Source organism: Diaphorobacter sp. JS3051 (assembly GCF_015832135.1).
Lineage (GTDB): Bacteria > Pseudomonadota > Gammaproteobacteria > Burkholderiales > Burkholderiaceae_C > Diaphorobacter > Diaphorobacter nitroreducens.
On the sequence record NZ_CP065406.1, the window covers coordinates 2,081,548 to 2,136,121 of the forward strand.

General features: G+C 64.7%; 57 protein-coding genes (1 of these 57 cut by a window edge). 12 read left to right on the forward strand and 45 right to left on the reverse strand.

Annotated features, from left to right (window positions below; all coding sequences use genetic code 11):
- A protein-coding gene (locus I3K84_RS09955) for an Lrp/AsnC family transcriptional regulator (RefSeq protein WP_088887658.1) crosses the window boundary here: on the reverse strand, window positions 1-99 show its 5' end (the start). Its footprint begins 333 nt before the window's first position; the window shows 99 of its 432 coding nt (coding positions 1-99); it begins with the start codon at window positions 97-99; the stop codon falls past the left edge of the window.
- A 112-nt stretch (window positions 100-211) separates the two neighbouring features.
- Between I3K84_RS09955 and I3K84_RS09960 the strand changes: the two genes are divergently transcribed.
- On the forward strand, window positions 212-1,264 hold the full coding sequence (locus I3K84_RS09960; RefSeq protein ID WP_172206128.1) for an ornithine cyclodeaminase: 1,053 nt from the start codon (window positions 212-214) through the stop codon (window positions 1,262-1,264).
- Between the two features lie 291 nt (window positions 1,265-1,555).
- On the opposite strand, the gene I3K84_RS09965 is transcribed toward I3K84_RS09960, so the two are convergent.
- From I3K84_RS09965 to I3K84_RS09990, 6 genes are all read right to left on the reverse strand, one after another.
- The gene (locus I3K84_RS09965) at window positions 1,556-2,293 is read right to left on the reverse strand and encodes an amino acid ABC transporter ATP-binding protein (RefSeq protein ID WP_011804066.1); all 738 of its coding nucleotides are present in this window, start codon (window positions 2,291-2,293) and stop codon (window positions 1,556-1,558) included.
- Between the two features lie 22 nt (window positions 2,294-2,315).
- The gene (locus tag I3K84_RS09970) at window positions 2,316-2,987 is read right to left on the reverse strand and encodes an amino acid ABC transporter permease (protein ID WP_011804065.1); all 672 of its coding nucleotides are present in this window, start codon (window positions 2,985-2,987) and stop codon (window positions 2,316-2,318) included.
- 1 nt (window position 2,988) lies between these two features.
- Window positions 2,989-3,741: an amino acid ABC transporter permease gene (locus tag I3K84_RS09975; RefSeq protein WP_011804064.1), complete on the reverse strand. Its 753-nt coding sequence runs from the start codon at window positions 3,739-3,741 to the stop codon at window positions 2,989-2,991.
- A gap of 120 nt (window positions 3,742-3,861) precedes the next feature.
- On the reverse strand, window positions 3,862-4,761 hold the full coding sequence (locus I3K84_RS09980) for a transporter substrate-binding domain-containing protein (protein ID WP_196996013.1): 900 nt from the start codon (window positions 4,759-4,761) through the stop codon (window positions 3,862-3,864).
- A gap of 122 nt (window positions 4,762-4,883) precedes the next feature.
- The gene (locus I3K84_RS09985; RefSeq protein WP_012655607.1) at window positions 4,884-5,774 is read right to left on the reverse strand and encodes an amino acid ABC transporter substrate-binding protein; all 891 of its coding nucleotides are present in this window, start codon (window positions 5,772-5,774) and stop codon (window positions 4,884-4,886) included.
- Between the two features lie 181 nt (window positions 5,775-5,955).
- Window positions 5,956-6,894 (reverse strand): LysR family transcriptional regulator, encoded by a 939-nt coding sequence (locus I3K84_RS09990; RefSeq protein WP_011804061.1) that lies wholly within the window; start codon window positions 6,892-6,894, stop codon window positions 5,956-5,958.
- Between the two features lie 227 nt (window positions 6,895-7,121).
- Between I3K84_RS09990 and I3K84_RS09995 the strand changes: the two genes are divergently transcribed.
- The 3 genes from I3K84_RS09995 to I3K84_RS10005 are packed head-to-tail and all read left to right on the forward strand — an operon-like array spanning window position 7,122 to window position 10,072.
- The gene (locus I3K84_RS09995; protein WP_196996014.1) at window positions 7,122-7,712 is read left to right on the forward strand and encodes a TRAP transporter small permease; all 591 of its coding nucleotides are present in this window, start codon (window positions 7,122-7,124) and stop codon (window positions 7,710-7,712) included.
- Window positions 7,709-9,007, forward strand: coding sequence for a TRAP transporter large permease (locus tag I3K84_RS10000; protein ID WP_196996015.1), 1,299 nt, complete (start codon window positions 7,709-7,711; stop codon window positions 9,005-9,007). The genes I3K84_RS09995 and I3K84_RS10000 overlap by 4 nt, the downstream gene beginning before the upstream one ends.
- Before the next feature lie 33 nt (window positions 9,008-9,040).
- Window positions 9,041-10,072, forward strand: a complete 1,032-nt coding sequence (locus I3K84_RS10005) for a DctP family TRAP transporter solute-binding subunit (protein ID WP_196996016.1) — start codon at window positions 9,041-9,043, stop codon at window positions 10,070-10,072.
- A 113-nt stretch (window positions 10,073-10,185) separates the two neighbouring features.
- Here the strand turns inward: I3K84_RS10005 and I3K84_RS10010 are convergent, their stop codons facing one another.
- Both I3K84_RS10010 and I3K84_RS10015 read right to left on the reverse strand, forming a co-directional pair.
- Window positions 10,186-10,500, reverse strand: coding sequence for a nucleotide pyrophosphohydrolase (locus I3K84_RS10010; protein WP_011804057.1), 315 nt, complete (start codon window positions 10,498-10,500; stop codon window positions 10,186-10,188).
- A 54-nt stretch (window positions 10,501-10,554) separates the two neighbouring features.
- A complete protein-coding gene (locus tag I3K84_RS10015) occupies window positions 10,555-12,366 on the reverse strand; it encodes an ABC transporter ATP-binding protein/permease (RefSeq protein ID WP_196996017.1) in 1,812 nt (603 codons plus the stop codon).
- 42 nt (window positions 12,367-12,408) lie between these two features.
- Between I3K84_RS10015 and I3K84_RS10020 the strand changes: the two genes are divergently transcribed.
- Window positions 12,409-12,840: an acyl-CoA thioesterase gene (locus I3K84_RS10020; protein WP_011804055.1), complete on the forward strand. Its 432-nt coding sequence runs from the start codon at window positions 12,409-12,411 to the stop codon at window positions 12,838-12,840.
- Between the two features lie 52 nt (window positions 12,841-12,892).
- Here I3K84_RS10020 and I3K84_RS10025 read toward each other — a convergent pair whose 3' ends face one another.
- The 19 genes from I3K84_RS10025 to I3K84_RS10115 all read right to left on the reverse strand — a co-directional run bounded on the left by I3K84_RS10025 (window position 12,893) and on the right by I3K84_RS10115 (window position 34,719).
- Window positions 12,893-13,447: a polymer-forming cytoskeletal protein gene (locus tag I3K84_RS10025; protein ID WP_196996018.1), complete on the reverse strand. Its 555-nt coding sequence runs from the start codon at window positions 13,445-13,447 to the stop codon at window positions 12,893-12,895.
- A 188-nt stretch (window positions 13,448-13,635) separates the two neighbouring features.
- Entirely contained in the window at window positions 13,636-14,118 is a 483-nt protein-coding gene (locus tag I3K84_RS10030; protein ID WP_011804053.1) for a thioesterase family protein, read from the reverse strand.
- Between the two features lie 179 nt (window positions 14,119-14,297).
- Window positions 14,298-15,074: an enoyl-CoA hydratase gene (locus tag I3K84_RS10035; RefSeq protein WP_011804052.1), complete on the reverse strand. Its 777-nt coding sequence runs from the start codon at window positions 15,072-15,074 to the stop codon at window positions 14,298-14,300.
- A gap of 16 nt (window positions 15,075-15,090) precedes the next feature.
- A complete protein-coding gene (locus I3K84_RS10040; protein ID WP_011804051.1) occupies window positions 15,091-15,933 on the reverse strand; it encodes an acyl-CoA thioesterase II in 843 nt (280 codons plus the stop codon).
- Window positions 15,934-15,958: 25 nt separating this feature from the next.
- Window positions 15,959-16,855 (reverse strand): alpha/beta fold hydrolase, encoded by an 897-nt coding sequence (locus tag I3K84_RS10045; RefSeq protein WP_196996019.1) that lies wholly within the window; start codon window positions 16,853-16,855, stop codon window positions 15,959-15,961.
- 80 nt (window positions 16,856-16,935) lie between these two features.
- Window positions 16,936-18,132 (reverse strand): acetyl-CoA C-acyltransferase, encoded by a 1,197-nt coding sequence (locus tag I3K84_RS10050; RefSeq protein WP_196996020.1) that lies wholly within the window; start codon window positions 18,130-18,132, stop codon window positions 16,936-16,938.
- Window positions 18,133-18,153: 21 nt separating this feature from the next.
- Complete coding sequence (locus tag I3K84_RS10055) at window positions 18,154-20,556, reverse strand: 3-hydroxyacyl-CoA dehydrogenase/enoyl-CoA hydratase family protein (RefSeq protein WP_196996021.1); 2,403 nt, start codon at window positions 20,554-20,556, stop codon at window positions 18,154-18,156.
- Window positions 20,557-20,656: 100 nt separating this feature from the next.
- On the reverse strand, window positions 20,657-21,091 hold the full coding sequence (locus I3K84_RS10060; RefSeq protein WP_196996022.1) for a DUF2147 domain-containing protein: 435 nt from the start codon (window positions 21,089-21,091) through the stop codon (window positions 20,657-20,659).
- A 52-nt stretch (window positions 21,092-21,143) separates the two neighbouring features.
- Window positions 21,144-22,940 carry an acyl-CoA dehydrogenase C-terminal domain-containing protein gene (locus I3K84_RS10065; protein WP_196996023.1) on the reverse strand — a complete coding sequence of 599 codons (1,797 nt, stop codon included), beginning with the start codon at window positions 22,938-22,940 and terminating at the stop codon, window positions 21,144-21,146.
- 67 nt (window positions 22,941-23,007) lie between these two features.
- Window positions 23,008-23,673 carry a TetR/AcrR family transcriptional regulator gene (locus tag I3K84_RS10070; protein ID WP_196996024.1) on the reverse strand — a complete coding sequence of 222 codons (666 nt, stop codon included), beginning with the start codon at window positions 23,671-23,673 and terminating at the stop codon, window positions 23,008-23,010.
- Between the two features lie 206 nt (window positions 23,674-23,879).
- A complete protein-coding gene (gene slmA, locus I3K84_RS10075; protein WP_196996025.1) occupies window positions 23,880-24,524 on the reverse strand; it encodes a nucleoid occlusion factor SlmA in 645 nt (214 codons plus the stop codon).
- Between the two features lie 194 nt (window positions 24,525-24,718).
- Window positions 24,719-25,609 (reverse strand): acetylglutamate kinase, encoded by an 891-nt coding sequence (gene argB, locus I3K84_RS10080; RefSeq protein ID WP_196996026.1) that lies wholly within the window; start codon window positions 25,607-25,609, stop codon window positions 24,719-24,721.
- A gap of 181 nt (window positions 25,610-25,790) precedes the next feature.
- A complete protein-coding gene (locus tag I3K84_RS10085) occupies window positions 25,791-26,909 on the reverse strand; it encodes a glycosyltransferase (RefSeq protein ID WP_196996027.1) in 1,119 nt (372 codons plus the stop codon).
- 31 nt (window positions 26,910-26,940) lie between these two features.
- Complete coding sequence (locus I3K84_RS10090) at window positions 26,941-27,723, reverse strand: glycosyltransferase family 2 protein (RefSeq protein ID WP_196996028.1); 783 nt, start codon at window positions 27,721-27,723, stop codon at window positions 26,941-26,943.
- An 18-nt stretch (window positions 27,724-27,741) separates the two neighbouring features.
- Window positions 27,742-29,028 (reverse strand): TolC family outer membrane protein, encoded by a 1,287-nt coding sequence (locus tag I3K84_RS10095; protein ID WP_231403455.1) that lies wholly within the window; start codon window positions 29,026-29,028, stop codon window positions 27,742-27,744.
- Window positions 29,029-29,159: 131 nt separating this feature from the next.
- Window positions 29,160-30,527: an HlyD family type I secretion periplasmic adaptor subunit gene (locus I3K84_RS10100; protein WP_196996029.1), complete on the reverse strand. Its 1,368-nt coding sequence runs from the start codon at window positions 30,525-30,527 to the stop codon at window positions 29,160-29,162.
- A 55-nt stretch (window positions 30,528-30,582) separates the two neighbouring features.
- On the reverse strand, window positions 30,583-32,307 hold the full coding sequence (locus I3K84_RS10105; protein ID WP_196996030.1) for a type I secretion system permease/ATPase: 1,725 nt from the start codon (window positions 32,305-32,307) through the stop codon (window positions 30,583-30,585).
- Between the two features lie 37 nt (window positions 32,308-32,344).
- Window positions 32,345-34,108, reverse strand: coding sequence for a type I secretion system permease/ATPase (locus I3K84_RS10110; RefSeq protein WP_196996031.1), 1,764 nt, complete (start codon window positions 34,106-34,108; stop codon window positions 32,345-32,347).
- A complete protein-coding gene (locus I3K84_RS10115) occupies window positions 34,105-34,719 on the reverse strand; it encodes a hypothetical protein (RefSeq protein ID WP_011804035.1) in 615 nt (204 codons plus the stop codon). The genes I3K84_RS10110 and I3K84_RS10115 overlap by 4 nt, the downstream gene beginning before the upstream one ends.
- A gap of 457 nt (window positions 34,720-35,176) precedes the next feature.
- Between I3K84_RS10115 and I3K84_RS10120 the strand changes: the two genes are divergently transcribed.
- Together I3K84_RS10120 and I3K84_RS10125 are read left to right on the forward strand one after the other, a co-directional pair.
- Entirely contained in the window at window positions 35,177-35,995 is an 819-nt protein-coding gene (locus I3K84_RS10120) for a SapC family protein (RefSeq protein ID WP_083766787.1), read from the forward strand.
- A 5-nt stretch (window positions 35,996-36,000) separates the two neighbouring features.
- A complete protein-coding gene (locus I3K84_RS10125; protein WP_011804033.1) occupies window positions 36,001-36,558 on the forward strand; it encodes a hypothetical protein in 558 nt (185 codons plus the stop codon).
- A 63-nt stretch (window positions 36,559-36,621) separates the two neighbouring features.
- On the opposite strand, the gene I3K84_RS10130 is transcribed toward I3K84_RS10125, so the two are convergent.
- Complete coding sequence (locus I3K84_RS10130) at window positions 36,622-38,178, reverse strand: glycosyltransferase (protein ID WP_011804032.1); 1,557 nt, start codon at window positions 38,176-38,178, stop codon at window positions 36,622-36,624.
- 113 nt (window positions 38,179-38,291) lie between these two features.
- On the reverse strand, window positions 38,292-38,642 hold the full coding sequence (locus tag I3K84_RS10135; RefSeq protein WP_172206100.1) for a hypothetical protein: 351 nt from the start codon (window positions 38,640-38,642) through the stop codon (window positions 38,292-38,294).
- 51 nt (window positions 38,643-38,693) lie between these two features.
- On the opposite strand from I3K84_RS10135, the gene I3K84_RS10140 reads away from it, so the two are divergent.
- Window positions 38,694-39,680, forward strand: coding sequence for an IS5 family transposase (locus I3K84_RS10140; protein WP_011806505.1), 987 nt, complete (start codon window positions 38,694-38,696; stop codon window positions 39,678-39,680).
- Between the two features lie 166 nt (window positions 39,681-39,846).
- Here I3K84_RS10140 and I3K84_RS10145 read toward each other — a convergent pair whose 3' ends face one another.
- Window positions 39,847-41,238, reverse strand: a complete 1,392-nt coding sequence (locus tag I3K84_RS10145) for an IS701 family transposase (protein WP_196996032.1) — start codon at window positions 41,236-41,238, stop codon at window positions 39,847-39,849.
- Between the two features lie 148 nt (window positions 41,239-41,386).
- On the opposite strand from I3K84_RS10145, the gene I3K84_RS10150 reads away from it, so the two are divergent.
- Entirely contained in the window at window positions 41,387-42,070 is a 684-nt protein-coding gene (locus I3K84_RS10150; RefSeq protein WP_085947529.1) for a site-specific integrase, read from the forward strand.
- Window positions 42,071-42,094: 24 nt separating this feature from the next.
- Here I3K84_RS10150 and I3K84_RS22445 read toward each other — a convergent pair whose 3' ends face one another.
- The 5 genes from I3K84_RS22445 to I3K84_RS10170 form a co-directional block, all read right to left on the reverse strand.
- On the reverse strand, window positions 42,095-42,226 hold the full coding sequence (locus I3K84_RS22445) for a hypothetical protein (protein ID WP_255519514.1): 132 nt from the start codon (window positions 42,224-42,226) through the stop codon (window positions 42,095-42,097).
- Between the two features lie 9 nt (window positions 42,227-42,235).
- Window positions 42,236-43,750: an IS66 family transposase gene (locus I3K84_RS10155; protein ID WP_011804030.1), complete on the reverse strand. Its 1,515-nt coding sequence runs from the start codon at window positions 43,748-43,750 to the stop codon at window positions 42,236-42,238.
- Window positions 43,751-43,830: 80 nt separating this feature from the next.
- Window positions 43,831-44,142 (reverse strand): IS66 family insertion sequence element accessory protein TnpB, encoded by a 312-nt coding sequence (gene tnpB, locus I3K84_RS10160; RefSeq protein ID WP_011804029.1) that lies wholly within the window; start codon window positions 44,140-44,142, stop codon window positions 43,831-43,833.
- Between the two features lie 20 nt (window positions 44,143-44,162).
- Window positions 44,163-44,570: a transposase gene (locus I3K84_RS10165; protein WP_041835871.1), complete on the reverse strand. Its 408-nt coding sequence runs from the start codon at window positions 44,568-44,570 to the stop codon at window positions 44,163-44,165.
- A gap of 282 nt (window positions 44,571-44,852) precedes the next feature.
- A complete protein-coding gene (locus I3K84_RS10170) occupies window positions 44,853-45,158 on the reverse strand; it encodes a phage tail assembly protein (RefSeq protein WP_011804027.1) in 306 nt (101 codons plus the stop codon).
- Window positions 45,159-45,215: 57 nt separating this feature from the next.
- Here I3K84_RS10170 and I3K84_RS10175 point away from each other — a divergent pair, with 57 nt between their 5' ends.
- Together I3K84_RS10175 and I3K84_RS10180 are read left to right on the forward strand one after the other, a co-directional pair.
- Entirely contained in the window at window positions 45,216-45,668 is a 453-nt protein-coding gene (locus I3K84_RS10175) for an antitoxin Xre/MbcA/ParS toxin-binding domain-containing protein (RefSeq protein WP_011804026.1), read from the forward strand.
- Window positions 45,668-46,144, forward strand: coding sequence for an RES family NAD+ phosphorylase (locus I3K84_RS10180; protein WP_011804025.1), 477 nt, complete (start codon window positions 45,668-45,670; stop codon window positions 46,142-46,144). The genes I3K84_RS10175 and I3K84_RS10180 overlap by 1 nt, the downstream gene beginning before the upstream one ends.
- 61 nt (window positions 46,145-46,205) lie before the next feature.
- Here I3K84_RS10180 and I3K84_RS10185 read toward each other — a convergent pair whose 3' ends face one another.
- Together I3K84_RS10185 and I3K84_RS10190 are read right to left on the reverse strand one after the other, a co-directional pair.
- Window positions 46,206-47,555: a DNA cytosine methyltransferase gene (locus tag I3K84_RS10185; protein ID WP_011804024.1), complete on the reverse strand. Its 1,350-nt coding sequence runs from the start codon at window positions 47,553-47,555 to the stop codon at window positions 46,206-46,208.
- Window positions 47,556-47,770: 215 nt separating this feature from the next.
- A complete protein-coding gene (locus tag I3K84_RS10190; RefSeq protein WP_041835870.1) occupies window positions 47,771-47,983 on the reverse strand; it encodes a hypothetical protein in 213 nt (70 codons plus the stop codon).
- A 249-nt stretch (window positions 47,984-48,232) separates the two neighbouring features.
- On the opposite strand from I3K84_RS10190, the gene I3K84_RS10195 reads away from it, so the two are divergent.
- The gene (locus tag I3K84_RS10195; RefSeq protein ID WP_011804022.1) at window positions 48,233-49,003 is read left to right on the forward strand and encodes a hypothetical protein; all 771 of its coding nucleotides are present in this window, start codon (window positions 48,233-48,235) and stop codon (window positions 49,001-49,003) included.
- Window positions 49,004-49,463: 460 nt separating this feature from the next.
- Here I3K84_RS10195 and I3K84_RS10200 read toward each other — a convergent pair whose 3' ends face one another.
- The 7 genes from I3K84_RS10200 to I3K84_RS10230 all read right to left on the reverse strand — a co-directional run bounded on the left by I3K84_RS10200 (window position 49,464) and on the right by I3K84_RS10230 (window position 54,363).
- Window positions 49,464-50,576: a transposase gene (locus I3K84_RS10200; RefSeq protein WP_011804020.1), complete on the reverse strand. Its 1,113-nt coding sequence runs from the start codon at window positions 50,574-50,576 to the stop codon at window positions 49,464-49,466.
- A gap of 35 nt (window positions 50,577-50,611) precedes the next feature.
- Complete coding sequence (locus I3K84_RS10205; protein WP_196996033.1) at window positions 50,612-51,427, reverse strand: transposase; 816 nt, start codon at window positions 51,425-51,427, stop codon at window positions 50,612-50,614.
- Window positions 51,424-51,657 (reverse strand): DUF2442 domain-containing protein, encoded by a 234-nt coding sequence (locus I3K84_RS10210; protein ID WP_196996034.1) that lies wholly within the window; start codon window positions 51,655-51,657, stop codon window positions 51,424-51,426. The genes I3K84_RS10205 and I3K84_RS10210 overlap by 4 nt, the downstream gene beginning before the upstream one ends.
- 16 nt (window positions 51,658-51,673) lie before the next feature.
- Window positions 51,674-51,838 (reverse strand): DUF4160 domain-containing protein, encoded by a 165-nt coding sequence (locus I3K84_RS10215; RefSeq protein WP_231403456.1) that lies wholly within the window; start codon window positions 51,836-51,838, stop codon window positions 51,674-51,676.
- A 391-nt stretch (window positions 51,839-52,229) separates the two neighbouring features.
- The gene (locus tag I3K84_RS10220; RefSeq protein WP_172205808.1) at window positions 52,230-53,066 is read right to left on the reverse strand and encodes a macro domain-containing protein; all 837 of its coding nucleotides are present in this window, start codon (window positions 53,064-53,066) and stop codon (window positions 52,230-52,232) included.
- Window positions 53,067-53,097: 31 nt separating this feature from the next.
- Entirely contained in the window at window positions 53,098-53,661 is a 564-nt protein-coding gene (locus I3K84_RS10225; RefSeq protein ID WP_196996035.1) for a TIR domain-containing protein, read from the reverse strand.
- Window positions 53,662-53,745: 84 nt separating this feature from the next.
- Window positions 53,746-54,363, reverse strand: coding sequence for a hypothetical protein (locus I3K84_RS10230; protein ID WP_196996036.1), 618 nt, complete (start codon window positions 54,361-54,363; stop codon window positions 53,746-53,748).
- Window positions 54,364-54,574: the final 211 nt, after the last annotated feature.

A 54,574-nucleotide genomic window follows, 5' to 3' on the forward strand; every position in this document is an offset into this window, starting at 1 on the left:
GGCCACGCGCAGACGTGCGGCGAGCGCCGCCACCGGCATGCGGGCATCCGCACGCAGCAGGGCAATGATCTCGCGGTCGACGTCGTCCATGTTGCGCATAGTGCCACGGGTTGCTGGCGAAACGCCAGTTTTTTGCGCTTATTGAGCAGTTTGCAGGCTGGCACCAAGCGCAGGGCCTGTCCACAATGGGGAAACACGTTGGACCGACACCATGACACGCCTCATTGACTTGTCGACCCTTGCTGCCTTTGTGCATGAACGGGGCGCCGCACGCTGCATGACCGAGCTGGCGGCCGAGCTTCGCTCCGACTTCCTGCGCTGGGAGTCTTTTGACAAGTCCGCCCGCACGGCCAGCCATAGCCCGCGCGGCGTGATTGAGCTGATGCCCGTGGCTGACGATGCGCTCTACAGCTTCAAGTATGTGAACGGCCATCCCGGCAACCCTGCCAGCGGACTGCCCACAGTGATGGCCTTCGGCGTGCTGGCGGAGGTCCGTACCGGCTATCCGCTGCTGCTGTCGGAGCTGACGCTGACCACGGCGCTGCGCACCGCTGCCACGTCGGCGCTGGCGGCGCAGGCGCTTGCACGACCCGGCAGCCGCCGCATGGCGCTGATCGGCAACGGGGCGCAGGCGGAGTTCCAGGCCCTGGCCTTCCACGCGTTGCTGGGCATCCGCGAACTGCGGGTGTACGACACCGACCCCGCCGCCACCGACAAGCTGGTGCGCAACCTGGCGCACGTCGATGGCCTCACCGTGGAGCGCGCCGCCAGCACGGCCGAGGCCGTGCGCGGCGCGGACATCGTGACCACGGTCACCGCCGACAAGAGCCGCGCCACCATCCTCACTCCCGCGATGGTGGAACCCGGCATGCACCTGAATGCCGTGGGCGGCGACTGCCCCGGCAAAACGGAACTGCACCCCGATGTGCTGCGCGGGGCGCGCGTGGTCGTGGAATACGAGCCGCAAAGTCGCGTGGAGGGCGAGATCCAGCAATTGCCCGCGGACCATCCCGTTACCGAGCTTTGGCGGGTACTGCGCGGCGACGCGCCGGGGCGCACGCGGGCCGACGAAGTCACGGTGTTTGATTCCGTGGGCTTTGCGCTGGAGGACTACTCCGCACTGCGCTACCTGTACCAGCAGGCCCAGGCGCGCGGCCTGGGCGTGGATGTGGAGCTGGTGCCCACAGACGACCCCAAGGACCTGTTCGGCCGCACGCGCGGTGCGAGCGTCCAAGGCCGCACGCGGCTGCGGCGCGTGGCTTGACCGCCTCAAGCCAAATCAGGCTCTAACGCCCATCCATCAAGCGCTAGCAGCTATCAAAATAAAAGCAAAAGGCGCCAATGGCGCCTTTTGCCCTTTTGCCCTTTTGCCCTTTTGCCCTTTTGCTTTTGTACGCCACCCGGGCAAGCCTGGGCCACGGCCCATCCCACTGGCGCGCCCCGGACCATGGCAGCCGTGGGCCGGGCTCTGCCCTGCCGCCGGCTGCGCCCCCTCCTGCAGCGCAGCGCTGCGAGTGTGGGGGAAGGCGCGAAGCGCCTCAGGGGGTGTGCGGAATCAATGCTGCAGGATCTTGTTGAGGAAGTCCTTGGTGCGCGGCTGGCGCGCCTCGGGGTTGCCGAAGAATTCCTCCTTCGAGCAGTCCTCCAGGATCTTGCCGCCCACGTCCATGAAGATCACGCGGTTGCTCACCTTGCGCGCGAAGCCCATCTCGTGGGTCACGCACATCATGGTCATGCCCTCCTGGGCCAGGCCCACCATGACATCCAACACCTCGCCCACCATTTCGGGGTCCAGCGCCGAGGTCGGCTCGTCGAACAGCATCACGATGGGGTCCATCGACAGTGCGCGTGCGATCGCCACGCGCTGCTGCTGACCGCCCGACAGCTGGCCGGGGAACTTGTCCTTGTGCGCCGTCAAGCCCACGCGCTCCAGCATCTTCAGGCCGCGCGCCTTGGCGTCGGTGGGGTTGCGGCCCAGCACCTTGATCTGCGCGATGGTCAGGTTCTCGGTCACCGACAGGTGGGGGAACAGCTCGAAGTGCTGGAACACCATGCCCACGCGGCTGCGCAGCTTGGGCAGGTCGGTCTTGGGGTCGTGCACGGCCACGCCGTCCACGAAGATCTCGCCCTTCTGGAAGGGCTCCAGCGCGTTGATGGTCTTGATGAGGGTGGACTTGCCGGAGCCGGAGGGCCCGCAGACCACCACCACCTCACCCTTCTGGATGTTCGTGGAGCAGTCCGTGAGCACCTGGAAGCTGCCGTACCACTTGGAAACGTTCTTCAGTTCAATCATTGCAATTCCTTGGAACGCCGCTTCAGCGAATGATGGCGATCTTCTTGTGCAGGCGCTTGACCAGCCAGGACAGCGCGTAGCAGAGGATGAAATAGACCACGGCCGCGGCCAGGTAGGCCTCGATCGGGCGGCCATAGTTCTTGCCCGCGATCTCGAAACCCTTGAGCATGTCGTAGGCACCGATGGCGTACACCAGCGACGTGTCCTGGAACAGGATGATGGTCTGCGTGAGCAGCACCGGCAGCATGTTGCGGAAGGCCTGCGGCAGCACCACCAGGCGCATGTTCTGCCCGTAGGTCATGCCCAGCGCCTGCCCCGCGAACACCTGGCCGCGCGGGATGGACTGGATGCCTGCGCGCATGATCTCGCTGAAGTAGGCGGCTTCGAAGGCGATAAAGGTCACCACGGCCGACACCTCGGCGCCGATGGGGCGACCGATGATCATGGGCACCAGCAGGAAGAACCACAGGATCACCATCACCAGCGGAATCGAGCGCATGCCGTTGACATAGATGGTGGCCGGCACGTCCAGCCACTTCTTGCCCGACAGGCGCATGAGCGCCAGCACCGTGCCCAGCAGGATGCCGCCCACGGTGGCGATCACCGTCAGCACCAGGCTGAAGTACAGCCCCTTGATCACGAAGTTGCTGAACAGCTCCCAGGTGAAGAAGGACCAATCGATATTCAGGTTCATATCAGTGGCCTCCCCCGCCTGCGGCAATCAGGCCCGGCACCCGCGTGCGCTTTTCGATGAACGCCATGATGCGGTTGATGGCAAAGGCCGAGATGATGTACAGCGCCGTGACGGCCAGGTACACCTCGATGCCGCGTGAAGTCTCTTCCTGCGCCTGCATGGCGAACATGGTCAGCTCGGCCACCGAAACGGCAAACGCCACCGACGAGTTCTTGAACACGTTCATGGTCTCGCTGGTGAGCGGCGGGATGATGATGCGAAACGCCATCGGCAGCAGCACGTAGCGGTAGTACTGGAACGTGGTGAAGCCCAGCGCCATGCCCGCATAGCGCTGGCCGCGCGGCAACGCCTGGATGCCCGAGCGCACCTGCTCGGCGATACGCGCCGAGGTGAAGAAGCCCAGCGCAAACACCACCAGCACGAAGCCCGGCAGCGATTTCATGGCCGGGAAGATCGACGGCACCACGTGGTACCACACAAAGATGTGCACCAGCAGCGGAATGTTGCGAAACAGCTCGACCCAGGCGTTGCCCAGGCGCACCGTCCATGGACGGCCTTCCAGCGTGCGCAGCGTGCCGACCAGCGAACCGACCACCAGCGCAACGGCCAGCGACAGCAAGGAAACGGATACCGTCCAGCCCCAGGCTGACAGCATCCAGTCGAGGTAGGTGATGTCGCCGTTCTTGCCGAAGCAGCTTTGACCGACCTCTTGGGTAATGGTGTCCTGGCAGAACACCTGCCAATCCCAATTCATAGGAGCACCCCTTCTATTCTTCGATCCGTGTTGCCGCGGCGGCACATGGCGGCGCTGGCGCAACAACAAAAAACGCCCCTTCGGGCCCAGAGGCCGAAGGGGCGATGCAATGCAAGCCGATTACTTGACTTCGTACGACTCCATGGGCTTGTCGTTCGGATTCGCCCAGGCTTCCTTGGTGGCTTCAGACAGCGGCAGGCCGATCTTCACGTTGGCCGGCGGGATGGGCTGCATGAACCACTTGTCGTACAGCTTGGCCAGAGAGCCATCGGCAATCTGGCGCTTGATGGAGTCGTCCACGGCCTTCTTGAAGGCGGGATCGTCCTTGCGGATCATGCAGGCGATGGGCTCCACCGACAGCACTTCGCCCACGATCTTAAAGTCAGAGGGGTTCTTGGACTTGGAAATGTTGGCCGCCAGGATGGAGCCGTCCATGATGAAAGCGTCGGCACGGCCCGTTTCCAGCATCAGGAAGCTGTCGGCGTGGTCCTTGCCCATGACTTCCTTGAAGTTCAGGCCATCGGCGCGCTTGTGCTTGCGCAGCGTCTGCACCGACGTCGTGCCCGTGGTGGTCACGATGGTCTTGCCGTTCAGGTCCTTGATGCCGGTAATGCCCGACTTGGCGTTCACGGCGATGCGCACTTCTTCCACGTAGGTGGTCACGGCAAAGGCCACGTCCTTCTGGCGCGCGGTGTTGTTGGTGGTGGAGCCACACTCGATGTCCACCGTGCCGTTGGTCACCAGCGGAATGCGGTTCTGCGAAGTCACCGGCTGGTACTTGATCTCCATGTTGGCCAGGCCCAGCTGCTTCTGGATGTCGGCCAGGATGCGCTCACCCATCTCGGTGTGGAAGCCCACGTACTTGCCGTTGCCCAGGGTGTAGCCCAGGCCCGAGGACTCGCGCACGCCCAGCGTCACGGCACCCGTAGATTTGATCTTGGCCAGGGTGTCGTTGGCCTGTGCGAACGCGCTACCAGCGGCCAGGACGGTAATGGCTGCGGCCAGCAAATGCTTCTTCATGAATATCTCCTTGTGGGTGAAGCGAAAAGCGAAGTGTATTGAAATCGAACGACCGTTCTGAGGAACCGATGGCGGTCAAGCCACACCCTGCGGCACGTTCAAGACAGGGGCGTATTGTGGGTTCAGAAGGGGACCTGATCGGTAGGGTATTTCCAGAAGTCCCGCAGCAGGTAGCTCACGGGCAGGTTCAGCGCACGGTGGGTAGGCGCAATGGGCTGCATGAACCACTTGTCGTAGATGGCGTTGATCTCATTGCTCACGATCAGGCGGCGCATCTCCTCGTCCACCAACTTCTTAAACTCGGGATCGTTCTTGGGAAGCATGATCGCCAGCGGCTCAGTGGTGACGAAGCGGCCCACCACCTTCAGCGCCTTGGGGTCGGGGCGGTTGGCCGCCAAGCCATACAACAGCACATCGTCCATCACGAAGGCGTCGGCCTGGCCCTTCTCCACCATGACCACCGCGGCCTCATGGTCGGGCGCCTCCACCAGCTGGATGCGCATCAGCCGTTCGCGGTTGGCCTGCTCGGCCGCTTTGTAGGGCGTCGTGCCTTTGGTGGACACGAGCTTCTTGCCTTCCAGATCCTCCATGCGCGTCACCGTGCTGGCCGCGGGCACCAGCAGGCGCGCACCCGTGATGAAGTGCGGAATGGTGAAGGCCACATCCTTGCGGCGCTCGGCGTTGTTGGTGGTGGAGCCGCATTCCATATCGGCCTTGCCGGTCTTCACCATCTCAATGCGATTGGCGGGTGTCACCTGCACCAACTGCACCGGCATGTTCTTCATGCCGGTCTTCTTGCGCACCACTTCGGCGATATGCAGGCACAGGTCCAGGGCGTAGCCCATGGGCTTGCCCTCGTGCACGTACGAAAACGGCACCGATGATTCACGGTGTGCCAGCACCAGCGGTCCGCCGCCGCGCACACGCTCCAGCACCCCTTGGGCTTGCGCGCCCACGGCGCAGCACAGCGCCACCGCGGCGCCCAGCGCCTTCCATCCTTGCTTGCAATTCATTCAGAGGATCTCCCTTGTGCATGGCTTAGCAATCTCCGCACCAGGTGCGCGCCATGTTTCGGTGCGACCGTGCGTTGCCACATTTAGTTTCAAAGACTGTAATGTCGCGCGACCGCGCAATCCAATGCCAGGGATGTGGGTTTGCATGCAAGACTTGCATGCCAAGTGTGGTGCACCCGCGTCAGATGGGGTTCTGTCCGGCGCGCGTCTGCAGGTACGTCCACAGGGACTGGGCCAGGCCCTTGGCCGGCTCCTTGCGCGAGGGCTTTTCGCGGTAGGCGCGCACTTCCATCACCATCTGCAGGTCCTGCGCGTCCGGCGGCGCCGCACTCAGGAGCTTGCGCGAACGCAGTTCCTTCTTCACCGCGCTGTAGGGCAGGAAGGCGACGCCGTGCCCTTCCAGCGCCATGGCCTTCAGGCCTTCGGCCATATCCGTTTCGTACACGCGGTCCAAGTGGATGGCCGTCCCCGCCTGCTTGAGGATCAGCTCCGTCACGCGCCCCAAGTAGGCCCCCGGCGCATACCCCAGGTAGGGCAGCGGCTCGCCAGGCCGGCCCGGCAGGCAAAACAGCGGCTGACCATCCGCGCCCGCCTTGGCGTAGGGGGCCAGGACCTCCTGCCCCAGCGTCACCATCTCGTAGCGGTCCGGGTCCAGTTGCAGGGGCTGCGATGGGTGGTGGTAGGAGATGAGCAGATCGCAGCCGCCCTCCACGAGGCGCATCACCGCGTCGTGCACGTTCAGGGCGATCAGCCGGCTTTTGAGCGGGCCGAAGTCCGCCCGCAGCGCCGACACCCAGGCCGGGAAAAAAGTGAACGCCAGCGTATGCGGCACGGCGAACTCGATCATGTCGGTGCCCGCGCTGGTGTGCGCACGCAGCATGGCGCGCGTGTTCTGCAGCGCCTGCAGCACCTCCAGCGCCTGGTCGTACAGCGTGTTGCCCGCGGCCGTCAGCCGCGTGGGGTAGGAACTGCGGTCCACCAGATCGGTGCCGGCCCAGGCCTCCAGCGCCTGGATGCGCCGCGAAAAGGCGGGCTGTGTCACATGGCGCAATTGCGCCGAGCGGCTGAAGCTGCGCGTTTCTGCCAGGCTGACGAAGTCTTCGAGCCATTTGGTTTCCATGGCCCGCATTATCGATGCGCCCAGGCAGGCCTTCTCCCCCTGTTGAGCGCGACTGGCCCGCCCCAGCGCCCTCCTGGGGAACATCCTGCGGCGGAGCACCGTACGTTTGATTGCAAAATAGGCCCTCTCGCGCCCACAGCGCAATCCTTCGACCAGGCCCCTGGTGCACAACACCGGAGGGCAGAGCGGCCAGCCTTTCATGTTCGACTTTTCTGTTCTCTGCCCCCATGTCCTCCCTACCTACCCCCGGGCCGGCCGACGATGCCGCCCCGGATGGCGCGCGCGTCTCTAGCACCCCCGCCTCCAGCGAACCCCGTTCCCTGCGCATCGAGGACTGGCTCACCGTCATCGTCATGGCGCTGCTGGCGCTGATCACGTTTGCCAACGTGCTCGTGCGCTATTTCACCAATTCGTCCTTTGCCTGGACCGAGGAGCTCTCGGTCTTCCTGATGATCGTGCTGGCCCTGGTGGCTGGCTCTGCCGCCGTGGCGCGCGACCGCCACATCCGCATCGAATTCTTCTGCGACAGCGGCTCCGCAGCCCGCCGCCGCCGGTTGGCGCAACTTGGCGCACTGCTGGTGGCCGTGCTGTTCGCGGTGATCGCCGTGCTCAGCGTGCGCGTGGTCTGGGACGACTACCGCTTCGAAGAAACCTCGCCCGGCATTGGCGTGCCGCAGTGGTGGTACTCGGTCTGGCTGCCCATCCTCTCGCTGCTCGTCACCTGGCGCGCCATTGGCCTGCTGATCCGCCGCACGCGCCAGCCGGACGTGGAGTTTCTCGGCAATGACGCAGACGACAACGGAGAGCGCCAGCCATGATCGCCACGCTGCTCTTCGTCGCCTTCCTGGCGCTGATGTTTGTGGGTGTGCCCATCGGCGCCGCCCTGGGGTTGGCCGGCGCCGCCGCCATTGCGCTGGCCAATGCCGAGACGCAATGGTTTGGCCTGCTCGCCGTACCGCAGAACTTCTACGCAGGGCTGGGCAAGTACCCGCTGCTGGCAATTCCCATGTTCGTGCTGGTGGGCTCGATCTTCGACCGCTCGGGCGTGGCGCTACGCCTGGTGAACTTTGCCGTGGCGATCGTCGGGCGCGGACCGGGCATGCTGCCGCTGGTGGCGATTGCCGTGGCCATGTTCCTGGGCGGCATCTCCGGCTCGGGACCGGCCAACGCGGCCGCCGTGGGCGGGGTGATGATCGCGGCCATGAGCCGCGCGGGCTACCCCGGCAGCTTCTCGGCGAGTGTGGTGGGGGCGGCCGCAGCCACGGACATCCTCATCCCGCCTTCGGTGGCGTTCATCATCTATTCGGTGCTGGTGCCCGGGGCCTCGGTGCCGGCCTTGTTCGCGGCGGGCATGGTGCCGGGCGTGCTGGCGGGCATTGCACTCATCGTGCCGGCCGTGTGGATGGCGCGCCGCCACCGCATGGGCCACCTGGAAGCCGACATGCCCCGCCCGCCGTTCTGGCGCAGCCTGCGCGAAGCCTCCTGGGGCCTGGCCGCGCCGGTGCTGATCCTGGGCGGCATGCGCGCGGGCTGGTTCACACCCACCGAGGCCGCCGTGGTGGCCGTGTTCTACGGCCTGTTCGTGGGCATGGTGATCCACCGCACCATTCGGGTGCGCGACCTGTTCACCATCCTGCGCGAAGCGGGCGAGCTCTCAGCCGTGATCCTGATCGTGGTGTCGCTGGCGGGCATCTTCGCGTTCTCGCTGTCCACACTGGGCGTGATCGACCCGGTGGCCAACGCCATCGTGAACTCGGGCCTGGGCGAATACGGCGTGCTGGCGCTTTTGATCCTGCTGCTCATCACCGTGGGCATGTTCCTGGACGGCATCTCGATCTTCCTGATCTTCGTGCCGCTCTTGCTGCCCATCATGCAGCACTACCAGTGGGACCCGGTGTGGTTCGGCGTGATCCTCACCCTGAAGGTCGCACTGGGCCAGTTCACGCCGCCGCTGGCCGTGAACCTGATGGTCAGCTGCCGCATCGCAGGCGTGCGCATGGAGTCCACCGTGCGCTGGGTCGGCCCCATGCTGCTGGCCATGTTCCTCGTGATGGTGGCCGTGATCGCCTTCCCGCAGCTGGCCCTGTGGCTGCCTGCCCAGCTGGGCTACTGATTCGTTCGCATTTTTTCCAAGGAGACCTGTCCCATGAAACTTCGCACTTTCCTCACTTCCGCCGTCGCCGCTGCTGCGGCCCTTGCCTTCGGCACACCCGCGCTGGCGCAGAACTACAAGAGCGAATACCGCATGTCGCTGGTACTGGGCACCGCCTTCCCGTGGGGCAAGGGCGGCGAGATCTGGGCACAGAAGGTCAAGGAGAAAACCCAGGGCCGCATCAACATCAAGCGCTATCCGGGCGTGTCGCTGATCCAGGGCGACCAGACGCGTGAGTTTTCCGCGCTGCGCCAGGGCGTGATCGACATGGCCGTGGGCTCCACCATCAACTGGTCGCCCCAGGTGAAGGCGCTGAACCTGTTCTCGCTGCCCTTCCTGTTCCCCGACTACGCGGCTGTCGATGCGGTCACACAGGGCGAAGTCGGCAAGAGCATCTTCCAGACGCTGGAAAAGGCCGGCGTGGTGCCCTTGGCCTGGGGCGAGAACGGCTACCGCGAGATCAGCAACAGCAAGCACGCCATCAAGAGCCCCGCCGATCTCAAGGGCCTGAAGATCCGCGTGGTGGGCTCGCCGCTGTTCCTGGACACCTTCACTGCCCTGGGCGCCAACCCCACGCAGATGAGCTGGGCCGACGCGCAGCCCGCCATGGCCAGCGGCGCCGTGGACGGCCAGGAGAACCCCATCGCCGTGTACCAGGCCGCCAAGCTGCACACCGTGGCACAGAAGCACGTGACCATGTGGGGCTACATGAACGACCCGCTGATCTTCGTGGTGAACAAGGACGTGTGGAACAGCTGGACGCCCGCCGACCGCGAAGCCGTCAAGCAGGCCGCCATCGAAGCCGGCAAGGAAGAAATTGCCATCGCGCGCAAAGGCATGGTCGAGGCCGACAAGCCCCTGCTCAAGGACATCGCCGCCAATGGCGTGACCGTGACGCAGCTGAGCCCCGCCGAGCGCGACGCCTTCGTGAAGGCCACGCGCCCCGTGTTCGAGAAGTGGAAGGGCCAGATCGGCGCCGACTTGGTGAGCGCAGCCGAGAAGGCGATTGCGGCGCGCAAACAGTAATGGGGCAGTAATGGGGCGCCTTGCCCCATAGCGCAGGCTCTGCCAGCGCTATCAAATCAAAAGCGGCTAGCGCCCTAACCACGGGCGCTAGCCGCTTTTTTACGCCTCACGCATCAGGGAACGGGATGCTTGACGGCGTTCTTGGCCAGCTTGCGCCGCACGGCAACTTCCAGGTCCACGCCCGCGTGGTCCGCCAGCTGCAGCAGGTACAGCAGCACATCGGCCATCTCGTCGCCCACCCGCTCGTGGGCGGTGGCGTCCTGGGTGAAGGTGCGCGACTGCTCCGGCGTGAGCCACTGGAACAGCTCCTGCAGCTCGGCCGCCTCCACCATCAGCGCCATGGCCAGGTTCTTGGGCGTGTGAAAGGGCTGCCAGTCACGCGCGGCGGCGAAGGCGCGCAGTTCACGCTGCAGGGCGGCGATATCCATGCTCAACGCTCCGTGCTTTCATTTTGATAGCTGCTTGCGCTTGCCACATAAGCGCTACAGCCCATTTTGACCATCATTCTTCTGCAACGCCCACATGCGCGCGTAGTGCCCGCCGTGGGCCAGCAGCTGCGCGTGCGTGCCACGCTCGACGATACGGCCGGCCTCCATGACCAGGATTTCGTGCGCGTCCACCACGGTGGACAGGCGGTGGGCGATCACCAGGGTCGTCTTGTTCTGCGCGGCGCTGGCCAGCTCGGCCTGGATGGCACGCTCGTTGGCAGAGTCCAGGGCGCTGGTGGCCTCGTCGAAGATCAGGATGGGTGGGTTCTTGAGCAGCGTGCGCGCAATGGCCACGCGCTGCTTCTCGCCACCGCTGAGCTTCAGCCCGCGCTCGCCCACCATGGTGTCGTAGCCCTTGGGCTGGGCTGCGATGAAGGCATGGATGTGCGCAGCGCGCGCTGCCTGCTCGACCTCGGCCTGGCTGGCGCCGGTGCGGCCGTAGGCGATGTTGTAGGCCACGGTGTCGTTGAACAGCACCGTGTCCTGCGGCACGATGCCGATGGCGCGGCGCAGGCTGTCCTGCGTGACCGCCCGGATGTCCTGCCCCGCGATGGTGATGCGCCCGCCCTGCAGGTCATAGAAACGGTACAGCAGGCGGCTCAGGGTGCTCTTGCCTGCGCCCGAGGGGCCGACCACGGCAACCGTCTTGCCGGCGGGAATCGTGAAGCTCACCCCCTGCAATACGGGCCGTGCGGGGTCGTAGGCGAAGTGCACATCCTCGAAACGCACGGTGGGCGTGTGCAGGTCCGTCAGCGGCTGGGCGCCGGGCGCATCGGCCACCTCCTGCTCCCTGTCCATCAGCGTGAACATCTTGTCCAGGTCGGTCAGGTTCTGCCGGATCTCGCGGTAGATCACGCCCAGGAAGTTCAGCGGGATGTAGATCTGGATCATGAAGGCGTTGACCATGACCAGGTCGCCCAGCGTCATGCGCCCCGCGGCCACGCCCTCGGTGGCGCGCCACAGCATGGCCACCAGCCCCACGGCGATGATGAGCTGCTGCCCGCTGTTGAGCAGCCCCAGGGTGCTGCGGCTCTTGAGCTGGGCCTGCCGCAATTGCTCCAGGCTTTCGTCGTAGCGGCGCGCCTCGAACTGCTCGTTGTTGAAGTACTTGACGGTCTCGTAGTTCAGCAGCGAATCGATGGCCTTGCTGTGCGCGGCCGAGTCGAACTGGTTCGCCTGGCGCCGGAACTGGATGCGCCACTGCGTCACGCCCACGGTGAAGGCGACGTACAGCACCAGCGCGGTGAGCGTGATGACGGCAAACCAGACGTCGAACTGGCGCGCCAGGATGAACAGCACCAGCAGTACCTCGACCAGCGTGGCGGCCAGGTTGAACAGCGCGAACGACACCAGCGACTCGATGCCGCGCACGCCGCGCTCGATGTCGCGCGTCATGCCGCCGGTCTGGCGCTCCAGGTGAAAGCGCAGGGACAGCGCATGCAGGTGCTCGAAGGTCTTGAGCGCGATGGCGCGCGCCGCGCCATGCGTGGCCTTGGCGAACACCAGCTCGCGCAACTCGTTGAACACCGCGTTGGCCAGGCGCAGCGCCCCGTAGGCCAGCAGCAGCCCCACGGGCACCACCAGCAGCGCCGTGGTGCTGCCGGCGGGCAGCGTCATGGCATCGACGAGCCTCTTGAGCAGCAGCGGCACCCCCACGTTGGCCAGCTTGGCGCCGACCATGAAGGCCATGGCCGCGACCACGCGCCATTTGTACTGCCACAGATAGGGCAGCAGGCGCTGCAGGGTGGCCCGGTCGGAACGAACGCGTGGGCTGTCGGAGGCGATGGCTTCGCCGTAGCGGCGCATGATGGACAATCCGTGGAGTCAAGCAAACCAAAGATTGTGCCCATGTCCCAGGATCGCCCCGCCTCCCACACCCAGCTGCCCGCCGACAAGGAACTGGTACTTAAGGTGATACCCATGCCCGCCGACACCAACGGCAATGGCGACATCTTCGGCGGCTGGGTCATGGCGCAGGTGGATCTGGCCGGCTCCGTGCTGCCCGCGCGGTACATCCGCGGCCGCATGGCCACGGTGGCGGTGAACGAATTCATCTTCAAGCAGCCCGTGCGCGTGGGCGACCTGCTGTCGTTCTTTGCCGAAGTCACGCGCATCGGCAACACCTCCATGACCGTGCAGGTGGAGGTCTATGCCGAGCACATCCGCACCCAGGGCAGCTACGTGAAGGTGACCGAGGCGTCGCTGACCTATGTGGCCATCGACGAAAACGGCCGCCCGCGCCCCATTCGGAAGCCGGGCGACGAAAGCGTCGCGCCGTAAAAAAACGGGAGCGCCTCACGGCCTCCCGCTGGCGGCGATGGGTATGCCGGCGTCAGGCCGCGGCCAGCGCGGCCGCGGATGCGGCAGACGACGAACCCGAGGCCGCGCTCATGCGCGCGCCACCACCCAGGCCCACCTCGATCTCGCCGGAGAGCTGGCCACCCTCTTCGATCACCACCTTGCCGTAGCGGATCTTGCCGCTCACCTTGCCTGTGCTGAAGATCACCAGCTTCTGGCGCACGGTGAGCGTGCCGTCGAACTCGCCGTGGATCTCGGCAATGTCGATCTCGGCGGAGCCGCGGAACGCGCCCTGCTCGGTGATCTGGATCACGCGCGAATCCATGGTGGCCTCCACCGTGCCTTCCACGACGAGGGTGTCGCAATCGGTGATCTCCACACCCTTGAGCTTGATGTTGGGGCCCACGGTCAGCTTGCTGCCGCTGCCCTCGGCAGTGGCGCTGGAGGCGGTGGACACAGCGGTTCTGGTTGCGGGAGCGGTGGTTGGGGTGCTTGCGGTGGTGGTGGTGCCGCCCAGCGCTGACGAAGGCTGGCGGGATTGGAAAGTGTCGGGTTCGCGTTTGCCAAAGAAGGGGTTTTGCACGGCCATCGGATCGGATCTCCTAGAAAAGACCCGCAGATGCTAGGAGTTGCCACAGATCAAAACCGCCCCTGTTACGCAAGAACGGTAACCAAACCGTTCGATGGTTGCATGCACTTGCAGGGCTTGCAGCAGCACACAGCGCGTATCCCCCAAACGGCGCGTGCCCGGCGCGGCCCGTCTTCGCACGGATCGCGCTAAGAGACGATGTACGCCGCGGCTCCCGCGGACATCAGCTCGCCCTGCGGGCCGAGGAACTCCATGCGCGTGGTGGCCACGCGCGAGCCCAGGCGCAGCACCTCGGCCCGCAGCTCGAAGTGGCTGCCGATGCCGGGGCGCAGATAGTCGATGCGCAGGTCGATGGTGCCCAGCTTGGCAAAGCGGTGCAGCCGATCCATGGGCGCCTCGTCCATGTGCTTGGCGCCGATGGCGGCCATCACGGCCAGACCGCCCATGGCATCCAGCCCCGCGCTGATGACGCCGCCGTGCAGCCGGTTGTAGGCAAAGTGCCCCACCAGATCGGGACGCATGTCGATGCGCGCCGCGACGGCCGCGGGCTCCAGGCGCGTGATCTTCAGGCCCAGCAAGTGGTTGAAGGGAATCTTCTCTTCAAAGATCTGGCGCAGGCCGGCGATGAACTCGGGCTCGAAGCCCACTGGCAGGCTGGCAGGTTTGCTCATGGAATTTTTGCTCTCTTATCAGGAGCTGTTAGCGCTTATTGGACAAGCGCTAGAGCCATTTTTCATTCAAATGCACGGCCACCCTGTCCAGCAGACACGGTGATCACCGGCGCGTAGGGCGAACACGGCATGGATGCCGGCGTCGCCCTGCCCCGCCCTGTTCGGTGGCGGGGCGGATGTCAGCAGGCGCTGAAATCCGGGCGGCGTTTGTCCATGAACGCGGTGAAGGCCTCGCGGGCGGCGGGCTCGCGCAGCATGCGGCCAAAGCTCTGGCCCTCCTCGGCCATGCGCTCCAGCACGGCGGCGGTCTGGCTCTTCTTGAGCAGGCGCTTGGTCTCGATCAGGGCCGACAGCGGCTTGGCCGCGAGCTTGCGCGCCTGGGCCTGGGCCACCATGTTGCATTCGGTCGGCGGCACCACGCGGTTGACGAAGCCGACTTCCAGCGCCGCTTCGGCCATGAAGGGCTCGCCCAGCAGCAGCGCTTCGGCCGCGCGGTGGTAGCCCAGCATCTGCGGCGCGAACAGGCTGGAGGCTGCCTCGGGGCACAGGCCCAGGTTCACGAAGGGCATCGAGAACGCCGCGTTGTCCCCCGCATACACCAGATCGCAGTGGAACAGCAAGGTCGTGCCGATGCCCACCGCCGGGCCGCACACCGCAGCCAGCACGGGCTTGGGAAAGGTGGCGATGGCGCGCAGAAAGCGGAACACGGGCGCGTCCTGCGTGGCGGGCGGCTGCTGCAAAAAGTCGCCGATGTCGTTGCCCGCACTGAAGATGGCCACGTCGCCCTGCAGCACGACCACGCGCACCGACGCGTCCTGCGCCGCGGCCTCGAACGCATCGGCCAGCTGCGCGTACATGGCCGTGGTGATGGAATTTTTCTTCTCCACGCGGTTGAAGGTGATGGTGGTCACGCCCTCTTCGGCGTGGACCAGGATGTCTGCTTTCGTTGTACTCATGGGTGTTGCTCCGGGGTCATTCCTTGTAATAAACGATCTGGTGGCTGGTGGCCAGCATGGCGCCGGCCTCATTCCACAGCTGCACGGTCTGGTCGAAAAAGCCGTTGCGAAACTCCTGCGCGCGCGCCTGGCCCAGCAGGTAGCCCGTGCCGGTCTGCGCCAGCAGGTCCGCGCCCGCATGGAAGTACACGGTGATGGACACGGTGCCCGCGGGCACCTGGCGCGCGCGGCGCAGCCACACGCGAGGGAAGAACACATCGGCCAGCGCCGCCAGCGCGCAAAAGTCCAGCGCCCGCGCGGGTGCGTCGCGCATCCACAGCTGCGACAGGCTGGTGTCGCCGCTGTCGTCCCACTGTTCGGGCAGCGCGCCGGTCACCGGGCGCATCTCGTAGCGCTGCAGCCATTCCGAGCGGAACGCCGGTTGCACGGGTTTGCACTGCGCCGGCGCGGGGACCTGCGGCATGGGCGTGTCGGCAGCACCCCAGGTCTCGCGCCGCGCAGCCGTGACCACGGTGGCCGTGGTGGTGACCACGGGCGCTCCGTCCGCCCCCGCCTGCAGGATGGACAGCGTCCAGTGCTGGGTGGAGCGGTTGGTGCGCACCGGCGTGGCCTGCAGCGTGAACGGCCCCTCGGCCAGCGCGCCCGCGTAGTTCACCGTGAGCGACAGGGGCTCGCCCAGGCGGTCGGGGTGTTGCATCACGGCCTGCAGCAGCGTGGCCGCGGTGATGCCGCCAAACGGCCCGACCATGTTCCAGTAAGCCGGCGAGGTGTGGCCGGTGTACTGCCCGGCCCCTTCGGAATGGCTGGACGAGAGCGCCAGCGCCGCGTCCAGGGGATGAATGCTGTGGTGCGTAGTCATGGGTGCGAGTGTGCCGTGATTCGGCTCAGCCTGCGGTGGCGGTGGCACCTGCGGTGCCCTGCGGCTGCGCCTGGGCCAACGCCTCCAGCTGCTGCAAGGCGCGGGGCCACAGCGTGTCGCGGAACTGTTCGCGGAAAAATCCAAAGTGCCCGATGCGCCGCGCCTGCGCCTCGTGCGGCGCGATGCGCTCCACGCTGCACGGCGCGTTCGCATACAGCGCCAACAGGCTTTGCGTGCCGCGCCAGGTCATGAGCTCATCGTCCTGCATGGACCAGGCGTGTACCGGAAAGCGCACCGCCGCGTAGCTGCGCTGGGCGGATTCTCCCTCCGCCCCCACGCTGTAGCGCGGGTGCAGGCACCAGCGGCGCCACTGCAGCATCACCCCCGCGGGCAGGTCGCCCACGGCGCGCAGGCGCCGCCCAGGGAAGTAGCCGCACAGCCGCACCGACAACGGCACCAGCACATGCCAGAACGCGGGCATGGCGCGGCGGATGCGGGGTGCGTTGTCGCGCCAGTAGCCGCTGCCCGCGGCGACGCTCAGCAGGCCGCTCACGCGCGCATGCTCGCGCAGCAGCCCGGGCAGCTGCGCGCCCAGGCTGTGCCCCAGCAGCAGCAGCGGCTGGCCAGGCAGCGCCTGGGCTGCATGGGCGATCACCGCGTCGTAGTCGCGCGCCCAGTCGAACAGGTTGGCCCGCACCTCGCGCATGCCACCGTTCAGCGACTCGCCCTGCCCCCGGTAGTCGAAGGTGGTGACCCGCAGGCCCTGCTGCGCCAGCCAGGCGGCGAACGGCCCATAGAAGGCCTGGCGCACGCCCATGGCGCCGCCAATGACGACGCTGGCGCGCGCGGGGCCGGTCCGTGGCACGTACACGCGCAGCGCCAGCGGCACTGCGCCATCGACCATCAGGGTTTCACTCTGCATGGCTTGTCTCCATGAAGGCGGCCGGTCTGCGCCGGCTCGGCTGCAATCCCCGCGCGCTGCCGCGCGGCAGTGGCGCTTACTTACACGCGCTCGAAGATACCCGCCGCGCCCTGGCCCATGCCCACGCACATGGTGACCATGCCGTACTTGAGCTGCTTGCGGCGCAGCGCATGCACCACGGTGGCCGAGCGGATGGCGCCCGTCGCGCCCAACGGGTGGCCCAGCGCGATGGCGCCGCCCATGGGGTTGACCTTGGCCGTGTCCAGCCCCAGCGTGTTGATGACGGCCAGCGACTGGGCGGCGAAGGCTTCGTTGAGCTCGTACCAGCCGATGTCGTCCTGCTTCAGACCGGCATAGCGCAGCGCGGCGGGAATGGCCTCGATCGGGCCGATGCCCATGATGGACGGCGGCACGCCCTTGCTGGCGAAGCTGACAAAGCGCGCCAGCGGCGTGAGGCCGAAGCGCTTGACGGCGGATTCGCTCGCCAGGATCAGCGCGCCGGCGCCGTCGCTGGTCTGCGAGCTGTTGCCAGCCGTGACCGTGCCGCGCGCGGCGAACACGGTGCGCAGCTTGGCCAGGCCTTCCAGGCTGGTGTCGGGGCGGGCGCCCTCGTCCAGGCTCACGGTGCGGGTGCTGGCAATGACTTCGCCCGTCTCCAGGTGGGCCGTGCGGTCGGTCACCTCGATGGGCGTGATCTCGTCGGCAAACTCGCCGGCCTGCTGCGCGGCGATGGCGCGGCGGTGCGACTCCAGCGCGAAGGCGTCCTGCGCCTCGCGGCTCACCTTCCACTGCTGGGCCACCTTCTCGGCGGTGAGGCCCATGCCGTAGGCGATGCCCACGTCGCCGTCACGCTCGAAGATGCTGGGCGACAGGCTGGGCGCGTTGCCCATCATGGGCACCATGCTCATGCTCTCCACGCCGGCGGCGATCATCACCTCGGCCTCGCCCACGCGGATGCGGTCGGCCGCCATGGCCACGGCCGACAGGCCCGAAGCGCAGAAGCGGTTCACCGTGATGCCGCCCACGCTGGTGGGCAGGCCCGCCAGCACGGCGCCGATGCGCGCCACGTTCAGGCCCTGCTGCGCCTCGGGGATGGCGCAGCCGCAGATGATGTCCTCGATCGAGGCGGGGTCCAGCCCCGGCACCTGGGCCAGCGCGCTCTTGAGCGTGGTGGCCAGCAGGTCGTCCGGGCGGTAGTTGCGGAAAAAGCCCTTGTGCGAACGGCCGATGGGCGTGCGCGTGGCGGCAACGATGTAGGCGTCTTGGATCTGTTTCATGGTTTCTCTCCTCGGGCGGCCTCAGTTACGCACCGGCTTGCCAGTGTTGAGCATGCCCAGGATGCGCTCCTGGGTCTTGGGGTGCTCGATCAGGGCGCAGAACGCCTTGCGCTCCAGCGCCATCAGGTATTCCTCGCTCACCAGCGTGCCGGCGTCCACGTCGCCGCCGCACACCACTTCGGCGATCAGCGTGGCGATGTGCTGGTCATGCTCGCTGATGAAGCCGCCGTCGCGCATGTTCACCAGCGAGCCGCGGATGGTGGCGATGCCGCTGCGCCCCGCCACGGGGAACAGGCGCTTGTGCGGCGCGCGCCAGCCGCCGGCGGCCATGGCCTTGGCTTCGTTGATGGCGACGAACAGCACCTCGTCCTTGTGCGGCACGATGAGGTCGCTGTCGAGCAGGTAGCCGAGCTTCTTCGACTCAAGGGCGCTGGTGCCCACCTTGGCCATGGCCGCGGCGGTGAAGCCTTCGGTCAGGAAGGGCAAAAGGTCCTTGCCGGTGCTGGCGGCGGCGTTCTCGGCCGCGCGGCGGGCGATGTAGGTCAGGCCGCCGGCGCCGGGCACCAGGCCCACGCCCACTTCCACCAGGCCGATGTAGCTTTCCATGTGGGCCACGCGGCGTGCGCTGTGCACGGCCAGCTCGCAGCCGCCGCCCAGCGCCATGCCATGGATGGCCGATACCACCGGCACCTGGGCGTAGCGCAGGCGCAGCATCAGGTTCTGCAGCTCATGCTCCACGCCCTCGATGGCGGCAATGCCGGCCACCACGTAGGCAGGCATGGTGGCCTGCAGGTCGGCGCCCACGCTGAACGGTGCGTCGCCCGACCAGATGACCATGCCGTCGTACTCGCGCTCGGCCAGGTCCACGGCCTCCATCAGGCCTTCCATCACGTCGGGGCTGATCGCGTGCATCTTGCTCTGGATGGAGGCGATCAATACCTTGCCATCGAGCGTCCAGGTGCGCAGCGCATCGGTCTCGCTGATGGTGGTGCCGGCCTTGCGCCAGTCGGGCAGGTTGTCCTCGCCCAGCAGTTTCTCGGGGAAGTACTGGCGCTCGTACACCGGCAACTGGCGGCGCGGCACGAACTTGCCTTGGCGCGCGCTCCACGAACCCTGCGCCGTGTGCACGCCGCCGGCATCCGCCACCGGGCCCTTGAACACCCACTCGGGCAGCGGCGCCTTGGACAGTGCCTTGCCCGCGTCAATGTCCTCCTGGACCATCCTGGCCACCTCCAGCCAGCCCGCCTCCTGCCACAGCTCGAACGGCCCCTGGCTCATGCCGAAGCCCCAGCGCATGGCCTGGTCCACGTCGCGCGCGGTGTCGGCAATCGTGGCCAGATGCACCGCAGCGTAGTGGAAGCTGTTGCGCAGGATGGCCCACAGGAACCGGCCCTGCGCGCCCTCGGCGTTGCGCAGCAGCTTCAGGCGCTCGGCGGCGGGCTTCTTGAGCATGCGGCCGTACACCTCGTCGGCCTTGGCGCCAGCGGGCACATATTCCTCGCTCTCCAGCTCGAAGCGCAGGATGTCGCGGCCCACCTTCTTGTAGAAGCCCGCCTTGGCCTTCTGGCCCAGGTGGCCCAGCTCGATCAGCTTTTGCAGCACGGCGGGCGTGCCGAAGCTGCCGTAGAACGGGTCGGTCTGCTCGTTCAGGTTGTCCTGCAGCGTCTTGATGACGTGGGCCATGGTGTCCAGGCCCACCACGTCGGCGGTGCGGAAGGTGCCGCTGGAGGCGCGGCCGAGCTTCTTGCCCGTCAGGTCATCGACCACGTCGAAGGTCAGGCCGAAGTTCTCCACCTCCTTCATGGTCGAGAGCATGCCGGCGATGCCCACGCGGTTGGCGATGAAGTTGGGCGTGTCGTGCGCGCGCACCACGCCCTTGCCCAGCCCGGTGGTCACGAAGGCTTCGAGCTGGTCGAGCACCTCGGGGCGGGTGGTGGGGGTGTTGATCAGCTCCACCAGCACCATGTAGCGCGGCGGGTTGAAGAAGTGGATGCCGCAAAAGCGCGGCTTGATGGCGTCGGGTAGCGCTTCGGACAGCTGGGTGATCGACAGGCCCGAGGTGTTGGACGCCACGATGGCGTGCGGTGCGACGTGCGGCGCGATCTTCTTGTACAGATCGAGCTTCCAGTCCATGCGCTCGGCGATGGCCTCGATGATGAGGTCGCACTCGCCCAGCAGCGCCATGTTCTCCTCGTAGTTCGCCTGCTGGATCAGCGCGGCGTCGTCCGCCACGCCCAGGGGCGAGGGCTTGAGCTTCTTGAGGTTCTCCACCGCGCGGGTGACGATGCCGTTCTTCGGACCTTCCTTGGCGGGGAGATCGAACAGCACCACCGGCACCTTCACATTGACGAGGTGGGCCGCGATCTGCGCGCCCATCACGCCCGCGCCGAGCACGGCGACTTTCTTCACTTGGAATCGGGACATTTGCTTGTTCCTTGGATGGTGGGATGCGCACGGGGCCGCGCGCCAGGCCCCGCGCCATGCGGGCGGGCCGGCTGCGGCGCCGTGGCGCTCACTGCTTTGCTTACTGCACGCGCTGCCAGGTCTGGGTGCGCCAGAACGGGCCCAGGAAGCCGCGCACCTCCAGCCGCTTGCCGCCCTCGATGGGGGTCAGGCTGGCGCGGTATTCCTTGCCGTTTTCGGGGTCGAGGATCTTGCCGCCCTCCCAGACCTCGCGGTCATCGGCCTTCTTGACGCCGCGGATGATCTCCAGCCCCGCGATCGCCTTGCCCTTGCGGTCGTCCTTGCACTCGGTGCACGTGGCGGCAGGGTCGGCGTCCTTCTTGAGGGACTTCTCGATGCGGCCGTTCAGCACGCCACCGGCTTCGGCAATACGGATCTCGGCCTTGGCCTCGCCCGTCTTGTCGTCCACGCTGCGCCACAGGCCCACGGGGGACATCTGGGCCCATGCAGGGGCCGCGATTGCTGCAAAAATAATAGCTGCTAGCGCTTGTCTCATAAGGCCTCCAGTGCAATAACGTTCAAAATTGGCAATGCGTGCAATTGCTGGCTCAGGCCAGGGCGGCGTCGGTGTCCATGAGCACCTTGCTGCCGGCGCGGGCGGTGCGCATCAGCGTGTGGACTTCAGGGAACAGCTTGGCGAAGTAAAAACGCGCCGTCTGCAGCTTGGCCTGGTAGAACGGGTCGGTGTTGCCGGCGGCAATCTCGCGCAGCGCCACCTGGGCCATGCGGGCAAACATGTAGCCGAACACCAGGTGGCCGGCCACGCGCAGGTAGTCCACGGCGGCGGCGCCCACCTCATCGGGGTTCTGGAAGCCGCGGAAGCCGATCTCGGTGGTGAACTTGGTCATCTGGTCGCCCAGGTAGGCGATGGGGTTGATGAACTCGGCCATCTTCTCGTTGACGCCTTCTTCGGCCACCAGCTGCCCGACCAACTTGCCGAACTTCTTCAGCGTGGCGCCGTTGTTGCCCAGCACCTTGCGGCCCAGCAGATCCAGCGACTGCACGGTGTTCGTGCCTTCGTAGATCATGTTGATGCGGTTGTCGCGCACGAACTGCTCCATGCCCCATTCCTTGATGAAGCCGTGGCCGCCAAAGACCTGCATGCAGGCGTTGGTGGCAATGTGCCCGTTGTCGGTGATGAAGGCCTTGACGATGGGAGTCAGCAGCGCCACCAGCTCGTCGCTGTCCTTGCGCACCTTCTCGTCGGGGTGGCTGTGCGCCTTGTCCAGCAGCAGCGTGCAGAACACCTGCAGCGCGCGCGCGCCCTCGGCGTACGCCTTGGCGGTGAGCAGCATCTTGCGCACGTCGGGGTGCACGATGATGGGATCGGCTTCCTTGTCCTTGGCCTTGGTGCCCGACAGGCTGCGCATCTGGATGCGGTCCTTGGCGTAGGCCAGCGCGTTCTGGAAGGCCACTTCGGTCAGGCCCAGCGACTGGTTGCCCACGCCCAGGCGGGCGGCATTCATCATCACGAACATCGCGGCCAGGCCCTTGTTGGGCTCGCCCACCAGGGTGCCGATGGCGCCGTCGATGGCAATCTGCGCCGTGGCGTTGCCGTGGATGCCCATCTTGTGCTCCAGGCCCGTGCAGTAGATGGGGTTGCGCTCGCCGATGCTGCCGTCGGCGTTCACCTTGAACTTGGGTACCACGAACAGGCTGATGCCCTTGCTGCCCTTGGGCGCGTCGGGCAGGCGGGCCAGCACCAGATGCACGATGTTCTCGGTGAAGTCGTGCTCGCCGGCGCTGATGAAGATCTTGTTGCCGGTGATCTTGTAGGTGCCATCGGCCTGGGGCTCGGCCTTGGTGCGCAGCAGGCCCAGGTCGGTGCCGCAGTGCGGTTCGGTCAGGCACATGGTGCCGGTCCACTCGCCGCTGACCAGCTTGGGCAGGTAGGTCTTCTTCTGCTCGTCGGTGCCGTGCGCCAGCAGCGCCTCGTAGGCGCCGTGCGACAGGCCGGGGTACATGGTCCAGGCCTGGTTGGCGCTGTTGAGCATCTCGTACAGGCACTGGTTCACCGTGTGCGGCAGGCCCTGGCCGCCGTACTCGGGGTCGCACGACAGCGCCGGCCAGCCGCCCTCGACGTACTGGCGGTATGCCTCCTTGAAGCCCTTCGGCGGCGTGACCTCGTGCGTCTGCGGGTCCAGCTTGCAGCCCTCGGTGTCGCCGCTGATGTTCAGCGGGAAGGCGACGCCGGCGGCGAACTTGCCGGCCTCCTCCAGCACGGCGTTGATGGTGTCCGCGTCCACCTCGGCGTGCGCCGGCATGGCCTTGAATTCGTCGGTGACCTTGAAGACTTCATGCAGGACGAATTGCATGTCGCGCAGCGGAGGCGTGTAAGTAGGCATGTGGAGACTCCTGGGAAGAAGGAAGGTTGGAAAAGAAGAAAAACCGAAATACGGACGGTGGCAGGACTCAACCGCGGTGGCCAGGCAGCGCGCTGTAGCGCGCCAGGATGTTGTCAAAGCCCGTGTTGGCCCGGTCGATGGAGCCAGGGGTGTGCAGGAAGCGCGCTTCGTAGTGCAGCGCCAGGATCAGGCCGTGGATCTCGAACAGCATCTGGTCTTCGCTGACGTCGTCGCGGATCTCGCCGCACTCCTTGCACTGCTGGATGGCGCGCTTCATCGCGGCCTGCCAGGTCATCACCGAGTTGGCCAGCGCATCGCGCACGGGGCCCGTGCGGTCGTCGAACTCCACCGCGCCGCTGATGTAGATGCAGCCGGAATCGATCTCGATGGAGGTGCGCTTCATCCAATTGGCAAACAGGGCGCGCAGGCGCGGCACGCCGCGAGGGGCCTGCATCGCGGGGTAGAACACTTCCTGCTCGAATCGCGTGTGGTACTCGCGGATCACCGAGATCTGCAGTTCCTCACGCGAGCCGAAGTGCGCGAACACGCCTGACTTGCTCATGCCCGTCACTTCGGCCAGCGCACCGATGGACAGCCCCTCCAGGCCGATGTGCGTGGCCAGGCCCAGGGCGGCATCGATGATGACGGCCTTGGTGTGTTGCCCCTTGTGCAGCGCCCGGCCCTCGCGGCGTGGCGCGCGAACCGTCTTGGTGGGGGAAGGAGAAAGAGACATGAAGCAAAATAAAACGAACGATCGTTCTATTTTGCATAAAACAGGCAGGTAACGCCAGTATTTCCAGGCGCGCAGAACGCGCTTCGGGGTAAACCCCTAAGTGGATGATTTATCGAGCCCCACCATCGCGGGGGACCGTGTCAAGGGCGAAATGCTTACCGCGCCTTTCGCGGGTGGTCATGCCATCACGCTTGCCTGCGCCGGCGTTACAGCCACAGTGCCAGAGTGGCGTCCAGGTGTTCCGTCGGCATGCGGCGAAAGCCCGTGCGTGCGTAGCGCTGCAGGCGTCCGCGGATCAGGTCGGACAGTGCGGCCGCCCGCACCTGTGTCTGCACCGTGGGTGTCGCCGAGCCGTCCGCGTCGGCCACGGGCCGTAGGCACTGGCGCAGCGTGGCCTCCACCTTGTCGAAGAACAGGTTCATGCGCTGCTGCAGGCGCTCGTTTTCGAAAACCAGCGCATCCCCCACCATCACGCGCACCATGCCGGGGTTGCGCTCGCCGAACTGCAGCACCATGGCCGTGATGCGCGCGGCGCGCTGCGCGCCCTCCGACTCGCCACCGCGCTCCATGATCTGGTGCACGAGGGTAAAGACGCTCCGCTCGATGAAATCGATGAGCCCCTCGAACATCTGTGCCTTGCTGGCAAAGTGGCGGTACAGCGCCGCCTCGCTCACCTGCAGGCGCGCCGCAAGCGCTGCCGTGGTAATGCGCTCGGCCCCGGGCTGCTCCAGCATGGCCGCCAGGGTCTGCAGGATCTGCTCACGCCGCTCGCCCGGCCGCGGCCGGCGGCGCGCGGCGGGCGCGTCGTCGGTGGAGGCTGGCGCGTCAGTAGCAGGCGTGAATTCAGTCATGGGGCATGGATTGGGGAGGGAGAGCAACAAGTGTGTGCAATTGATTCTCGCACACCACGACTCCAGCGTCGTGACGGCTGCTCGCTGTGCCGCGACCCTTGGATCCGCTTCCAAAAAAATAGCTGCTAGCGCTTGCTGAACAAGCGCTGCAGCCATTTTTGACTCCAATACACCCGGGCCATGCCCGAAAGAGCCTAGTGACTCCGGATCATGGTGCCGTAGGCCTGGTCGGTCAGAATTTCCAACAACATCGAATGCGGTACGCGGCCATCAATGATGTGCACGGCATTCACGCCAGCCTTTGCCGCATCCAACGCCCCGCTGATCTTGGGCAGCATGCCACCGGAGATGGTGCCATCAGCGAACAATGCATCAATTTCGCGCGCCGTCAGGTCGGTAAGCAATTTGCCTTCCTTGTCCAGCACACCGGGGGTGTTGGTGAGCAGCACCAGTTTCTCTGCCTGCAGCACCGTAGCTAATTTACTCGCCACCACGTCGGCGTTGATGTTGTAGCTTTCGTTTTCCTCGCCAAACCCGATCGGGCTGATGACGGGAATGAAGGCATCGTCCTGCAGCGCCTTGACTACGCTCGGGTCGATCGCCACGATGTCACCGACCTGCCCCACGTCATGCTCGACGCTCGGGTCCTTGTTGTCCACCATCTTGAGCTTCTTGGCGCGGATCATGCCGCCATCGCGCCCCGTGAGGCCCACAGCCTTGCCGCCCGCCTGGTGAATCAGGCCCACGATGTCCTGCTGCACCTCGCCGGCCAGCACCCATTCCACGACTTCCATGGTTTCGGCATCGGTCACGCGCATGCCCTGGATGAACTCGCCCTTCTTGCCCAGACGGTTCAGGGCTTGCTCGATCTGCGGGCCACCGCCGTGCACCACCACCGGGTTGATGCCGACGAGCTTGAGCAGCACCACATCCTCGGCAAAGTCCTGCTGCAGCTCCGGGTCGGTCATGGCGTTACCGCCGTACTTGATGACCATGGTCTTGCCATGGAACTTGCGGATGTAGGGCAGCGCCTGGGCCAGGATTTCGGCCTTGTCGCGGGGGGCGATGGAAAGAAGGTCGGTCATAGGGGCTAAGCCATGAAGTTGTGTACGTCGGTACAGAGGATAAAAAAACCGGGGTGAGACCGGGCAGACGCTGAACACGATAGCTCAGAAAGCGGGGTGGGCGGACTATCTCGCAGACGGGCAGCACGCACCGCCCGCATCATGCCAAAGTGCTTGGCCGACTCTGCGGTGACTGCCCCGGTCAGTCCTCGGCTTTGGATCCCTTGACCCACCCAGGCACCTTGAACCGGATGATGGCCAGGTAGGCCACCACATACATCACCACGAAAAGCACGCAAAAGCAGATCAACACGATGGTGTTCTTCCAGAACAGCACGGCCGGCACCACCGTCAAAAGGGTGAAGCCCCACAGATAGGGCGACGTGCGGTTGTTGCGCATCAGCATGCGGCGGGATTCGTCGTCGTGGAAAACACCCCAGACTATGCGTCGGTAAATCAGCTGATGCAGGTGCAGTGCATCCGCCATACCTGGCGACACGCCACGCACCCACTTGCGGTACATGGAGAACACCGTCTCCCACACCGGATAGATCAACAGCAACATGGGGAACCAGGGGGAAACCAGGTCGTGGCGCTGCACCAGCGTAATGCTGCCGAACGCAATCACCACGCCCCACAGATAGGCGCCACCGTCACCCGCGAACAGCATGCCGCGTGGGTAATTCCAGAACAGGAAACCTGCCGTCGCAGCCGCGGTAGTAACCAGCAAAGCCGCCAGAGCCCTGTCCCCAACCTGCAGCGCCACATGGGCCAGTGCCAGGCAGACAATCAAAGCCACCATGCCGGCCAAACCGTTGCAGCCGTCAATGATGTTGAACGCGTGAGGCAGCCCGGTCACCGCCAACAGGGCTACGCCCATCCCAAGCCAGGGGTTGATGGCCATCCAGCCGTCCACCCAAGGCAGTCCAAGACGCGGCACAGCCAGCCCCAGCAGAGCCATCGCCAAGGCTCCAGAGAGCATAGTCAAGGCCAGGCGGTACCGTACCGCCAGTCGCTGGGTCAAGTCTTCGCCCACACCTCCCAAGACGGCCGGCAGCAGTGCAGCTGCCCACCATAAAGTCCAACCGTTCAAACCCAAGAAAGATGGATCGCCTAGCATCTGGCTGCTGACCACGCCTGCACCCCAGCTCAGCAGCAAGCCCAACAACAAGGCTATGCCACCCAATCGCGGCACCTCACCCACATGGATGCGTTGCGGCATTTGCGCGCCATACGCAACACCGTAACCGCGTGACCAGCGAATCACAGCCGCCCCAATCACCAAAGTCACCAGAAATGCCACCACTGAGAGCCAGATCATGAAACGTTGCCCACCCCTATTCGCGGCGCATTTAATTTGAAATTTTTGACAAGCTGCGTGCTTGGCAATATGCGTCTGAGCACCACAAACGAAGCAAGCTGCGTATATGCCACAACAAGTGACGCCATTGCTTGCGACTAGCGCGCTGCCCCACATGCAAAACTTGTGCATGCGCCTTTTGCAGCTTAAGCCCCGCCAGACGCAACCGCAAACACAGGTCAACGTCTTCGCAATACATATGGTAGGCCTCATCGAAGCCCCCCACCAACCGCCAGGCCGACCTTGGCATCACGATGCAAGCTGCATTCACCCAATCCACGGCGCGTTGCGGCCGACGCCAAACCCGTCGGCGCCACAAAGCCGGCAAAGACGGCAGCTCGCGTTCGTAGTCCTGCTCCTGCCCGTCTGCATCCAACTGCCGCGGATAAGCACAACCCACACCTGTGATCATCGCAGCCCGCAGCAGCGCCTCGAAAGGCTCCTGCGAAGGCAGCAGCTCCACATCAGGGTTGAGCACACAGACAAAAGGTTCATTCGCACCACGTAGAGCGTGATTATGGTTGGCACCAAAACCGCGTGACGCAGCATTACAGACTATGTCCAATTGGAACGGCCAACCATTGGCAGGCGTATGCAGCGCTGGCTCTGGGATGTTGTGGGTCACTACCACGCGAGAGATGCTGCTAGCACTCAGCTGCGCCAGCTGATAAAGGAGCCGCTGCACCAGTGCTCCATGCCCATGACTCACGATAGAGACCACAAGCCGCGGCGTGTGCCCGCTAAATGCTTCGGCCTGCACGCCGTCTGAACCCATGCTCAAAAAAAGAGAGGGTCAACGAACCAGCCACGCGTTTGCCTGGTCGATGCTGCCCCAGCGGTCTTGCCCGGCCAGAGACTGCAATCGAATGCGCGACAGCAGATACAAATAACGTGCCTGGGCCAGATCGCGCAGAGTAACTGTCTGCTGCTGCTCGGCATTGAGCACATCCACCGTCGTGCGCACACCCGCCGCAAAAGACATGCGGCTGGACTGCACCGCCTGCTGGGCTGAGCGTGCGGCCTGCTCCAACGCAGCAATGCGCAGCACCCCCTCGGTCATGGCGCGGTACTGCTCATGCACCCTGGTGCCCAGCTCCAGCCGCGCTGCCTCCAGCGCCTCGCGTGCGCGCTCGCCGTCGGCCACTGCCTGGCGAACGGTAGAGTTGACATAGCCGCCGGCATACAGAGGCACGCTCAACTGCAGGCCGATGAACTTCTGGTTATAGACATTGTTGACGCTGGTGACGGAGTCGCTGTCCTGGCGCGACCAACCCGCCACGGCATCCAGCGTGGGCTTGTGACCGGCCTGGGCCTTCTCGATCTCCATACGGGCCGCTTCAAGCTGCGCACGCAAAGCACGCAGCTGCGGACTGGCATCCTCGGCCTGGGCGATCCAGTCTTCCACGCGCTCAGGCACCGGCAACGTGGGCTTAAACCTGTCCACATCCAGATCCGCGATCACATCGACCGGCTTGCCCACCAACACCGCCAGGCGCCGACGCGTGAAATCCACGTTCTGCTCTGCTTCCAGCTCCTGAGCGCGGGACATGTCCACGCGCGCCTGCGCTTCATCCACATCGGTGCGCACGCCGCTTCCGGCCTTGAACCCCTTTTCGGCAGCAGCGAGCTGGGTTGCATAGGCCGCCTTCTGCGCGGCAATCAGGTCCAGCTGCGCACGCGCCAGCAAGGCATCGAAATACGCTTCCGACACCCGAACAACCAAGCTCTGCTCATCAAGCTCCAGCGTGGCATTGGCATCTTCGACCAAAGCCTTGGCTTGATCGACCAACGCGCTCACATAAGGGCGGTAGATCGGCTGACGAAGCTGCAGCACCTGGTTGTTGCTGCTGTAGTGATTGGTGTAGGAGACTGGCCCGGACAAACCCGTGGTACTGGTGCGCAGGTTATTGCGATTGAAGCCCGCGTTGAACGCCACATTGGGCAGGCGCTGCGCCTGTGCCTGGGGCAGCTTTTCACGCCTTGCGTCGGCAGCCGCGCGCGAGGCGCGGATGCTGGCGTCGTTTTGCTCGGCAGCTTCATAGGCCTGGCGCAGATCCAACGCCCAAGCCGGCGCAAACAACAGCCCCGCTCCTGTCGCCAAGACCGCGCAAACACGGGCCCACATCAGGCGGCGATTTCTGCCCCCCAAGCCGACACCACGACCCACATCATGGCTGTCCCGCAAATAGTTGATTTGCAAACGGTGCATGCTCACTCCTCCGTCATCGAAGCCGCCAAACGCTTGGTCAGCGGGTGCAGCAAATAGGTCAGCATGGTGCGCTCTCCGCCCTTGAAGATCACCTCCACCGGCATGCCGGGATGCAACTGGCGCCCGCCCAACTCCCTGAGCCCCTCTCCCGTCACCTGTACCCGTGCAAGGTAATAAGTGGCATTCGTTTGCGGCTCGGTCAGCAGGTCACCAGACACCGAGTCCACCTCGCCCTGCACCACCAGCTGGGGCGCATTGGCGAATGAAGAGAAACGTACGTCAACCGGCATTCCGGCCTTCACCCGATCGATCATGTGCGGCGCCACATGGGCTTCCAGCATCAGCGGCGCGCCCTTGGGCACTACATCCATCAGCTTCTGGCCGGGCTGCACCACACCACCAACTGTCTGAATCGCCAGCCCCACGACTTGGCCAGACGCTGGCGAACGGATCTCCGTACGCTCCAGGTCGTTGCGCACGGCTCGGTACTTTTCGCCGTCGGCCAATACCTGGCGACTCACTTCGGCCAGCTGCGTCTCCACCTCTTTGCGGTACTCCTGCTTGCGCGAGATAGCCCGTTGCCGCAGCTCAGATATCGCGCTGCGCGCCCGTAGCGTATTGCCCTGCAGGTCCGCAATCGACGCGCTGGTGTCCGCCACCATGCGCTCCAGCTCCAGCTGACGATTGCGTGGGGCATAACCCTCCTTGACCAAGCCGCGCAAATGCCCCAGCTCGTCATTCAACAGCCCCAGCTGACTCTGGCGATTGCCCAGCATGCTGGCGTAAGACTGCAAAAGCCCTTCCTGCCCCTGGATGTTCTCTTCGATCGACTGCAAGTCTGAGCGCAGCAACAGCCGGCGGGTATTGAACAGCTGCTCCTGGTTCAGTATCTGCTGCTGTATCAGCGGGTCTGACGACGCTTCCTTCAAGTCAGGATGCCAGCTTATGCTGGACTTACTCAGCTGCTCTGCCTGCAGGCGCCCCTGCATGGCCAGCAAACCCAGATAGCTTTGACGCGCTGACTCGTAATTGGCACGCGCCACAGCCGCGTCCAGCTTGATCAGGATCTGGTTTTCCTGCACCTCGTCGCCCTCGCGCACCAAGACCTCTTGCACGATACCGCCGCTCAGGTGCTGCACTGCCTTGCGCTTGGTGTCCAGGGCCACCGTGCCTTGCCCCGGCACACCCTCATCCAACGGCGCCAGAGAAGCCCACAGCAAGAAGCCGCCAAAACCAATGCCCAGAGCCCACAGCCCCCAGCGGCCCGCGCGACCCAGGTCGGATTCATCCATATCACCGGGCGATGCGATCTCATTCACGTCGGATGCCTGCGGGGATTTTTTACTTGCAAGATTTGAAGATTCAGCCATGTCACAACTCAACCAAAAAGAGAGTAGGCAGCCAGAAGCACTGGATAAACCAGGTTCAAGCCACCGCTGAAGCCGCCGTGGCAGCCGGGGCCGCCTGGGCATTGCGCAGCGCTGCCAGTACCGCGTCACGCGGCCCGTCTGCCTGAACCGTGCCGTTTTTGAGAATGACCAGACGATCGGCAACCGCCAAAATGCCAGGCCGATGCGTGACCAGCACCACGGTGCTGCCGCGCGCCTTGAGCGCCTGCACCGCACGCACCAGGGCCGCTTCGCCCACATCGTCCAAGTTGGCATTGGGCTCATCGAGCACCACCAACGCAGGGTTGCCGTAGATGGCACGCGCCAGGCCGATACGCTGGCGCTGCCCACCAGAAAGCAGCCCGCCCGCCTCGCCAATCGACGTGTCATACCCCTTCGGGAAGCGCAAGATCATGTCGTGCAGCCCCGCATTGGTGGCCGCCTCAATGACTTTTTGCGCATCAATCTCACCAAACCGCGCGATGTTCTCGGCAATCGAGCCCTCAAACAGCTCGATGTCCTGCGGCAGGTAACCGATATGCGGGCCCAGCTCGTAGCGGTTCCAGCCCGCGATTGGGCGCTCATCCAGCAGCACCTCGCCCACCATGTGCGGCCAGATGCCCACCATGCAGCGCGCCAGCGTGGACTTGCCGGACCCCGAAGGCCCCAGCACCACCGTCACGGTTCCTGGCTGCGCCTGCACATTGACGCCTTTCAAGATCGGCTCGGCGCGCCCCGGTGCCACCGCCACCACGTCGCGCAGCAACAAGGCGCCCTGCGGAGGCACGCGGGTCAAGGCGGGATCACGCTCGGGGTTGTCGCCCAGCAAACTTTCCAGCCGCTCGAATGCTGAGCGCGCATTGATGAAACCTCGCCACGTATTGACCAGCAGGTCGATGGGCGCCAGCGTGCGCGTCATCAGCACGTTGGCGGCAATCATTGCACCCGGCGTCAACTGGCCGTCAATCACCAGCAAGGCACCTGCACCCAGCGCCAGAGACTGCTGCGAATAGCGAATGAACTTGCTCCATGCAGTGATGCGGTGCGTCACCGCCTGGGCCTGCCCCTGCAGCCGCTGGGCCTGTGCATGCCGTGCCTGCCAGCGTGCGCGCACGTTCTGCACGATGCCCATGGGCGCCAGCACCTCCACATTGCGCAGCTTGGCCTGCAAAAACAAAGCCTCCTCAGAGCCTGCAGCCTGCGCCTGCCCCGCCGGAGCCACCGTCTGGCGATGGCCAAACCACACCAACGCAGCCTGAACCAGCGCGAAAAAGATCGCCAGATAGCCCAGCATGGGGTGCAAAAAGAACACCACGGCCAGGTAAATGGGTGACCAGGGAGCATCGAACAGCGCAAAAATGCCATTGCCCGTCAAAAACTGCCGCAACTGCACCAAATCGCCAAACGCCTTGGCCGTGCTGCTCTCGGACTGCTTGAGGTTGCTCTCAAAACTGGCATTGAACACGCGGGTGCTGAGCATGTTGTCCAGCCGCATGCCGGCACGCACCAGCACGCGCGAGCGCATCCACTCCGAAAAAGCGCCCACCAAGAACAAAAACAGCGTAATCAACGACAGCATCAGCAGCGTCAGCTCGCTGTGGCTGAGCAGCACACGGTCAAACACCTGCAGCATGTACAGCGTGGGCGTCAGCATCAGCACATTGGCCACCATGCTGAACACACCCACCACCAAAAACTCGCGGCGAAAAGCCCACAGCGCGCGCGTCAGCTCACTGCGGTCAAAGAAACCAGGGTTCGTCATCGTTGGACTCATGTCGTCTTTTTTCTACGGTGGCCGGTCAAGCAGGCGCCTGCGCGTTCTGCAAAGATGCCCTGGGCGCCGCACCACCGGCCGGCGTTGCCTGCGCCGCCTGCCGGGCCGCCTGATTCAGCGCCGCCAGCACTTCGTCGCGCGGGCCAAAAGCCTGCTGCTGACCATCGCGCAGCACCAGCAGCAAATTGGCCACACCCAGCACGCTGGTGCGGTGGGTGATCACCACCACGGTGGCGCCGCGGGCGCTAGCCTGCTTCAGCGCGGCCGCCAGGGCGGCGTCGCCCTCTTCGTCCAGGCTGGAGTTGGGCTCGTCAAGCACCACATACACTGGGTCACCGTACAGCGCACGCGCCAGCCCCACACGCTGGCGCTGGCCGCCAGACAGCCGCGCACCGCCCGGCCCCACCAGCGTGTCATAGCCCTGCGGCAGCTCGCTGATCAACTCATGCAGGCCCACGGCCCGCGCCGCCGCCTCTACCTTGGGCCTGTCCACCTCACCAAAGCGCGCAATGTTCTCGGCCACCGTGCCCTCAAACAACTCCACGCCCTGGGGCAGATAGCCTACGTGGGGCCCCAGCTCGTCTTTGTTCCAGGCGTGCACATCCACCCCGTCCAAACGTACCTTGCCTACGCTGGCAGGCCACAAGCCCACCAGGGCGCGCGCCAGTGTTGTCTTGCCCGATGCCGAAGGCCCCACCACGGCCAGCACATCGCCCGGCTTGAGCGCAAACCCAATGCCGCGCAGGATGGGCGTATTGCTGCCGGGCGCCCCGGCCACCAGTTGCTCCACCTGCACGCTGCCACGCGGGGGCGGCAAAGGCATGGCGGGCGGCTTGACCGGCACGGCGGCCAGCAGCGCGTCCAGCCGGTTCCAGGCATCGCGCGCGTTGACCACTGTTTGCCACTGCGTGACGATCTGCACCAGCGGGGCCAGCATGCGCCCGCCCAGGATGGAGCTGACGATCATCATGCCGCCGCCACCGCGCAGCTCGTTGTATAGCATCAGCCAGCAGGCCAAGCCCAGCAACATCGAGCTAAGCACGTTTTGCAGCAACTTGCTCAGCGCCTGAAAACCGCCTGCGCTCTCTGACGCCTGGGCCTGCAGCTGCAAAAACTCCTGCTGCTTGGCAATCCAGCGGCGGTGCGTATTGCGCAGCATGCCCATGGCCTCGATCACCTCGGCATTGCGCAGCGTGCCATCTGCATACTGCTGTGCGGCGATCGCCGTGCGGTTGGCCTCCATCAGCGGCGGCTTGGTGCGCCGCTCGTTGAGCCAGGTCACTCCCACCTGCAACACGCCGAACACCACGGCCGACCAGCCCAGCACCGGGCTGATCAGGAACAGCAGCACCATCATCACCAGCGCGATGGGCGCCTCCATGATGGCCAGCAGCGCCGGCGAATGCAGGAATTCGCAGATCTTCCTGAAGTCCTGCATCGGCTGCACCGTGCCGCCGGGCACGCGGCGCACATTGGCCTCGAAGATCGCATCGAACACGCGCACGCGCAGCTTGCGGTCCAGGGCCTCGCCGGCCGCGCGCATCACCTCGCCGCGCGCCCATTCCAGCACCTCCATGAGCACGAAGGCCCCGAGCACCGCCACCGTCAGCCACCACAGCGTGAGATGGTTGCGGCTGTTGACCACGCGCTCGTACACCTCGAGCATGTAGCCCGAGGGCGCCAGCACCAGCAGGCTCGCGAACAGGCTGAACCAGGCGGCGCGCACGTAGTAGGGGCGCAGGGCCACGACGGCCTGGCGCAATTCGGAAGGGGCTTGGGTTGGGTTCATACGGCCTCGTCGACCATCACATATTCGGGAATCTCGCCCGGCTCCGGCGGCGCCAGCGCGCCCTCGGCCGCGGCGGCCGGCTGCGCCTGGTCCACCAGCAGGAAAGACAGTTCGTAAATGCCGTCGGCACGGCGCGACAGCACGATCTCGCGCAGCTTCTGCGCATGAAAGCGCGCCTCGACCTCGGCATCCAGCGACAGCTGGAAGCGCATGCGCCCGTCGAGCGTGAACATCGACAGCTGCCCCGCCTTGAGGCTCAGCGTGTGGCGGTCGAAATACACCGGGCAGCTGTCGGCAAAGCGCAGCAGCGGCAGGGGCCGCTCGCCCAGCTTGTCCAGGTGCAGCGGGCTGTCGGGGTGCTGGAACACCATGCGGCAGGTGCGCGACACCGAGTAGATCGCGTTGCACACCATCTGCGAGCCCATGTCCGGAAACTGCTCGCGCAGCTGGCGGTAGGCCAGGTGGTGCAGGGCCACCCGGTTCCACACCCGCGTGGACTGCACCAGCGGCGCCAACGCATTGCACAGCTGCGCAAAGCCCTGCTGCAAGGCCTGCAGGCGCTGGGCCTGCTCGGGCGAGGTGTTCAGGGGAATGCGGAGAATGGCGTCCATGGCAGGCTGCGCAGTCTAACAAGAACTCCTATATGAATTTCATATAAGAGACCGCGACGGCGAAAAAACAACGCGTGCGGCAACGCATGGATCCGGCCTGCATCACCCGCCCTCCCCTCACCACCACAGGCTTGTGTACGCACACATCTTTTTCAGTAGCAATGCCATCAGACTGGGCGCGGCTGTTACCCCTTCCCCCACTGGGGGAAGGTGGGGATGGGGGCCCGCTGACGCGTACGCAACGCATGAAAAAACAGGCCGTGGCGGCCCCACCCCAACCCTCCCCCAGCGGGGGAGGGAGCAAAACCGCGCCCCGCTTTGGACTACGTGCCATTCGCAAAGAGGTGTGCATACGCTATGCCAAGTAAAGCAAAACCGCGCTGCGCGCCATGCGCACAATACCCGGCACGGCCCCCGCGGCGTTATGCTGCGCCGCACCTTCCCGCACCCACCCAACATGACCGACACCCCCTCCAACCCGACCGCCAACCCCTTGACGCCGCTCTCGCGCCAGCAGCACGGCCAGCTGCGCTGGCGCGGCCCGGCCGACTACGGCTTTGCCCGCCACGACCAGCTCTGCCCCCTGGTGCTGCAGGAGCTGCCCAAGGCCGCCCTGGCCCTGCCCATCGGCTTCGTCGCGCAGCAAGAGCAGTTCCTGCCCGTCGCCATCCAGGGCCTGCAGGCCGGCCGCAACCTCTACGTGGCGCCCGACGGCCGCTGGCTTGCCGGCTACATCCCCGCGCCCTACCGCAGCTACCCCTTCCGCCTGGCCCGCACCGAGGACGGCCAGCAGGTGCTGTGCATCCACGCCGATAGCGGGCTCGTGGGCCCCGGCGACGGCCAGCCCTTCTTCGACGAGCAGGGCCAGCTCTCCCCGGCCACCGCCCAGGTGCTGCAGTTCTTCCAGCAGCTCGAGGCCAACCGCCAGCACACCACCGCCGCCTGCGCCCTGCTGCAGCAGCACGGGCTGATCCAGCCCTGGCCGCTGCGCCTGCAGACCGATGCCGGCACGCAGGAACTGGGCGGCCTGCTGCGCATCGACGAGGCCGCGCTGAACCGGCTCTCCGGGCCGGCACTCGAAGCGCTGCAGCGCGGCGGCGCCCTGCAGCTGGCCTATTGCCAGCTGCTGTCCATGCAGCACCTCGCCAGCCTGGGCCGGCTTGCGACCCTGCATGCCCAGGCGCGGCAGGCGCCGCCCCCGGCGCCCGCGCCGGCGCGCGACCTCGACCTGGAATTCCTGAACCAGGGCGGCACGCTGCGGCTCGGCGCGCTGTGAGCGCCATGCCCGAGGCTGTACCGCCGGCCCCGGTGCTGCAGCGCATCACCACGGCCTACGACCCCGCGCAGGACCGCATGCGCCTGGCCGGCGAACGCGCCGACGGCAGCACGCTCACGCTGTGGCTCACCCAGCGCCTGCTCAAGCGCCTGCTGCCGGCCCTGTGGCAATGGCTGGAGCGCCACGACGCCCCGGCCGGGGCGGCGCACTCCGCCCGCCTGCCCGGCTACCACAGCGATGCCGTGCACGGCTTTGCCCAGCAGGCCGCGCGCGCCCAGCTGCCGCCGCAGCCCCCGGTCACCCCGCACGAGCGCAGCCCGCAATGGCTGGTGCACAGCATCCAGCTCTCGGCCGGCGCGTCGGGCGTGGAGCTGCGCTTCAGCGGCGAACCAGGCACCGATGCCCCGGTCGGTCTGACGCTCGCCGCCCAGCCCCTGCGCCAATGGCTGTCGATACTGCAGCAGCAGTACCACGAGGCCGAATGGCCTACGCAGGACTGGCCCGCATGGCTCGCGGCAGCGGCCGGCCCGGCCGCCCCCGCGGGCCGGGCCATGCTGCATTAGGGAACGCTCTCAAATAAAGAGCTGCCAGCGCTTGCCTGACGGGCGCCACCAGCCGATTTGGCTTCAAACCAGCGGCGGCGCGGCCTCCATCGCCTCCGCCTCCGCCTCCAGCAACTGGCGCACACCCGCCAGCGCCTGCACCGCCTCCTGCAGCAGCGCATCGGCGGCCTGGCGACCGGCCTCGGCGCTGTCGCGGGCGCGGCCCGCCTGCTCCAGTTGGGCCTGGGCCAGCGCCGCGGCCTGCTGCGCCTGGTCGCGCGCCTGCTCGGCCCGGGCCAGTTCGGCGCGCAGGGCCTGGGCCGCGTCCGGCGTGGGCGCCGGGGCCGGCGCCGCGGCGCCGTCGGCCAGCGCCTGCAGCCATTGCAGCTGGCGCGGCAGGCAGACGCCGTGCAGGTCGTACCGCGCCTGCACGCATTGCCGCGCCTGCGCGCCCAGGCGCTGCCGTTCGGCCGGCGCCTGCAGCAGGCGCGCCACCTCGTCCGCCAGGGCCTCGGCGTCGAAGAACTCCAGCAGCCGGCCGGTCTCGCCATCGGCGAGCACCTCGCGCACCGGCGCGGTGTCGCCGGCCACCACGGCGCAGCCGGTGCTCATGGCCTCCAGCAGGCTGCGCGACAGCGCGAGCGGGTAGGCCCAGTGCACATGCACCGCCGCCAGCTGCAGCACGGCCACCACATGGGCGTGGGGCAGCGGCCCCAGGAAATGCACGCGCTGCCAGTCGGCCTCGGGCATCTGCGGGAGCACCTCGTCGATGAGGTGCTGCTTCCAGCTGCGCCCGTCCGCAGGCAGCGGGCCCTGGCCCGGGCCCTCCGCGCCCACGATGAGCACCCGCGCCGCGGGGCGCTGGGCCAGCAGCCGCGGCAGGGCGCGCATCACCACCTGCAGGCCGCGCCGCGGCTCCAGGCTGCGGGCCACGAAGCTCACGACCTCGTCGCCGGGCGCCAGCGCCACGTCGCCGGGCAGCGTCGCGCGCACCTGCGCGTTCGGCGCCAGCGCTTCGGTGTCGATGCCGTCGTGCGCCACCCACAGCCGCTCGCGCCACGGCGCGGGAAACCGCGCCGCCTGCCAGTCGGTGGGCACCAGCAGCCCGTCCGCCTCGCGCAGGTGCAGGTCCAGTTGGGCATTGCGCATGCGCAGCTGCGCCTGCACCAGCGCCTCGGCGCGTGCGCGCGCCGCCGCGTCCAGGGCCTGTAGCGGGCTCAGGCCCGGGTCATGGTCCGCATGCCGCGCACTCGCCGCGTCGTGGTAGTGAGCGCCCCACAGGCCCAGGCGGGCGCCGGGCCACACCGCCTTCAGGAACAGGCTGTCGCCCAGGCCCGCATGGGCCAGCATCACGTGGGGCGCGAACCCCTGCTCGTCGCGCAGCGCCAGCGCGGCCTGCAGCGCCGCCTCGCCGCGGATCGCCCGCAGCTCCAGCTCGGCCACCCAGCCCTGCGCCCCCGGCGTGCCGCCGCGCGGCAGGCCATAGGCATGCACCTGCACGCCGGGCACGTCGAATTCGGGGGCGGCGCCCTCGGGGGGCTTCTGGCACAGCGCCCGCACCGCATGCCCCTGCTGAACCAACGCCTGCGCCACATGGCGGAACTGTGCCGGGAACCCCGGGTGCACGAAAAGAATACGCATGGACCTCATTCACTCAAAAAAGCCGTGGGCTGCCCATGCAGCCCAAGTGCGAGTGAATTTATCGCGTCCCGGAGGGGATTCCCGCTGTTTTCTTGTATCAATTCTCGCCCGGCTCAGGCCAGCTGCAGCGCCTTCAGGATCGGCAGGCGCTTCTCGGCCAACTCGGCGGCCTGGGCGGTGAGCTCGGCCAGGTTCTGCTCGGGCGTGTCCAGCGCCCTGCCCTGCTTGACCAGGCGCTGCCCCTGCACGGCCAGCAGGTTCCACACGAAGCCGGCCCAGTCCTGCGGGGCCTTGTGGCCGTGCTGGCGCGCGAGCAGGAACAGCTGCTGAAAGCGTGGCACGCTGACACCACCGCCGGTGACCGGGCTGGCCAGGTAGTTCAGCTCGCTGCTGCTGCGCGCCTTGGTCATCAGGTGGGTGTTGAGGCGCTCGGTGCGTTTCTTCGCCTTAGGGACTCTCTGCACGAATCCCTGTACGATGTGGCTGAGCAAGCCTGAAGCTCAGACAATAAGCGCATGAAGCAAAGCAGCCTGGGCCTGAGCAACACCACCAAACGCACCCGCAAGCGCGAATTTCTCGATGCCATGGAGCTGGTGGTGCCTTGGGCTGAGCTGGTCTCGCTGATAGAGCCCTACGCACCCGAGAGTGGGCGCCGGGGCCAGCAGCCATTTGCAGTGAGCACGCTGCTGCGCATCCACTTCATGCAGCAGTGGTTCAAACTCAGTGACCCCGCCATGGAAGAAGCCTTGCACGACGTGCCAGCCTTTCGGGACTTTGCAGGCCTGTCCCACTGGGACGCACAGATCCCCAGTGAATCGAGCATCCTGCGCTTTCGTCACATGCTGGAGCGCCACAAGCTGGCCGATCAGATCCTGGCCACCGTGAATGCGCTACTGCAAGCCAAGGGGTTGCAACTCAAGGCAGGCACCGTAGTGGATGCCACGCTGATTGCTGCGCCCAGTTCAACCAAAAACCAAAGTCACGAGCGTGACCCCGAGATGCATCAAAGCAAGAAGGGCAATCAGTGGTACTTCGGTATGAAGGCCCACATTGGGGTGGATGCAGACTCAGGCCTGGTGCATACGGTGCGAGGCACCAGCGGCAATGTCGGTGATGTGGTCGAGGCCAACAGCCTATTGCACGGGCAGGAGACAGACGCCTTTGGTGATGCAGGCTACCAAGGTGTAGACAAGCGGCCCGATGCCAACAAGAACGTACGTTGGCATGTGGCCATGCGCCCAGGGCTGCGCCGGGCTTTGGACAAAGACAGGCCTGTGGAGGCTCTGATTGACCAGTTGGAGCGCACCAAGGCCAGCATCCGGGCTAAGGTCGAGCATCCTTTCAGGGTGCTCAAGCAGCAGTTTGGGTATGTGAAGGTGCGCTACCGAGGGCTCAAGAAGAACACGGCGCAGATCATCACGCTGTTTGCGCTCTCAAACCTGTGGATGGCGAGGCACAAGTTGCTGACTTGCATGGGGCAGGTGCGCGTGCAGGGAGCGTAGTGCTTTCAATATCGGGGCAATAGCCCTCGCGCAGCGCCTGCGGCAAGCGCTGCACCAGTCCAATTGCTCAAAGTGAGTGCTGTTTTAGTTCAGGCATCGCCGTGACACAGGCAGAACTGATTCGTGAAGAGCTTCCCTAGTCTTACTGTGTCATAAAAGTAGTTTTTCACTCATGCTGATGCGGCCGCAGCAAGGGCACTGTCCCAGACGGTCTATGAGTGCGTAACTCAGCAGATGACGCAAGCTTGTGATCGAGTTGTCCACGTGCCGCTGTGCGCGCAGGCCTGCCTCTGGGGATGTAATCTTGGGGAACGGCAGGCACTTGGCGTTCGATGAAGTTTTTTTTACCCCCGGCAGGCTTGTCGGCGATAAGTCGCTCGCTCATCAAGAAGGCGTAGGCTGCGATGCTCAAGCTCGCATGGTGGTGGAACCCTCGCCAGCCGCGCCCCTCGTAGTGCCCCAAGCCGAAGTCCTGCTTGAGGTCTTGGTAGTCGCGCTCGATACGCCAACGCTGGTAGGCGCAGCTGACCAAATCGTTCAAGGCAGTGCTCTCGGGCAGCGTTGACAGGATGTATTTGACTGGCTCGGCCTGCTCCACTGGCCACTCGATGAGCAACCACTCTTGCGGGCGCAGACTCGCCTTGCCAGCATTGCCACCAGCGTGACGCACCCGCACCGCTGCGAACCGTCCCGTGAGTGGCGCGTTGGTGCCCTCGCGCCAACTGATTGTCTGGAACGCCTGCGCCGGTAACGACAAAGCCAGGGCCTTGACGCTCATCGGTTGCAACTGAGCGGTGCGCCTTGGCGTCACTGGGGGCCTGCCTTTGCCGCTGTAGGTCTCAGGTGGCAGTGGCTCGACGCCAGGGGGCCAGACTACGACCGCTGAGGTCACCCCCACCGCATAGTGCAACCCCATGTCGCTGAGCGCCTGCCGGAACGCGGTGTCCACGCCGTAGCCTGCATCAGCCAACACGCAGTGTCGGGGTGCACCCTCGCTCAGCAGGGTGCGCAACTGATGCAAGGCAATCTGTGTCTTGGTCGCAAAGCGAACCGACTCTGGTACGCCTGTGCGCTTGCGTCGCTCAGCGTCTTGCGCCCAGTCCTGGGGCAAATAGAGCTGCCATGCCACAGGAATGCTGCCTTGATCGCAAGCCAGCGAGACGCTCACCGCCACCTGGCAGTTGTCCTGTTTTCCAGGCATGCCGCAGTATTGACGGGCTACGCCCACCGAGTGCACGCCCTTTTTGGGAAAGCCCGTGTCGTCGATGATCCACCAGCCTCCTCGGCTGAAATCCATGTGTGGCACAACCCACTGGCAGACCCGGCGCAGAACTTCGACATCGGACCATTGGGCCTTAGCCACAAAGTGATGAAGTGCTTGGTGCCTTGCACTGGCATGAAGCGGATCCACCCGCGCGGCCATGGGCTCCACACTCTTTCGCGATAGTGGCAGCATCAAACCTGTGCAATAACCCTTGAGACCTGCGTAGCGATCTGCGTGTCCCAGCGCCCGCGACAAATGCGCCATGTACTGGTCAAACCGTTCACTCGCACTCATCGTCCCTCACAAAAAGAATTGGGAGGATTCATGATGCCACATTTATGACACAGTAGGACTAGAGGACATTGAGGCCTACCACCATGCTGACCTGGCCCGCGGTGCGGCGCGAGGCTCCGCCAACCGGCGCATCATCTTGCTGCGCTACATGTTCAATCTTGCACTCAAATGGGAAGTGCCCGGAGTGCTCAAGAATCCGGCCAAGCATGTGCAACTGGCCGATCCGCAGAATGCGAGGGAGCGGTTTCTTTCACCCGAGGAGATGGTTCGACTGCAGCAGGCTGTGCAGGACAGTCCCAACAAGATGCTGCGCTTTATCGTGCCAGCCTTGTTGCTGACCGGCATGCGCAAACGCGAGGTATTGGATGCCAAGTGGGCAGACATTGACCTACAGGCCAAGACCTGGTTCCTGCCCGATACGAAGTCAGGCAAGCCACGGGTGGTGCAGCTCTCAGATGCCCTGGTGGGCATGCTCCAGGCCATGCCCCGGCGCGGTGAGACGCCCTGGGTGTTTGCCAACCCGGCCACCGGCAAGCCTTTCGTTTCCATCTTCTACGCCTGGAACTCGGCACGCAAGAGGGCCGGCTTGGCAGATATCCGTGTGCATGATTTGCGCCACACGTTTGCCAGCTTGCTCATCAACAGCTCGTTTGAGCTGTACGACGTGATGCATGCGCTGGGGCACACGCAGATGCGAACGACGATGCGCTACGCGCATCTCTCGCGTGCCAGGAAGTCGGCTGCGGCCGATGCAGCAGCGCTGCAATCGGGCCTGCAGAGCTGGTTGCCGGTGGCTGCAGCCAACGAAGGGGCGTTCTTGAAGTCTGCCTGAGGCCGTGTTGTGCCGAGCGGCCGCTCAGTGCGGGCCTACGGCGCCGTCATAGAACAGTGTTTTGCTGTAATGCACCTGAAATCGAGCCTTCACAGCAAAGAGCTCGATTTCACGTATCCGTCCGGCCACCCCATATTGACCGTCGCCGGCGGTCATGACTGAGACTCAGATCGTGGCGCTCTGCCACCGATGCGGCAACAGTTCCCCGATGCGGCTGTCCTTGTGTGTGGGCAGTCGGGTCATCACATCCTTGAGGTAAGCGTGTGGGTCGTGGCCATTGAGCTTGGCCGACTGGATCAGGCTCATCACGGCAGCCGCACGCTGTCCCGCCCGCAGCGACCCGGCAAATAACCAGTTCTTACGACCGAGCGCGACCGGTCGCATCTGGTTCTCGATCCAGTTGTTGTCGATCGGCAGTTGGCCGTTGTCCAGCAAGCGCGTGAGCGGCTGCCAGCGCCGCAGGCTGTAGTCGATGGCCCGTGCCGTGGCTGAACCCTCGGGTACCTTACTGCGGTGCTCGCTCAGCCAGGCGTGCAATTTGTCCACGATCGGGCGGCTGTGCTGCTGGCGCATTCGCAGCCGCTCGGTGCCATCGACATTGCTCGCCTGCCTCTCCACCTCGTAGAGCTGCCCGATCTGCACCAGCGCCTGCTCGGCGATCTGGCTCTTGTTGGCTGCGTGCAGCTCAAAGAACTTGCGCCGGGCGTGCGCCCAGCAAGCCGCTTCGGTGATGTGCTCGCCCATGAGCTGCTTGTAGCCCGCAAAGTCATCGACCAGCAGCGTGCCGCGCCAGCCGTTGAGAAATTCACCGGCGTGCTTGCCCGCGCGGCTTTCGCAGAAGTCGTAGACCACGGCCTTGAGGTCTTCGTGCCGCCCCGGGGTGTAGGCCCACAGGTAGGCGCGGTGCGTCTTGCCATCGCGCTCGCTGCCGCGCTTGAGCATCTGCACCGGGGTCTCATCGGCGTGCACGATGCTGTGTGCGAGCACCTCCTGACGCAGCGCATCGACCAGCGGCTGCAGTTGCACGCCGCAGCTGCCCACCCACTGCGCCAGGGTCGAGCGTGCCAGCGGCACCCCAGCACGGGCATAGATGCTCTCCTGGCGGTACAGGGGCAGGTGGTCCGCGTACTTGGCCACCAGCACCTGGGCCAGCAAGCCGGTGGTGGCCAGGCCCTTGTCGATGATGTGCGCCTCGACCGGCTGCTGCTTGAGCGTCTGGCAGCACGCGCACACCCATTTGCCGCGCACATGGCGGTGCACCATGAACACGCCGGGCGTGTAGTCGAGCTTCTCGGCCACGTCCTCGCCCATGCGGCGCATGGCCTGGCCGCAGCACTCAGTCACCTCGGGCTCGTGTGTGAATTCCTGGCGCAGCAGTTGTGCCGGCAATGGCAGGCGCTTGGGTTGCTGGCGTGGGCTGCGCTCTTCAGCCGAGCGCAGCTGCTCGATCTCCTCATCCACCGCCTGCAGGTCTTCTTCGAGCGCGTCTTCCAGCAGACTGCGCTGATCGGCGTTCAATGCCTCGGTCTTGGCGGCGAACTTCAGCCGCTTGAGGATGGCCATCTCGTAGCTGAGCTTGTCCAGCAGCGTCTGCTTGTGTTTGAGCTCGCTCATGAGGTGCTGCAGCATCTGGCGCATTTGCGCCTCGTCCATGCTCTGCAGATCCACCGGTTCGTTCATGGCCGTCATCATCCCCGATGGGTGGGCAGCCGCCTACTGGCATATCCACGAATTGAACGCCGCCCCAGGGGCGACCAACATCACAGCACCGTGATCACAGCGTCTTCTCCCAGGCGCTGCCAGGGCAAGCCCGTGACCAGGGCTTGCAGTTGTTCGACGCTGAGTGTGAGCCGAGGACCCAGGCGCTCATCGCCCCAGGCAAACTTGCCCTGGTTCAGGCGCCTTGCGGCCAGCCAGACGCCAAAGCCATCGTGCACCAGTACCTTCAGGCGGTTGGCCCGTGCGTTGGCAAAGAGATAAGCGTGGTGCGGGCGGGCCGCGCCAAAGACTTGCACCACTCTGGCCAGGGCCGTCTCGGGGCCGGCGCGCATGTCCAGCGGTTGCGTGGACATCCAGACCGCATCGACCCGGATCACCGCAACACCTCGCGCAAGAGCGCCCCGCACTGGCCCAGTGGGCACTGCAGGCTGACCACCAGTTCGCCGCGTTGCAGGCGCACATGGACTGGCGCAGACGGCAGCGGTAAAGGCGCGGATGGCGGTAATGCAGCCAGCGCCTGCTCCTCATGGGTGCTGTCCGCCATTGCCGTCAGCGGCAGCGAGATGAAGCCGGGCTCAGCATCCGAACAAACGCCCGGTTGAGCGCGCACAGGGCCCGCCTCCCGAATCCATCGGTGCACCATGTTCGCGTGCAGCCCGTGCGACAAGGCCACACCACCGACACTGGCACCGGGCTGCGCGCACGCAGCCACCAACTGTGCCTTGAACGCTTTGCTGTATTCACGCCGGCGCGGCCGGCCTTCGCTTGAAACCTGTTCCATCGTCTCCACGATCCTCCAATCGTGGGCACGATGCCCGCTTCTCACGGCGCGTTCAATATGGGGTCACCGGACGGATACGATTTCACGAGCATTTTTGCGATTGGAACGGTCGCCCGACAGTATGCACATGAACGCGGTATTACGTACCCCACAAGGTGGACAGCCGCCGCGCCAACGACAAGGCCTCGACCAACTCACTCACCTCCAGGACGAGAAGTTCAGATCGAGGCCAGTGGGTGTAGAGAGCGAGTTCCACCACGAGGGCGGGCAGCTCGCCCGGATTCACTGCAAAAACCCGCCCAGCACCTTCTGCAGTTGGGCGTAGTCCTTCATGTCGAGCCGGTGGATCACCGCTGGCGGCAGTTCGGCCAGATTGGCAATCAGCCGGATTTTGCGTTCGGCATCGGTGCCGGCGGCTTTCTGCGCGGTGAGATGGTCGCCCACCGTGGGGCGGCGTAGCGCAATCTCCTTGATTGGCAGGCCATCGTGTTCGATGGGGAAAGTGAGGGTGATGTGTTCAGTGGTGTTTACCGTGATTCCTTTGAAAGCGTGTGTAATGAATACGAGTGGGACAGGCGCCCTGGACATTAACGCCAATTTTGACTAAACTTCATGCCAAATGGCTTTACCCCATAGGAGAACATCATGACCACTGCCAGCGTGCATTCCTCGGTTGCTTCGGCGTTGAACCTTCTCGGTGGCGAGGCGGTGCTGCATGCCCGCCCCCGGGTAGTCATGGACTGGATTCCCCTGGTGCGTCGGGGGCTGCCATCAGCCTCAGTCGATGCCCTGGTGCGTCTCACGCGCATCACGCAGACCGAGCTGGCGCACGCACTGGCCATTCCGGAGCGCACACTGGCCAGGCGCAAGCGTGAGGGTGCGTTGTCGGCCGAGGAATCCGCCAAGTTCGTTCGCTTTGCCCGCGTGGTCGAGCGCGCCGAAACCGTCTTTGAAGACACCGACAGTGCGCTGAGTTGGCTGCAAAGCCCGAATGCATCGCTCGGTGGCGTGACCCCTCTGTCGCTGCTGGACACGGATATTGGTGCCGACAGCGTACTGGACACCTTGGGGCGGATCGAGCACGGGGTGTTTGCCTGATGCGCACCGTCTGGCGCATCACTACTGCGCGCTTTGCTCAGACAGCCTTCAGCGGTGAAGGCGCGAGGCTTTACGGCGGGCGCTGGAATCCAAAGGGCTGGGAGGTGGTCTATACCGCCGAATCCCAGTCTTTGGGCTTGCTTGAACTGATGGTGCAGGACGATCCCTTGCGGGCGCACTACGTGCTGATTCCCGCACAGCTGCCTGACGATCTGCCCGAGACACGCATCAACATCGAACAACTACCCGACGATTGGCGCACCATCGGTGCGAGAGATGTCCTTCAGTCCATGGGGCAAGCGTGGCTGCAAGGTGCCCAGACGGCGCTATTGAGCGTTCCCAGCGCCGTGGTGCCGGCGGAGCGCAACATTCTCATCAACCCACGCCATCCGGATTTCGCCCGCATTGTGTTGGGGGCCCCCCAGTCCTTGCATACTGATACTCGCCTGCTGCGCAATCTTGGCAAACCCATCTGACAGCAGGTCGCCGTGCCAGACAAACTGCCTGCAGTGGTTTCGCATGCAGTCTCCCTACCTTTCAGGTCTGTGCCTGCCACAGCGCCCGGCCAATGGCCGTCACCAGCCCCGTCACCAACGCATTGCCCATCAAAAACCCTCGCTTTGCGGGCGTGATGCCGGCAATGTCCGTGAAGCCCCGGGCAAACCCGTTGAGCACTTCCAGCTCCTCGGGCACCAGGCGCCGAAGCCGCCCATCCGCATGCCGCACCACGTGCGTCGTGCGCGACGCACCAGCGCCACCTTCGCTCGTGATGACGGTGCGTGCCGGCGCGTCCAACCGGTCCGGAAACGCCATCGCGCCCTCGCTGAAATGGTAAGCATGGCCATGCGCACTGACACGCGCAATCGACTTGGCTGCCTTGAGCCGCTGCCACTTGGGCAACGCGGCATCCGCCAAAAAACATGCCGGCGCCACCGCCTCGCCCGTCTCGCGCACGACATCGCCCAGTGTCAGGGCCTGTGCCAAGCCGGTGAACTCCGTGAAATCCGTCAGTTTCTGGGCCACCAGGGGTGCTGTGCACACCCAACCTGCCGCACACACCCCGCCCGAGGCAAAGCCGCTGCCGCGCTTGAGCGGCACATACGACATCGCCGCAAAATCTCCAACAGGCAAAGAAAACACCTGCAGCTTGCCCCCGTCTTTGACACTTGCGGGCAAAGCCTTGGACAGCACCCCCGCGCTGAGCAACCACGGCAAGCTGCCCTGCTGGGCCTCTCCCGCACATGCCGCCATCCGGGTATACAGCGGCGTGCTCTCATGCGCGGCCACCATGAACAACCTGCGGCGCTTTTGTGCAAACCCGTAGTCCGCTGCATTGACCACCCGCCACTCGACCGCATAGCCTTCTTGCTGCAGGGAGACCAGAATCCGGGCAAAGTCTTGCCCTGGACACGTGGCCGGCGAAGAGAGCAACCGGTCCACGTTCTCCAGCACCAGGTACTTCAGCGGTGCGCCCGCTGCGCGGCGCGCTTGCAGCATCCGGCTGACCGCCCACCACATCACCCCCTTGTCCCCTTGAAGCCCCTGCGAATGGCTCAGCGGCTTCGCCACGGAGTAGTCTTGGCATGGAAAGCCCCCGACCAACACATCCGGGCACAGTGCATCAAGGCTCGCCATCAGCGCCGGCTCCTGCAGCACTTCGAAGATGTCCTCGTTGACCAAGTCCTGCACTCCCCAGCGCGCGCGGTAGACCTCGGCCGCCCACTGTTTTTTGCTCGCGGGCTCATACTGATTGGCCCACACCACTTTAAAAGCGGCCTGCTGCGCTGGTGTGCGCACTTGCTCAAGCCCTTGGCGAAACCCGCCCACCCCCGCAAACAGCTCCATCACGCGCAGGGTTCCCGTACCCTGGTTTTTTATACCCAACATCTGTCATCTCCGGTAAAAACCCGGCGACGACGGCGTTGAGCGGCATGCAACCCTTGCACGCACCAGACAACTCAGCGGCCATATCGGCCGGACTGAGAGGTCTAGGGGGTGGGGTTTAGCCTTTTTGCGGGGGGCGAAAAAAAACCGCAGGTCGTACAACCCGCGGTCTCAATCAGTGGCAATCCCTCAAAAATCAGCCTTGTGTTGGTATGTCCTCAGTCTTGGTGGTGTCCACCTTCTTTCTTGAGCAACCCCTCGAGACCATCGCTGTCCAGCGTGATCCCGGCCAGCAGGCCGGCAAACACGGACACCGATGCAGAGGTCTGCAGCAACTCAGGCGCCCCGAGCTGCAGGGGCACCTGCCAGCGGCAGCGAGGCAGTGGGCGGTGGCTGTTCACCAAAGCGGTGGTGTCTTTGTCAATACGCATGTCATGTCCTTTCTTTCGAAAATGGCCTGAGAACACCCTGTCCTCCTTGCGTATAGCGACTGGCGCACAGCACGCACGCGCAAAAAAACCCTGCTCCCGCAAAAACTTGGAATCTTTCTTGTTCGCGCGCACAGCGCGCTCGCTATACCCAGCAAAGCCCCGGCCCACAAGGCTTTGCCTTGTTGGTGCCGGTGCCCGCCGCCCGCCCGGCACTTCAAAACACAGCCAGAACGATTCAAGGAGACCCGCATGAGCCACACCCCTGGCCACGACCCCCTGGTGCACACGCACCTCTCGAGCTACCTGCAGCGCATTTGCGACCATGTGCGCCTGGGATACCGCCACTGGTGCAGCGGCACGATCCGCGTGGACAAAGCGGCGGCGCTGGTGCGCAAATTCGACCGCCTGTACGCCGTGGGTCGCTCGCGCCACCAGCGCGCATGGGCACGTCACAAGGGTGAGGCCGCTGCCGTGCTGCTGCTATATGCGCCCACGGTGCCAGGTACCGCCGACACCGCCGAAGCCGATGACGACGCCCTGCTGTGGACGCTGCTGCTCACCCCTGGCCAGAGCCTGGCCCAGCAGCTGGAAGTGCTGCACGACGCAGGCACGGCCACCGGGCGCGTGCAGGTGCGGGACTTTGAGCTCGTGCAGTTGCCCCGCGCAGGCCAGGCCCACAGCGCCTGGACCTGGCGCCTGAGCGAAGGGGCTTACCAAGGCTGGCGCGCCCATCTGATTGACACCGCCCGGCGCAGCCCCTGGCTGCTGCCAGGGCAGGTGCAGCGCCTTGCGCGCACCCCCGGTTTTGCTGGCTGCCGTGTGCAGGTCAAGAAACTGCAGCAACTGGCGCGCGCCGAACACCAGCGGCGCATGCCGGGCCAAGCCGTCCTGGCGCTGCCGCGCGTGCTGTACGTGCAGCGCCTGGCCAGCGGCCAGCTGCGACTGTCGCAGCTGCGCCGTCGCTATACAGCGCAGACCTCGTGTGCTGCCAACACAAGGGGTGACAGAACCTGCCACTGAACCGTGCGCGGGGGCTGCCACCCCCGCTGCATCGAGACTTCGAGGCTGGAAAGCCTCACGATTCCGTCGCCAATCGGGATCAGACTGCGATAGCCGCATGCGCGTAGTTGCGCTGGTGCGGCTGTAACGGGGCGCTGCAGGCTGCAATGCCTGCTTCGACCCCATTCGAGACACAGGACAGAACGAGTTTGGGCGACACGGACACGGCCGCCGGGAGCAAATGCCCGGATGTGCCTGTCGATGGGCGTGTGGGTAGCAGGCAGGTGTGTACGGGTGCAGCCAAGGCACTGCTTAAGGTGCTCGACAAAGCCCCCGAGGCAGCCCTCGCAGCCCTGCATTGAAACTGGAGCGGCTTTCTGCTGTGGCAATGAAGGTGAGGGGGCCTTTTGTGAGCCCCTCGGAAGAATGATTTTGATAGCTGCCAGCGCTTGCTGCATAAGCGCTGGAGGCCTATTTGGCTTCAAGCCACGCGTTCTGGTCTGGGGGACAGCATTTGGCGGGCGGTGGCCATGCCGCGCAGGGCGCGTGCCTGGCGCCGGGCAGCCAGTTGAGCCAAACTGGCCGGCGTGCCCACCGCGTTGGCAAAGGAGCGAAAAAAGGTATCGGCGCAGGCAATGAACGCCTCGGTGTCCATGCCCAGGCGCTGCAGCAAGGGCGGCACATGGTGGGCAATGGTGCCACGCTTTGTGGGGTGAACCACGCGGCCCACGGTGTCCACCAAGTCCAGGTATTCCTGCAGCCCGAACGGTACTGCCTGGGCAAACCTGCCGGTAGGGTCGAACGGCATCAGCGGTGCCTCGGGCAGGCAGGCCAGGGCCTGCTCGGGCAGCAAGTGGGGCAGAGGCGCAGCGGCGCCAGGCGCGCTGCTGTGCTGCGCAGCCTGCAGAGGCGCCTGCGGCGCCTGCACCGGCACAAAGGGCTGGCCCCGCAGCTCGGCCAGGCGGGCGGCGATGGCCGTGTGGGCGCTGTCCTCCAGGCTCTCGGCCATGCCGGCGCGCACCGGGTTCAAGTCCACATAGGTCATGGCCGACAGCAGGGCCTGCTCGTCCAGCAGCGCCTGGCTCTTGAAGCGCCCCTCCCAAAAGCGGCCTTTCACGCCGTCTTCGGCATTGGCCTGGCGCGCAATCGACTCGTTGAGCACGCGCATGAACCACGACAGTTCAAACAGACGGGCGCGGTAGGTGTCCGCCAGTGCTTGCACCTGCTCGAGTTGCGCCTGGCCCATCAGGGCGCGCTGCGGCGGCTGCAGGAACTGCTGCACCAGCAAGGGGCCGGTGAAGAGCTGCGTCCAGCGGCGCAGCACCTCTTCATCGCTCCAGCCGCGGGCACGTGCTGCATCCACGCGCAGCACGACGTGGTAGTGGTTGCTCATGACGGCGTAGGCTGCCACGTCGATGGCAAAGACCGAGGCCAATTCACGGATGCGCGTTTCCACCCAGCCACGGCGGTGTTCAAAGTCCTGACCGGAGTGCGCGTCGTGCCCGCACAGGAAGGCGCGGCGCACGCAGCGGTTGACAACGTGGTACCAGGGCGTATCGGCCAGGGAAACGAGGGCGCAGCGGGGGCGGGTCATGGGGTGAGTGTAGGGCGTGCTGATTATTTAGGCAACTAAAGTGGGTGTCCTTTTATTCTCAACGGTGCCTCGGGCAGCGCTGATAGCTCTTCTTCTGATCGCAGGCTGGGCCATTGCGGGCTTGGCGTGGGTGCCGTTTCATCCGCAGTCTGGGGCAAGGCAGGCAGTGCGGTCGCTGCCACAGGTGCCCGCACGGGCACAAAAGCTTGGCCCAGCAGCTCGGCCAGGCGCGCGGCAATGGAGGTGTGGGCACTGTCCTGCAGGCTTTCGGTCATGCCGGCGCGAATGGGGTTGAGGTCCACATAGGCCATGGCGGCCAGCAGGGCCTGCTCGTCCAGCAGCGCCTGGCTTTTGAAGCGCCCTTCCCAAAAGCGCCCGGTACAGCCGTCCTCGGCATTGGCTTGGCGGGCAATGGTTTCGTTGAGCACGCGCATGAACCACGACACATCGGCCAGCCGCTGCCGGTACAGCGCAGCAAACTCGCGCACTTTCAGGCGCTCCGCCTCGCCCAGCGGCACGCCGCCCAAGTGGCGCTGCACCAGCACCGGACCGGTGAACAGCTGCGTCCAGCGGCGCAGCACCTCATCGTCGCCCAGGGCCTCGGCGCGGGCAGCGTCCACCCGCAGCACGGCGTGGTAGTGGTTGCTCATCACCGCATAGGCCGCCACGTCGATGGTGAAGACCGAGGCCAGCTCGCGGATGCGCGTTTCTATCCAGCCCCGGCGGTGGTCAAAGTTGCCGCCCGTGGCGGCATCATGTCCGCACAAAAATGCGCGGCGCACGCAGCGGTTGACGACGTGGTACCAGGGCGTGTCGGCCAGCGAAATCAGGCTAGAACGTGGGCGGGTCATGGCTTCAAGCCCACCTGAGGCGCCCTGGCGCCGCGCAGCAGCCCCTCGGTGCTCAAATCTTCGTCAATATCAGGCCAATGGATGCCATAGCCCCCACCAGCCAGCTCCCAATGGCTGCGTTGCTGGGGCGTGGCGTTGGCCAATCTGGGGTACCAGACCAACGGCACCGCAATCGTGCGCCCGTCCATCAAATCGACCACCAAACGCGCATCTTCTACGACCACATGCATTGCGCGCACGTCTGTTTCAGGTGCCAAAGAATGCATTCCATGCCTCCTTTAAAGAAGATTGGTGAATTTTCACCATCCGTTGAATCTTGCTTAAATCTTGTGCAGAGAAACCCATGCTGCGTGCAACCGCCGCATCATGTAACCACACTTTGGCGGTCGCTGCATCCTTGTCGATATGCACATGGGGCGGCTCGTTCGGCTCGTGGCTATAAAAATAGAACCGAAATCCATCCACTCTCAAAATTGTTGGCATATGTTGTTTGGCCAGCAGGCTTAGCGGGGGCGGGGCATGCGGCCTCAGTGTAGGCAGTGCTACGGATTGAGGCAACTAAAGTGGGTGTCCTTTGTATTGCTGTGCCAACAGGGATGAGATCGACGTTTACCTCATCAATGGCGCAATCGTCATTGACGAAAAAGAAGCTCAGTCGATGGCGAACCAGCAGGATTTATTGGCAGCGGGATGACTACAAGTTGCGATAAAACACCCACCCTGAGTTCCGTCGTCACAAACGATCACTGCTCTTTGTGTTAACGCCTCCGGCACTCTCGGCAGCAGATCGAAAGCCCAACTATCACACCCCATTCTTCGCCGACTTGATGTCGAAAAGGCTGATCTGGTCGATTTTTTCCTTGTGAATGACGATAGTGAGCTTCGCTGGATACTTGAATCGCATTTCACTGATCCTAAATGTCCACAGCATAATCTTTAGCAGATCTTCATCGCTAATGGTTTTGTGCCCCTTGATACGCGTGATCCCTGATCCAAAGATTGTGGTGGTCACGCTTTTCTGGGCGTACACATTGTTTACCTTGTCCCAAAAGTTAATAAGGAATTCAAGGTACTCGGGCATCGTCAAGACCGCCCTGTTACTCTCGTCAAACTTCGCAAAGGCGGTCAGAAGATAGTCGTCGTAAACGAAAATCGTCCCCAGTCGATATTTTTGCTTTTTTCCCTGTGGTCGATGTTCGTTTCTTTCGAGCAGGTCGCCTTCCTCGAAAGGATGATCTTCAATGAGACTATCCAGTTCGGAAGCGGTGATTCCCAGGTGGTTGTTCACAAAAACCCCGTTCAGAGATCGGTCGCTGATAATCTTGTTATCTACCTGTGTGTCGAAATACTCATTGAACGCGATCACTTTGAGCCCAGGCTGCTGAAAAATGTCGCCGACCTTGACTGTGACGTCACTACCTTCGATGTTGATGTCAATGTGGTTCAGCGTGTTCGACCATACCCAGACCAATAAATAAGCCAGGGCAAGCACGGCCACGAAGATCCCGAGTCCGCACAACTTCCACTCGGCTGGAATCTCGACAAACAACAAGACCACCGACAGCGTTCCGCTGAGGATGGAGGTGATCTCAAGGAATTTCTTGAAGACGCGTTTGTCGAGAAAACTGACTTTTGACATAAACCGGACTGCTTATTTGCTTTCGTTGTGGTTACTGGTTGTACCGATAAATGCCAGGCTCTTTTTTGCTCCCCACCATGAAACCATCATTCTGCAGCGCAGATTTAATCAACTCCTTTTTCATCGGTACATGAAGCGTGGGCACCGCTTCCATTGAGTCCCGAAAAATGGGCAGCTTGTCCCAGAGGTTTTTCACTGACTGCTTCAAGGCCCCGTTCGTAAGGAGGCTTTCCTTTGAATCGTATTCGGGGTAGATGACAATAACCGGGAGCCCCTGATCATTGATGCCGTAATCAATCTCTTCTCGGAGTGCCCGAGAATTCGCAGTGACGGAGCTCAGGAAAAGCACGATATTCTTCGAGTTTCGAAGACGTTCCCGCAGTCTGGGTTTCAAGGTCGACTCCCAGTCACTACCATCGCGAACGTTGTATGTTTTGTCATGGGAGTCATTAAATGGAAATGACGAATCAGCCCCCTTCCATGCCCGCAGCAGGTTGTAATATTGAAAATCCTTTGTCGCATTCGCCCCTAGCGCGCTGGGGTCGAACGGCTCAGCCACATAGAAGGCAGCGTAGTTTCCATTTCGATATGCCATCAGTCATTCCTCCCGAATTTCTGGCTCAACCTATTTAATGACATTTTCAAGGTTACACCCTGATCCGTCAAAAGTTCTTGTCTCTCACCTCCGCCGAAACCGATCCGCCACCCACGCCACCACACCGCGCTTGGCCGGCTGCGTTGCCTGCGCCTCCTCCCGCTCGATCAACGCCTGCGCCTCCTTCACGCCCATGGGCACGATGCCGTCGGCGGTGACGAGCCCTCGGCGTTTCATCTCTTCGTGCCGGTACGGATCACGGCGGTTGGGGATCAAGGCGTACTGGGCCTTGAGCAGTTGCGACTGCGCTTCGATCGACAGATTGCCATCGGCCTCGTACCGCCGCTTGAAGGCATCGCGGTACTTGGGCAGGACGCTGCCGAAGTTGTCCAGGCAGTCGGTGACGCCGGGGATGAAGTGCTTGACCAGTGCCCAGTGGCCCATGCGGTAGACGCCGGCCTGGAAGACTACCTCGTCGTGCAGCCGCTCCTGGTTGGGTGACTGCTGCTTGTAGGCGGCGATAAACACCTCCAGCGCATCAGCCAGTTTCGGTGCGCCGTCGTCAAAGGCCAGCAGCGAGCGCCAGTTGGCAGCCAGTTGGATCAGGCGCTGATGCTCTTTGTCGGAGAACGGCGCGTGCAGCACCCTCTCCAGCGTCTTGACCTGGCTCGACAGGCGGCTGTGCTCGCGGTTGATGAGCACGGCGATCAGGGCGGGATCTGGCTTGACGATGGCGAAAACTCCTTCTCGTCTCTTCCGTAAAGACCCTGCATGTCCGCAAGGCCCTTATGGAAAAAACCCTGCCCCACGTGAGAAGAACAGGGTTTTCAGGAAAACCGTGGTCTGTCCCCTATTTTGCGACTGTGCTTGCCGGAAGCAAAAACAGTCCAGAAACCGACTGCCTGGCAAACCA

Excerpts from the sequence above, each read along its gene's own strand:
- I3K84_RS09960 (WP_172206128.1), top strand. The coding sequence starts at position 212 with ATGACACGCCTCATTGACTTGTCGACCCTTGCTGCCTTTGTGCATGAA.
- I3K84_RS09965 (WP_011804066.1), bottom strand. The coding sequence starts at position 2,293 with ATGATTGAACTGAAGAACGTTTCCAAGTGGTACGGCAGCTTCCAGGTG.
- I3K84_RS09970 (WP_011804065.1), bottom strand. The coding sequence starts at position 2,987 with ATGAACCTGAATATCGATTGGTCCTTCTTCACCTGGGAGCTGTTCAGC.
- I3K84_RS09975 (WP_011804064.1), bottom strand. The coding sequence starts at position 3,741 with ATGAATTGGGATTGGCAGGTGTTCTGCCAGGACACCATTACCCAAGAG.
- I3K84_RS09980 (WP_196996013.1), bottom strand. The coding sequence starts at position 4,761 with ATGAAGAAGCATTTGCTGGCCGCAGCCATTACCGTCCTGGCCGCTGGT.
- I3K84_RS09985 (WP_012655607.1), bottom strand. The coding sequence starts at position 5,774 with ATGAATTGCAAGCAAGGATGGAAGGCGCTGGGCGCCGCGGTGGCGCTG.
- I3K84_RS09990 (WP_011804061.1), bottom strand. The coding sequence starts at position 6,894 with ATGGAAACCAAATGGCTCGAAGACTTCGTCAGCCTGGCAGAAACGCGC.
- I3K84_RS09995 (WP_196996014.1), top strand. The coding sequence starts at position 7,122 with ATGTCCTCCCTACCTACCCCCGGGCCGGCCGACGATGCCGCCCCGGAT.
- I3K84_RS10000 (WP_196996015.1), top strand. The coding sequence starts at position 7,709 with ATGATCGCCACGCTGCTCTTCGTCGCCTTCCTGGCGCTGATGTTTGTG.
- I3K84_RS10005 (WP_196996016.1), top strand. The coding sequence starts at position 9,041 with ATGAAACTTCGCACTTTCCTCACTTCCGCCGTCGCCGCTGCTGCGGCC.
- I3K84_RS10010 (WP_011804057.1), bottom strand. The coding sequence starts at position 10,500 with ATGGATATCGCCGCCCTGCAGCGTGAACTGCGCGCCTTCGCCGCCGCG.
- I3K84_RS10015 (WP_196996017.1), bottom strand. The coding sequence starts at position 12,366 with ATGCGCCGCTACGGCGAAGCCATCGCCTCCGACAGCCCACGCGTTCGT.
- I3K84_RS10020 (WP_011804055.1), top strand. The coding sequence starts at position 12,409 with ATGTCCCAGGATCGCCCCGCCTCCCACACCCAGCTGCCCGCCGACAAG.
- I3K84_RS10025 (WP_196996018.1), bottom strand. The coding sequence starts at position 13,447 with ATGGCCGTGCAAAACCCCTTCTTTGGCAAACGCGAACCCGACACTTTC.
- I3K84_RS10030 (WP_011804053.1), bottom strand. The coding sequence starts at position 14,118 with ATGAGCAAACCTGCCAGCCTGCCAGTGGGCTTCGAGCCCGAGTTCATC.
- I3K84_RS10035 (WP_011804052.1), bottom strand. The coding sequence starts at position 15,074 with ATGAGTACAACGAAAGCAGACATCCTGGTCCACGCCGAAGAGGGCGTG.
- I3K84_RS10040 (WP_011804051.1), bottom strand. The coding sequence starts at position 15,933 with ATGACTACGCACCACAGCATTCATCCCCTGGACGCGGCGCTGGCGCTC.
- I3K84_RS10045 (WP_196996019.1), bottom strand. The coding sequence starts at position 16,855 with ATGCAGAGTGAAACCCTGATGGTCGATGGCGCAGTGCCGCTGGCGCTG.
- I3K84_RS10050 (WP_196996020.1), bottom strand. The coding sequence starts at position 18,132 with ATGAAACAGATCCAAGACGCCTACATCGTTGCCGCCACGCGCACGCCC.
- I3K84_RS10055 (WP_196996021.1), bottom strand. The coding sequence starts at position 20,556 with ATGTCCCGATTCCAAGTGAAGAAAGTCGCCGTGCTCGGCGCGGGCGTG.
- I3K84_RS10060 (WP_196996022.1), bottom strand. The coding sequence starts at position 21,091 with ATGAGACAAGCGCTAGCAGCTATTATTTTTGCAGCAATCGCGGCCCCT.
- I3K84_RS10065 (WP_196996023.1), bottom strand. The coding sequence starts at position 22,940 with ATGCCTACTTACACGCCTCCGCTGCGCGACATGCAATTCGTCCTGCAT.
- I3K84_RS10070 (WP_196996024.1), bottom strand. The coding sequence starts at position 23,673 with ATGTCTCTTTCTCCTTCCCCCACCAAGACGGTTCGCGCGCCACGCCGC.
- slmA (WP_196996025.1), bottom strand. The coding sequence starts at position 24,524 with ATGACTGAATTCACGCCTGCTACTGACGCGCCAGCCTCCACCGACGAC.
- argB (WP_196996026.1), bottom strand. The coding sequence starts at position 25,609 with ATGACCGACCTTCTTTCCATCGCCCCCCGCGACAAGGCCGAAATCCTG.
- I3K84_RS10085 (WP_196996027.1), bottom strand. The coding sequence starts at position 26,909 with ATGATCTGGCTCTCAGTGGTGGCATTTCTGGTGACTTTGGTGATTGGG.
- I3K84_RS10090 (WP_196996028.1), bottom strand. The coding sequence starts at position 27,723 with ATGGGTTCAGACGGCGTGCAGGCCGAAGCATTTAGCGGGCACACGCCG.
- I3K84_RS10100 (WP_196996029.1), bottom strand. The coding sequence starts at position 30,527 with ATGGCTGAATCTTCAAATCTTGCAAGTAAAAAATCCCCGCAGGCATCC.
- I3K84_RS10105 (WP_196996030.1), bottom strand. The coding sequence starts at position 32,307 with ATGACGAACCCTGGTTTCTTTGACCGCAGTGAGCTGACGCGCGCGCTG.
- I3K84_RS10110 (WP_196996031.1), bottom strand. The coding sequence starts at position 34,108 with ATGAACCCAACCCAAGCCCCTTCCGAATTGCGCCAGGCCGTCGTGGCC.
- I3K84_RS10115 (WP_011804035.1), bottom strand. The coding sequence starts at position 34,719 with ATGGACGCCATTCTCCGCATTCCCCTGAACACCTCGCCCGAGCAGGCC.
- I3K84_RS10120 (WP_083766787.1), top strand. The coding sequence starts at position 35,177 with ATGACCGACACCCCCTCCAACCCGACCGCCAACCCCTTGACGCCGCTC.
- I3K84_RS10125 (WP_011804033.1), top strand. The coding sequence starts at position 36,001 with ATGCCCGAGGCTGTACCGCCGGCCCCGGTGCTGCAGCGCATCACCACG.
- I3K84_RS10130 (WP_011804032.1), bottom strand. The coding sequence starts at position 38,178 with ATGCGTATTCTTTTCGTGCACCCGGGGTTCCCGGCACAGTTCCGCCAT.
- I3K84_RS10140 (WP_011806505.1), top strand. The coding sequence starts at position 38,694 with ATGAAGCAAAGCAGCCTGGGCCTGAGCAACACCACCAAACGCACCCGC.
- I3K84_RS10145 (WP_196996032.1), bottom strand. The coding sequence starts at position 41,238 with ATGAGTGCGAGTGAACGGTTTGACCAGTACATGGCGCATTTGTCGCGG.
- I3K84_RS10150 (WP_085947529.1), top strand. The coding sequence starts at position 41,387 with ATGTTCAATCTTGCACTCAAATGGGAAGTGCCCGGAGTGCTCAAGAAT.
- I3K84_RS22445 (WP_255519514.1), bottom strand. The coding sequence starts at position 42,226 with ATGACCGCCGGCGACGGTCAATATGGGGTGGCCGGACGGATACGTGAA.
- I3K84_RS10155 (WP_011804030.1), bottom strand. The coding sequence starts at position 43,750 with ATGAACGAACCGGTGGATCTGCAGAGCATGGACGAGGCGCAAATGCGC.
- tnpB (WP_011804029.1), bottom strand. The coding sequence starts at position 44,142 with ATGTCCACGCAACCGCTGGACATGCGCGCCGGCCCCGAGACGGCCCTG.
- I3K84_RS10165 (WP_041835871.1), bottom strand. The coding sequence starts at position 44,570 with ATGGAACAGGTTTCAAGCGAAGGCCGGCCGCGCCGGCGTGAATACAGC.
- I3K84_RS10170 (WP_011804027.1), bottom strand. The coding sequence starts at position 45,158 with ATGTCCAGGGCGCCTGTCCCACTCGTATTCATTACACACGCTTTCAAA.
- I3K84_RS10175 (WP_011804026.1), top strand. The coding sequence starts at position 45,216 with ATGACCACTGCCAGCGTGCATTCCTCGGTTGCTTCGGCGTTGAACCTT.
- I3K84_RS10180 (WP_011804025.1), top strand. The coding sequence starts at position 45,668 with ATGCGCACCGTCTGGCGCATCACTACTGCGCGCTTTGCTCAGACAGCC.
- I3K84_RS10185 (WP_011804024.1), bottom strand. The coding sequence starts at position 47,555 with ATGTTGGGTATAAAAAACCAGGGTACGGGAACCCTGCGCGTGATGGAG.
- I3K84_RS10190 (WP_041835870.1), bottom strand. The coding sequence starts at position 47,983 with ATGCGTATTGACAAAGACACCACCGCTTTGGTGAACAGCCACCGCCCA.
- I3K84_RS10195 (WP_011804022.1), top strand. The coding sequence starts at position 48,233 with ATGAGCCACACCCCTGGCCACGACCCCCTGGTGCACACGCACCTCTCG.
- I3K84_RS10200 (WP_011804020.1), bottom strand. The coding sequence starts at position 50,576 with ATGACCCGCCCCCGCTGCGCCCTCGTTTCCCTGGCCGATACGCCCTGG.
- I3K84_RS10205 (WP_196996033.1), bottom strand. The coding sequence starts at position 51,427 with ATGACCCGCCCACGTTCTAGCCTGATTTCGCTGGCCGACACGCCCTGG.
- I3K84_RS10210 (WP_196996034.1), bottom strand. The coding sequence starts at position 51,657 with ATGCATGTGGTCGTAGAAGATGCGCGTTTGGTGGTCGATTTGATGGAC.
- I3K84_RS10220 (WP_172205808.1), bottom strand. The coding sequence starts at position 53,066 with ATGTCAAAAGTCAGTTTTCTCGACAAACGCGTCTTCAAGAAATTCCTT.
- I3K84_RS10225 (WP_196996035.1), bottom strand. The coding sequence starts at position 53,661 with ATGGCATATCGAAATGGAAACTACGCTGCCTTCTATGTGGCTGAGCCG.